This window comes from Methylobacterium sp. M6A4_1b (assembly GCF_053345175.1).
In genome coordinates, this window is record NZ_JBKEZQ010000015.1 from 1 (window position 1) to 55,975 (window position 55,975).

Below are 55,975 nucleotides of genomic sequence, written 5' to 3' on the forward strand. Positions count from 1 at the left end.
GGCGGTGATGTTGAGGGCGCCCGTGCCCGCGGCCGAGGCGGTGTAGGCGGTGCCGGCCTTGAAGGCGACGGTGTCGCCCGCCTGAAGCTTCAGCTTGTTCACCGCATCCAGGCTGGTGAGGGGCGTGTCGGCCGACAGGCCGCTCCTGTTCGCACCGCCGGTGAAAGAGGAGTCGACGTAGTAGATCGTCATCGTGCTTTTCGCTCTCGGGCAAAAACATCTGCGATGACGCTCGTATAGAAGATACAACTTGCGTTATTTTCATCGAAATCGATAAAATTCGAGTTCTCATTTCAGAATTTATTAACGATGCTGCTGGGCACGCAGTCCCCATCATGCGTCGGCTTGATAGGTCGGCACGAAATGGGGCGGGACCTCCGTTGCGCGGAGTTCTTGGGTGTCAGTCCTCCTCGGACCGTCGCTTCCGGCGCAAGGTTTCCCAGTGGGCGAGGCGCTCGGTGTAGCGGCTTTCCATGCCTCGGTCCGTGGGTTCGTAGAAGTGATGTCGACCGAGGTTTTCCGGCCAGTAATCCTGGCCTGAGAACGCGTCGGGCTCGTCATGGTCGTAGCGGTACCCCTCGCCGTAGCCGATCTTGCGCATCAACTTGGTCGAGCCATTGAGGATGGTGCGTGGCGGTGGCAACGAGCCGTGTTCCTTGGCGACGCGCGTGGCGGCTTTGTAGGCGGCGTAGACCGCGTTCGATTTCGGCGCGCAGGCGAGGTAGACCGTGACCTGGGCGAGCGCCAACTCGCCCTCCGGCGAACCGAGAAAGTCGAAGGCGTCCTTGGCCGCGGTGGCGACCACCAAGGCCTGCGGGTCGGCCAGACCAATATCCTCCACCGCCATGCGCACCAGGCGACGGGCGATGAACAGGCGATCTTCGCCCCCGTCGAGCATCCGGCAGAGATAGTAGAGCGCCGCGTCCGGGTCGGAGCCGCGCACGGTCTTGTGCAGGGCACTGATGAGGTTGTAGTGCCCCTCCTGGGACTTGTCGTAGATCGGCGCCCGGCGCTGGATCATCGCCTGCAACTGCTCCGCGTCGAAGATTTCGTCCGTCTTGGCGGACCGCCAGACCTCCTCAGCGAGCGTCAGGGCCGCACGCCCGTCCCCGTCGGCCATGCGGACGAGCACGCCCCGGGCTTCCACGTCCAGCGGCAGCGGCGTCCCCGTCAGCGTCTCCGCCCGCACCATCAGCTTGGCGATGGCCGCATCGTCCAGCGCCCGGAATAGCAGCACGCGGGCGCGCGAAAGGAGTGCGGCATTCAGCTCGAAAGACGGGTTCTCGGTGGTGGCGCCGACCAGCGTCACCGTTCCGTCCTCCATGACGGGCAGGAAGGCGTCGAGCTGCGCCCGGTTGAATCGATGGATCTCGTCGACGAAGAGGAGTGTACCCTGCCCCATGGCCCGGCGCCCGCGCGCCGCGTCGAAAACCTTCCGGAGCTCGGCGATACCGGAGAAGATCGCCGAGATCTGTTCGAAATGCAGGTCGGTCTCGTGGGCCAGCAGGCGCGCCACGGTGGTCTTGCCTGTGCCCGGCGGTCCCCAGAACACCAGGGATCCGAAGGAGCGCGCGTTGAGAAGGCGGGTCAGGGCCCCGTCCGGCCCCGTCAGATGTTCCTGACCGACGACCTCGGCCAGGGTCTTGGGGCGCAAGGCATCGGCGAGGGGACGGGGGGCGGCCCGGGCGAGGCCGGCGGAGGCGAACAGGTCTGACATCGGCGCATCAAAGACGTGGGTGACCGCCGCCCGCAACCAGGAAAATCGCGGCCTCCCCCGCCCGCGGCGTGCGCGGCCAGGCCGTCAGCCCCCGAACATCGAGGTCATCACCTCGCCGCCGCGGTTGATCGAGACCTCCCACATGCTGAGGCTATTTCGGGTGATCCGCTCCAGATCCTTCGTGGTGGCGATGGGCATGCCGTTGATCGCCACGATCATGTCGCCCTTCTGCAGACCGGCACGCGAGGCGATCGAGCCCTCGTCGACGGCGGCGACCGCGACGCCGTCGGCGGGGAAATCGGCCTGAAGCTCTTCCGCCACTGCGGGCGAGGTGTTCACGAGGGTTGCGCCGAGGAACGGCGAGCGGGTCCGCACCTTGAGGGTGTCGCGAGGGCGCGTCTCGGGGGCGGGGCTGAGCTTGACCGCCACGGTCGAGCGCCCGGTGCCACGCAGGATACCGAACTGGGTCTGGCCGGTCAGGCCCTTCAGGGCAAAACGGTAGCCGAAGGCTTCCGGGTCGTCGACGGTCTTTCCGTCCACCGTGAGGATGAGGTCGCCGCGCTTCAGGCCCGCCTCCTCCGCCGGGCTCTTGGCCTGGAGGCTCGCCACCAGTACGCCGGTGGGGTGATCGAGCCCCATGCTCTCGGCGATATCGGGGGTCACGCTCTGAACGCGTGCGCCGAGCCAAGGCCGACGCACGGCAGTCGCCCCACCCTTGGCTGTCTCCACCACGGCGCGGACCATGCTGGCCGGAATGGCGAAGCCGATGCCGTGGCTACCGCCGGACTGCGAGTAGATCGCGGTATTGATGCCGACGAGTTGGCCCTGAAGGTTGACCAGCGCACCGCCGGAATTGCCGGGATTGATCGCTGCGTCGGTCTGGATGAAGAACTGATAGTCGGACGAGCCGACCTGGGTGCGCGCGAGCGCCGAGACGATGCCCTGCGTCACCGTCTGTCCGACACCGAACGGATTGCCGATCGCCATCACGAAGTCGCCCACCTCCAGGGACTCGGAGTCACCGAAGGCCATCGGGATCAGGCCGCCGGACGGGCTCTTGATCTTGACCACGGCAAGGTCGGTGCGGGGGTCGCGCAGCACGATGCTGGCCTCGAATTCACGCCGGTCGGCGAGCGCGATGCGGACCTCGTTCATGTTCTCGATGACATGGTTGTTCGTGATGACGAGGCCGGACTCGTCCACGATCACGCCGGAGCCCAGGGATTTCTGGGCTCGCTCGCCCGGCGCGCCACCGCGCCCACGGCCGCCGCCATTGTCCCCGAAGAAGCGCCGCATGAACTCGTCCATGGCACTGCGGCTCTGGCCCCGCGTGTCCACGTGCGACGCATAGACGTTCACCACAGACGGGGCCGCGCGCTTCACCACCGGGGCGAAGGAGAGCTGCACCTGGCCCTTGGCGAGGGGGATCACCTTCTCGGGCGCCGCTTTCTCGGCGACATCCGGCGACTTCATCATCTGCGCCGCGGCAGGCACCGCGCCGAGGAGCACGGTGAACAGCGGGGCGAGCAGAAGGAACGTGCGCAGCATGGAAACTCCCGGAGCCAGGGCCTGGCGGCCCTGCCCCGATCTGGGACGGTGCCGCGACGGATTCCGGGATATCTAGACAGGTCGGGCCGCCGGCGCGAGGGGCGTCTCAGCGCCGGGCGATCACGCCGGTGAAGCGGCTGGCGCGCTTGGCGAGGGCCGCAAAGCAGCTCAGTGAGGCGTCGGCGGCCCGCTGCATCTCGCTGACTTGGAGGCGAATGGCATCGGCCGGGGTCTTGGCCCCCGAAAGCGCCTGCCAGTGGGCCACCGCCGCAGCGCTCTCGCCGCGCAGGTAGGTCAGCACCGTCGTGTTCACCTCGCCAAGTTCACCGATCACCTCGGAGATCCGCGGCGCTGTCGCCCGTGCATTGAGCTTGCCGAGGGAGGCTGGAATGCCCGCGTCCGCGGACGCCAGTGCCGGCAGGGTCTCTGCGCCCGTTTCCGGAAGGGCCTGGACGAAAATCTCCACGGTCTCGGTCGCGACCTCGACCGTCTCCTTCGCAGCATCGACCGGCGCCGCGGCCTCCTCCGGCACCACGGTGAGATCCTCGACGAGATCGGAAGCCTCCGGCGCGGTGGACACGAATTCGTCGGAGCCCGTCTCGCCCTCACCACCGCCGGCCGCCGTCTGCGCCTCCGATGGGACACCCTCAAGGAGCGCCTCAGGGACGTTCGGCGCGTGCTCCGGTCCGGACGAAAGACCCTGCTCGCCGCCCTCGACGGTATTCACGACGTCAGCGTTCATCGGTCCATCCTCCTGGATGCCTTCGAATTTCGACGGCGTTTCGGCCCGGTCCTGCGCTCTCGATGGCGTTCTGCGCCGTCTTGCCATGGCTGTGTCTCCTCGCCGCTTCGGGCTTGAGAATAGCCCGAAATGGTGGATCGGTCTGCGGGGCATCGCCGTTCCGGCGGTGCTCCGGGAGGCGGAGGGTCGGAAATGCCCGTTTGGTTCGGGCGCCGGCCGAACTCAGGCGGACGAACGCAGGGTGTTCTGGGCCAGCGTGCCGAGATCCTTGGCTTGCGCCTGTAGGCTAGCGATCTGGCTGCGGACGAATTCGCCTTGCAGTTCCATCGCCTCGCGGAGGTCGCGCGTACGGACCAGCTTCTGGGCGAAGTCGAAGGTCGCCACAGCGTTGTCCTGAACTTGATCCAAAGTCTTGGCGACGACCGTCTGCATCGAGGCTTGCACAGAGCCGGACGTGGTCTGGACCTGCTCAGCCGTCTTGATCGCGGTGCCTATGAAAGTGCTGACGGCGGTGCGGGCCTGATCGACGCTCTTCTCAGCGAACGCGCGCATCTCGGCGGGGATCTCGAAGGTCTGGCCGGTCATCTCGATACTCTCCAGCGCGCACCGACTCGTTCGATGCGCTGAAAAAGTTTTATGTTGCGCTGCAACATGGACGTCAAGCCTGTCGATGCGAAAGGATGCAGAATTCTGCCAACTCCCAGCGCCGTCACGCCGCCGAGGCGATCCCCTTCGCCGTTTTCGGGCGGACGGTCCGGTTCGCGAGAATGCGTTCGTAGACGGCGATCAGCGAAGCGGCATGGGCGCCCAACGACATGGGTGATGCCCAGTACCTTTCATGGGCTGCAGCACCGAGTTTTGCAGTGCGGGCGTCGTCCCGAAACGCCCCTGCCGCCGTCGCCCACGCCTCTAGGTTCGGCAAAACAGAAAAACCGTTCACGCCGTCGACGACCTTCTCACAGGCTCCGGACCGGGCCGAGGCGATCACCGGAATGCCGTGAGCCAGGGCCTCGTAGACCGTCAGCGGCCCGGTCTCATACCAGCGCGACGGCGCGGCGATGGCCCGAGCCCGGCGACGCAGGAGCGACCAGACCGCCTCCGGCGCCTGCCAGCCGACGAGTTCGACGCCGACGCGCGCCCGAAGCTCGTCCTCCAGGGGACCGCTCCCGATGAAAAGGGCGGGGAGCCCGGCGGCACGCGCGGCGTCTGCCACGAGATCGGCGCCCTTCTCCCGCGTCAGCCGTCCCACGTACGCGAGCGCATCCCCCTGTGCCGGATCGGCCGGTGCCTGCCGTCCGACGCGCACAGGGTTGTCGACCCGGTGATGAGTCAGCGCCAGTCCTTCGAGGAGGGTGCCCATGCGGTTCAGGCTCGCGTCGCACACGTGGATGACGTCGAGCGGATGCTGCTTCAGGGCCGCACGCAGGGAGACCGAGCGGCCGACACGCACGAGCTTGTGCAACCGGCTCCTGCCATCGCAGGGCGCTGCGACGCAGGCGGCCGAGAGCGGCTTCAGGGTACAGGGTTCGGCCCGGTCGAAGCGATAGTAGACCCCGTTCGGGCAGGCGAAAAAATAATCGTGCAGGGTCGCCACCACCGGCAGGCCGCGCGTGAACAGAGCCGGGAAGATGCTCGGCGACAGGCTGCGCGTCCATTGGTGGAGATGGATCAGGTCCGGCCGCACCGGTAGGGCGTCGAGGGCAGCCCCGAGGCGCGCGGCAGCTTCCCTGGCCCAAAGCCCGTCGAGGGCGGCGCGATGGGCCGGACGCTGCCAGATGTCGGTGTTGCCGAGGCTGACCCGGCGGATCCGCGGATGGTCGAGGAGTGGATCCGTGGGTCCGTCGATGGCCTGGATGTAAGTGACGTCGATTCCGGCCTCGGCGAGCCCCCGCGCCGACTCGACTGCCACCTTTTCGGCGCCCCCACTCGCCACCGCGAATTCCGCCAACACGACGATCTGCATGGTCAACCCGAAGATATGGCGATGCCCAAGGAATTCGAAGCGGTTCGCCCAAGGACGGCCTCAAGTGCGCTGGTTTACCGGAGATCAACGCACGTTCGGTAAAGATAGCCGGAGACCTCGTCGTTGGCCGGGACTGTCCTCCATGCATCTCGTCCTCGTCGTGGACCACGCTTTCATCAATGGCGGACAAGCCAAAGTGGCGTTGGATGCCGGTCTTGGTCTGCGGGCGCGCGGCCATAGCGTCACGGTATTCGCCGCCGTCGGCCCCGTCGATCCGCGCCTGGAGGCGGCCGGTATCCGCGTGGTCTGCCTCGGACAGGATGACGTCGGCACGACGAAGAACAAGCTGGCTTTTGCCGCGCAGGCGATCTGGAACCGACAGGCTGCCCGGCAACTCGCAGTGGAACTGCGCGGTCTCGACCCACGGGACACCGTGGTTCACGTCCATGCCTTCGCCAAGGCGCTCTCACCCTCGATCGGGCGCAGCCTCGCGGCTTCCGGGCTGGCGCTCCTCTACACCATGCACGAGTTCTTTCTCGTGTGCCCGAACGGCGGCTTCTACGAGTATCCGGCCGCCCGGATCTGCCAGCGCACGCCGATGTCTGTGGGCTGCCTGACCACGAACTGCGACGCCCGCAGCTACCCGCGCAAGCTCCTGCGGGTGGTCCGCCACCTCGGTCTCGAGCATGTGGCCGGTCTGAAGGCTCTGTTCCCGCACATCGTCACCCTCAGCGCCCTGCAGGAACGGGTCGTCGCCCCGCACCTGCCGGGCGCGACCCGTTTTCACCGGGTCGACAACCCCATCGCGGTGGACGCGGCTCCTCTCCAGGCTGGGCCGCCGGGTGATTTCCTGTTCGTCGGACGCATCTCCACCGAGAAGGGCGCGCCGATCTTCGCGGAGGCGGCGCGTCGCGCCGGCGTGCGCCCGGTCTTCGTCGGGGACGGGCCGGCGCGCGCGGAACTTGAGGCGCGTTATCCCGAGGCGGTGATGCTCGGTTGGCGCGACGAGGCCGGGGTTCAGGCCCTGATGCGACAGGCCCGGGCCCTGGTGTTTCCCAGCGTCTGGTACGAGGGCCAGCCCCTCACCGTCTACGAGGCCCTCGCTTGCGGTGCGCCCGTGATCGTCAGCGATGCCTGTGCCGGCCGGGAGGCGGTGGAGGACGGCGAGACCGGCTTCTGGTTCCGTTCGGGCGACGCGGCTTCCCTCGCCGCCCACCTCGTCCGTCTCTCCGACGACGGTCTCGCCGAGCGCATGAGACGGGCCGCCTACGAGCGTTACTGGGCCGCGCCCCTCACACCCGATGCGCATCTCGACCGCCTGACGCAGGTCTACGACTTCGTTCTCCGAGAGGCACGGACGGCGGGAGCTCGCACTGACCGGACCACGACCCGTGCCCAACTCCCGGCTGCATCCTGAAGGATCTGAGCACGGCGCGTCGATCGGGCATCTGACTCGCTGGTCGCGGGGTTCTTCAAGCGATCTGCGCTCCCGGCAAGCTTCGGCGCCAGACCCGCGGGCTGAGTCCGTCTAACGCTCCGGCTCATGGAAACCGGGCGCGCGCCCGACGTTGTCCCGGACGACGTGCCGACGAAGGCGCTGGCCTGGAACCGAAGGAGTGCCCTGGATGGCCGAACAGCAGAAGACCGCAGAAACCGACATCATCTCCACGACGGGTCAGGCGGCCCCGAAAGGGTCGGACAAGAACCGCCCCGAGAACCAGAAGGGAGAGCTCGACCAGCGTCTCGACGAAGCGCTGGAGGAGACTTTTCCGTCGAGCGACCCTGTGTCGGTGAGGATCACCAAGTAGCGCATAGCAGCGCTTCCTGCGAGAAACGAGAACGCCGGGGCGATCGGCTCGCCCCGGCGTTCTCTCATGACGATCCACATCGCTGCGGATCGCCGATTCCGATCGTTCAGGCGGCTTCGAGCAGGCGGCGGGCGATGACCTGAGCCTGGATCTCGGCGGCGCCCTCGAAGATCGAGAGGATGCGCGCATCGCAGAGCACGCGGCTCACCGCGTATTCCAGCGCAAAGCCATTGCCGCCGTGGATCTGCAGAGCATTGTCGGCCGCCGCCCAAGCGACGCGGGCGCCGAGTAGCTTGGCCATGCCGGCCTCGAGGTCGCAGCGCTTGCCCTCGTCCTTCTCGCGGGCCGAGAAGTAGGTGAGCTGGCGGGCGATGTTGATCTCCACCGCCATCATGGCGATCTTGTCGGCGACGCGGGGGAAGTTGATCAGGGCCTTGCCGAACTGCACCCGCTCCTCGGCGTAGCGTAGGCCGAGATCGAGGGCGTTCTGGGCCACACCGATGGCGCGCGCTGCCGTCTGGATGCGGGCGGATTCGAAAGTCTGCATGAGCTGGGTAAAGCCCTTGCCCTCGACCTCGCCGAGGAGGTTGGCGCCTGGCACCTCGAAGTTGTCGAATGCCAGCTCGTACTCCTTCATGCCGCGATAGCCGAGCACGTGGATCTCGCCCCCCGACAGGCCAGCAACCGGGAAGGGCTCGGCATCGGTGCCGCGCGGCTTCTCGGCGATGAGGAGCGAGAGACCCTTGTGGCCCTTTTCCTCGGGCTTGGTGCGCACGAGGCAGGTCATGATGTCGGCGCGCACCGGATGCGTGATCCAGGTCTTGTTGCCTGAGATCTTCCAGACGTCGCCGTCCTTGACCGCCTTGGTGCGCAGGCTGGCCAGATCGGAGCCTGTGTTCGGCTCGGTGAACACGGCGGTGGGGAGCGTGTCGCCCGAGGCGATACCGGGCAGGAAGCGGTGCTTCTGTTCCTCGGTCCCGCCGCATAGGATCAGCTCGGCGGCGATCTCGGATCTGGTGCCCAGCGAGCCGACGCCGATATAGGCGCGGGACAGCTCCTCCGAGACCACGCACATGGAGATCTTGGGCAGGCCCATGCCACCGTATTCCTCGGGGATCGTCAGGCCGAAGACGCCGAGCTCGGCCATCTTGGTGACGATCTCCATCGGGATGTAGGCGTTCTGGCTGTGCCATTCGTGCGCATGCGGCACGACTTCGGCGAGGCCGAAACGGCGCATCTCGGAACGGATCGCCTCCATGTCCTCGTCGAGGCCGGACTTGCCGATGGTCGCCGCGCCGCCGTTGTCGCGGATGCGGGCCACCAGGGCGGCACGGTTCTCAGCTGTGTTGCCCTCGGCGATCAGGGTCTCGACGGCCTCCGTGCGGAACTTGGCGATCTCGCGCGCGGCCAAGCCGAGAGAGCCGGTGGGCCGCACCATCTCGCCCTGGCTCATCGGGATGCCAGAAAACATCTGGTCGAGGTACTCGCCGAGGCCGATCCGGACGAGGAGGCTTTCGGTCTCGCCGAATTCTCCGCTCTCGGTCAGGCGCTGGGCGTAGGCGCCGAGCTCCCGAACGCCCTCGGCGTAGGTGGCGATCCAGGCGAGGCCGTGGGTGGCGTGCTGCTCCGTCTCCATCTTCTCGGCCGAGATCTTGCCCTCGTCCGACAGGATCGTCGCGCGCACGCGCCGGGTCGCTTCGGCGACGAGACCCTTTGCGGCCTCGGCGGCGTCGCGGGCCAGAGTCACGAGATCCTGCGGTTCGGTCGAAACGACGGGAGAGGCTGACATGGCATACTCGCTGGCAAAGGAATGGGCTTTGGCGACCATTATAGGCAGGTTTGGCACGCCTGTAGAGGCGTCTCGCCGCACTGCGGCACTATCCCGCCTGAATTCATTATTCCCCAGAGCAAAAAACCCTGATTTCTCTTTCCTATTCGAGAGATGATGAATTTTTTTGAGGTGTTCTTCAAAGAAAAAGACGTCTCTGACACCACAGATCACCTGCGGCTGGCGAGGGCGACCCCGAAGGTGGCGATGGCCATGCCGCCCATCTGGATCGGCGCGAGCGACTCGCCGAAGAGCGCGTAGGCCATCACCGCCGCCACCGGCGGCACCAGGAACAGCAGTGAGGCGACTCCCGCCACGGCACCGCGGCGGATGAGCAAAAGCAGCAGGAGGATGCCGCCGACGGAGTTCACGATGACCGACCAGACGAGGCCGAGCCACAGAGACGTGGATCCATCGAAACCGCCGGTTCCGAACAGGAGGGCGGCCGGCACGGCGAGGCACGCGGCGCCCACGAATTGGATGGCGGCGTTGCTGATGAGGTCCGTGCTGGCCCCGTATCGCTTCTGCCAGAGGGTCCCGCCGGTCATCGCCACCATCGCGAAGAGACACGCCGCCAGGGCGTGCACGGGGATACCGGAGGGATCGGACGCGCCGACCTTCGGCGCCAGGACGAGCAGTGCACCAGAGAAACCGGTACCGATGCCGAGCCAGCGCCGCTGGCTCACACGCTCCCCGAGAAAGCGACCTGCCAGCGTCGCAGTCAACAGGGGTTGGAGGCTTCCGACCAGGGCGGCGATGCCCGATGGCAGGCCATGCTGCACCGACCAGAACACGCCGATCACGTAGATGCCCTGCATCAGCAGGCCGGCGAACCCGGCATGGAGCCAGCCGGTCCGTCCGCGTGGCCAGCGAGACCGCAGAGCGAGAGCAAGGCCACCCAGCAGCAGCGCGACCGCGACGACACGAATCGCCACGAAGGTGAAGGCCTCGGCGTGGGGCGCCACGAAGCGGGCCGCAACGAAGCCCGTCGCCCAGATCAAAACGAAGAGGGCGGGAACGAGGTACGGAGTTGGCACGGGCATGGCGGGCGCCACGCATCACACGGACGCATAGAATTCAAGCGGCCAGGACCAAGCTCTCCGCACGGCACGTTGGGCGAACCGGCCGCGTTGCGTTTAGAAGACACGCCCGCCCCTGCCCCGTTCGAGGACGAGCCGCTAACCCGTGAGACCTCTCCGCAAACCTTTCGAGATCGCAGGCGTCGCCGCCCAGCGCTTCGTCGCCCATGACGGCTGGGCCATCGCCAGCCATATCGCCCTCTCGAGTCTGACAGCGCTGTTCCCGTTCCTCATCCTGCTCGGCGCCCTGGCCGGCCTGTTCGGCACCAAGTCGCTGGCCGACGGGGCGAGCGACCTCATCTTCGATGCCTGGCCGCGGGCCGTCGCCAACCCCATCGCGGGCGAGGTGCACCGGGTGCTGACCGAACAGCGCGGCGGCGTCCTCACCCTCGGCGCCGTGCTGGCGCTCTACTTCTCGTCCTCGGGCGTCGAGAGCCTGCGCGTCGGGCTGAACCGCGCCTACGGCCTGCGCGAGGTCCGCCCCTGGTGGCTGACGCGCCTCGAATCCATCGGCTACGTCGTCTGCGGCGCCTTCGCGATGCTGGCCTTCGCGCTCCTCGTGGTGCTGGGGCCGCTGATCTGGCGGAAGGTCATCAACGTAGCGCCGGGCCTCGAACCGCTGAGTCTCACCGTCGCGATCGGGCGGATCGGCATCACCGCCTTCCTGCTGCTCACCGTGCTGGTCATCGCCCACAAATTCGTCGCCACCGGGCGCCGTTCGGTGCTGGCTGTGGTTCCCGGCATCGCCGTGACACTGCTGCTGTGGTTCCTGGCCGGCCTCGGATTCGGCTATTATCTCGACCGCTTCTCCAACGCCTACGCATCGACCTATGGCGGCCTCGCCACCGCGATGGTGTTCCTCGTCTTCCTCTACTGGCTCGCCGCGATGTTCCTGTTCGGAGGCGAGATCAATGGCACCGTCATTGCAGCGCGACGCGTGCGGCTCCAGGCGCGGATGCAGCAGAAGCAGGCGCGGGCTCGAGGGCTCTGAACCCACTGCTTCATCTGCGCGCAGGCCGTGCGATGACATCCGCCTGTGACCCTGGCGGCCTAGTGTCCGGGTTCCGGCGCGGGCAGTGAGGGCAAAGGCGGCGGCGCGGCAGCCGGCCCGGGGGAGCTTCGATGCGGATCAGGTTCGGTTGCGAGATGGGCTACGAGTTCCCGCAGCCGACCCCCCTGATCGCCCGGCTTAATTCCTATCAGGCAAGCGGCCTCGCGGCGGTGCCGCCGGATGTGCTCGCCCTCGATCCGCCGCTGCCGGTGCGGACGTTTCGCGATGTGTTCGGTAACCGCACCGTTCGCTTCGTCGCCCCCGCCGGGGCGCTGACCCTGAGCGTCCAGGCGGAGATCGAGGATGACGGAGACCTCGACGCGGTTGTGCTGGACGCGCAGGAGCATCAGGTCGAGGACCTGCCCGAGGAAGCCCTGCCCTTCTTGGTCGCCAGCCGCTACTGCGAGTCCGACCTGCTTTCGAGCGAGGCCTGGGCGCTGTTCGGCGACCTCACGCCTGGGTGGTCGCGGGTACAGGCGATCTGCGACTACGTCCATGGCCATATCAGCTTCGGCTACGGCTACGCCCATGTCGACCGCACGGCCGCCGATGCCTTCGCGAGCCGTCGCGGCGTGTGTCGCGATTATGCCCACCTGTTCGTCGCCTTCTGCCGGGCCCTGAACATCCCGACCCGCTACTGCACCGGCTATCTCAGCTTCATCGGCGAGCCTGAGCCCCACGCGCCGGGCGACTTCGCCGCCTGGACAGAGGTCTATCTCGGCGGCGCCTGGCACGTCTTCGACCCGCGCAACAACGCTCCCCGGCGGGGCCGTATCCTGGTGGCGCGAGGGCGCGACGCAGCGGATGTGCCTCTGACCCACACTTTCGGCCCCAACCGGCTGACGAAGTTCCGGGTCTGGGCGGAGGATGCGGCAACCTCGGCTTCCTTGGACTGACCACCGCGCGATCGGTCCGGGCGAGCCCTCTGGAACGCACCGCGAAGGGCTGGAGATTGGCAAGGCGCTCGCCTGGGGTCTTTCGTCACGCCTGACGTGTTCGCCCAGGTGCGTCCGGACCGGAAAAAGCCCTCGCCCACGTGTTGCGCCGAGGGCTTTTCCATCGCGACGACGCGGAGGAGTTAGGCGGCCAGCGGCATACCCTCCGGCTCCTGCGCCGCCATGAACTGCGCCCGAGCCAAGTCGGCAAAGCGGCCATTCTGCGCAACGAGGTCGTCGAAGTTGCCCGACTCGACGATCCGGCCTTCGTGGAAGACGAGGATGCGGTCGGCGTTCCGGATCGTTGCCAGGCGGTGGGCGATGACGAAGGTCGTGCGGCCCTCCATCACGGCTTCCAGAGCACCCTGCAGCTTGCGCTCGGTGGTGGCGTCGAGGGCCGAGGTCGCCTCGTCGAGGATCAGCACGGGCGGGTTCTTGAGCAGCGCACGGGCGATCGAGAGGCGCTGGCGCTCTCCACCGGAGAGGGACCGGCCGCGTTCGCCGATCACCGTGTCGAGGCCGTCCGCCTGCCGGGCCATGAACTCGGTGGCTTGGGCCCGTTCCAGGGCATCGAGCATTTCCGCATCCGTTGCATCGGGGCGGCCGACCTGCAGATTCTCGCGGATCGAACGGGCGAACAGCATCGGCTCCTGGAACACCACGCCGATGTTGTGGCGCAGCGAGGAGAGGCCGATGTCGCGGATGTCGGTGCCGTCGACGCGGATCGCGCCGTGATCCGGGTCGAAGGCACGGTGCAGCAGGCCGAGCGTGGTCGACTTGCCCGAGCCGGTGGTGCCGACCAGCGCGATGGTCTCGCCGGCCCGGGCCGTGAAGGAGACATCCTCCAGCGCCTTGCGACGGGTATTGTAGGAAAAGCCCACGCCCTCGAAGGCGACCTCGCCGTTGAAACGGGCGACCTGCTGCGCGCCCGGACGATCGTGGACGGCCGGCGTCGTATCGAGAATCTCGAAGAACTCGTCGATCTTGGGCATCTGCTGAAACAGCCCGTTGATGCAGGTGGCGACCTGATCGAGGCGTGAGACCAGCATGGTGGCGAGGCTCATGAAGGCCACGACCTCGCCGACGCTCGCCTGACCGTGCTGGTGCAGGGCGATGCCGGTGATGAAGATCGCGGTCATCGTCAGGGTCGCCGAGGCGCGGGTGGCGACGTTGGCCAGCGCCCACCAGGACAGGACCGGGATCTGCGCAGCGAGCAGGTTGCGGATGATGTCGTGCATCGCCTCCTTCTCCGCTTTGGCACGGGTGAAGGACTGGATGACGGCGACGTTGCCGAGTGCATCGGAAGCGTGCTCGGCGAGGCCCGACTGATAAGCCTCGACTCGTCCCTGGAGAGTCTCGGTGCGGCGCATGACCATGGTGGTCAGGGCCGTGAAGGCGAGCACGAGGACGACGAGGATCGAGCCGAGCTGCCAGTTCACGAACAGGGTCATCGGCAGGAGGACGATCAGCGACACGAAGGCCACGAAATGGTCGCGGAAGAAGCCGAGCCAGAGCCAGAACATGCCGTTCGAGCCCTCCAGCATGGCCTTGAGGACGCGGCCCGAATGATTCGAGGAATGGAACGCCAGCGGCAGTTCGAGCACGTGCTCGAAGTAATTCGCCATGGCCGACAGGCGATTGCGGTGGGCGAGCCGGTCCGCGTGCAGCGCGATCGTGACGCCGGCCGCGATGGTGAAGAGCCCGAAGGCCACCCAGGCGCCGATCAGGGGGGCCAGCGTCCCGAAGGCGTTGGTGCTGCTCTTGAGATGGGTAAGCTGGTCGATGATGCGTCCCATCAGCAGCGGCTCGGCGAACGCTGCCACGGCCAGGGCAACGTTGGCGCAGGCCAGGACGGCGGCCAAGCGACGATCGGTGCCCAGAAGACCCATCACGCGCACGTAGAGACGAACCAACGACATGATACCGTGTGCTCCGATGCCGAACCGGGTTGCGACGACGCTCCCGGCGGAGGCCGCCAAACCCTTGGCGTCCCGTGCCTTATGTCGGGACCTCCCTGAACGGTGCATGACGCGATCGCATAGCGTTTGGCCAGGGTTTTTACGGTTCGTTCAACCTGATTCCGTAATCGTGGGGACGGCGCCTCGTCCTGCGGCGCCAACGCGGCATGCGGGCAGCCGCCCAGGCTCGAGTGATCATGGATCTCGCAACCGGTATCGGCCTCGTCGGCGGCTTCGGCGTCGTCTTCACTCTGATCATGATCGATGGCGGCAACTTCGCCGCCTATTTCGACAAGCACGCCGTCATCGTGATCTTCGGCGGCGCCACCGCCGCCACGATGATGCGCTTTCCCTTCTCGACCATGATGCACGGGCTCCCGATGGGCCTGCGCTATGCCTTTTCGATGCGCGCGATCAAGCCGCGCGACCTCATCGAGGAGATCACGAAGATCGCCGACGTCGTGCGCAAATCCGGTCCGATGGCGCTCGAGAACATGGAGATTTCCGATCCTTTCCTGGCGCAAGGCGCTCGTTACATCGCCGACGGCTACGACCGGGAGTTCATCCGCGACACGATGGAGCGCGACCGCGACAACTTTCTGATGCACCTCGACGAAGGCTCGAAGATCTACCGCGCCTTCGGCGATTGTGCCCCGGCCTGGGGTATGATCGGCACCATCCTGGGCATGGTGACGATGTTTGCGAACATGTCGGACCCCTCGAAGCTCGGCCCAGCCATGGCGACCGCCCTTCTCGCCACTCTTTACGGCGCCCTCATCGCCAACATGATCACCCTGCCCCTGGCCGACAAACTCCACGTGAAGCTGGAAGAGGAGGACGTTTCGCGCTCGCTGATCATCGACGGTATCCTGCTCATCCGCGACGCGAAGAGCTCGTCCCTCGTGCGCGAGATGCTCATCGCCTACCTGCCGCACAACCACCGCGACGAACTCGCTGCCGAGCCGGCGTGATGGCACGCACCCGCACCAGCCGCGGCGACGCGCATGGCTAAGAAGAAGCGCGGCGGCGCGCATGGCGGCCACGGCTGGTTCGTGACCTTCGCCGACCTGATGGCGCTGCTCATGAGCTTCTTCGTGATGATCGCCGCCTATTCGACCCAAGATCAGAAGAAAATGCAGGCGGTTGCCGGTTCCATGCGCGACGCCTTCGGCGTCAACAAGGAATCGCGTTTCGCCGGCATCATCGAGAAGGACGGGTTGCCGAACGCCGATAAGGTCAAGTACCGGCGCGACGTCCCTCCCGAACGTGCGTCCGACCACACCACGCCGCCAGCCGTCGACGGCAACGTCGACGAGGGTATGCCCGACAAGGGTTATCCGGACGGGGCCGGCCTCGCGGCCGCGAGCCTGCGCCAGGCGCTACAGGACATGCCGGAGATCGCCGAGCTGTCGAAGAACATCGTCGTCTCACCCTCCCAGCGAGGGATCGACCTGTCCATCGTCGACCAGGATGGAGCCTCGATGTTCCCCGATGGGTCGAGCCGACCCAATGCCCGGACCCGGCGCCTCCTCGAGCGCATCGCTCTCACCCTGCGCAAGATGCCGAACCGCATTGCCATCACCGGCTACACCGCTACGGACCGGCCCGGAACACGGCCGCCCGCGCCGCCTTGGGAGCTTTCGACGAACCGGGCGATCAGTGTGCGCGAGATCCTCGCCGGCAGCGGCGTGCCCGACGACCGCTTCGCATCCGTGGCCGGCAAGGCCGATACCGAGCCACTGTTTCCGGACAACCCCTACCTGCCCGCCAATCGTCGGGTGACGGTGACGCTCCTCAGCGAAACCTCCCCGACGCCGCGGATGAAGACCCTTCCCTGAGCGCCGCGGGCTTGATGCGCCGTCGGCCGCGATGGCGTGCATTTAGCCGGGCCGTCCAACTTTTCAGGTGCTGGACGCGAAAGTCTGCGCAGGCCTTGAGCTGGGCTTAGATTTTCAAGTCGGCGAGCGCTACTTCGCCAGCAGCAGTGCCCAATAGACCTTGTATTTCGAGCCGGGCGAGTAGGCGGTGGCGATTCCCATTCGCTGGGCGCCGGGTGCCAACATTGCGGCGTTATGGGCCGGACTGTCGCGCCATCCCGAGAAGGCCTCGGCCAAGGTGTGGTAGCCAGCCGAGAGATTGGCCTCGGGCGACTCGAAGCCGAGGCGTTCCACCGCATTCTTCACGGTCTGAGCCCGGCTCGGTTTGTCGGCAGCGGCCATCGCGGCGGCTTCCGCCTCGGCAAGCTTCTGCAGTTGGGGGTCGAGGCGCAAAGCCCCGACGCCGCTCCGAGCGCGATAGGCTGAGATCATGTCGCGGGCGGTCATCGTATCCACCTGCGCCGACTGTGCCGTCATCGGCCAATACAGGCTCGGCAGCGTGGCATTGACGGGCTCGGGAGTGGCGCAGCCCGTGATGAGCAGAAGACCGCCGGCCGTGAGGCTGGTCCCGACATGCCTTAGCGATCTCCGGCCCAAGTCACGATCTCCTCACATCCGCGTCAGCTTCCCGCGCGTCGCCGGGCCGCCTCAGCCGAGCGCATCGGCTCGGCGTCGTCGAGCCGGTCCTCGGCGCGGTGCGGCGAGCCTTGCTCCCCGGAGCGTTGCGGCTGCGTAAACGCGCTGGCAATCTGTCCCACGGCGCTCTGGAAGGAATCCAGGCCCTGCACGGTGACCACGCTGGAACCCGGTCCGAGGTCCGGGACCATTCCGGCCTTCGACAAGGTCTGAAAGACCGTAAGGTTCAAATCGTTCTGCACTTTCAGGCTGAGGCTGACGTCGACGATCATGACGATCAGCTCGAACTCCAGGAACGGGTCGCCGATCTTGCGGAAGACCACGCGGGGACCAGGCTCCTTGAGCACGTCCGGCTGCGCCTGGGCGCAACCCATCAGCAGTTCGGCGGCGTGGATCGGGTCCTGATTGCGCAGGACGCTGACCGTGATGCTGACCCGGCCGGTGCGGTCGCCCCGCACCCGGTTCTTCACGATTCCGGAGATCAGGTTCGAGTTCGGAACGATCACAGCTGAGCGGTCGAAGGTCTGGATCTCGGTGGAGCGCACGGAGATACGCTTCACGATGCCCTCGCTGTCGCCGATCAGCACCTGATCGCCGACTCGGATCGGGCGCTCCCAGAGCAGCAACAGGCCCGAGACGAAGTTGTTGACGATGGATTGCAGGCCGAAACCGATACCGACCGAGAGGGCGCCGGCCACGATGGTGAGCTTCTCCAGGCTCAGGCCGAGATAGGAAAAGGCCAGCGCCAGAGTGAGCAGGAAGCCGATATAGCCGGCGATGGTCGAGATCGAATTGCGCAGACCGGCATCGAGGTCGGTGGCCGGCAGGTAGGTCAGTTCGAGCCACCGTTGGATCGCCCGCGTCACCGCCATGCCGAGGAGCAGGAGGCCGATGGCGAGCACGATGGTCGAGAGCGAGATCGTGACGTCGCCGACCTTGAAACCGAAGAAGGCGCTGCGAACCGAACTGAACACATCCGTCGAATCCAGTCCCCAGGGGGCCAGAGCCAGGAGCGCGGCGACGAGGACCAGCACCACCCGCGTGAGCCCGGTCGCCAGCACGGCGATCTGGTTGATCGAGCGCTTGCGCAGACCGGTATTGGCCTGGAGTGCAGTCGCGATCTTGGTGTCGTCGCCGAGGGTGCCGCCGATGAAGGTGTCGGCGCTGGAGATCAGGAGGAACAGCAGCACGAACAGGCCCGCCGTCCAGACGAGCTGATCGATGACGAAGGCCGCGAAGGCGACGTAGCCGATGAGAGGAGCGATGGCGATGACGACCGCCGCCGCCCAGCCGAGCAGCCGCGCCGGACCGCCGATGCCGGTGGTCGCCTCGGGCGCCACGTATGGTCCGAAGCATGCCTCCTCCTGCTCGGCCGTGTCTGCGAAGCGGTGTAGGCCGATGGCCAGGATCAGCGCCGTGGCGAGGGCGCCGATGCCCCGGGTCGCGATCGAGACGGGCAGCGCCGCCGAGATGCCCGAGTTGAGGGCCTCGATCGACTTGACCACCGTGATGACGACCGCGATGCCGACGGCCAGGCGCGTCACCCGCGCCGCGGCCGCGTCGCTCATGGTTGTAACCCGCCAGGACGGCTTGTCCGGCGAGAGCAGCGCGTCGGCCAGCGCCTCCACGAAGGCGACGAAGGCGAGGCCGCCCAGGATGGCGCCAGCCACCGGCAGGAGGCGCAGGGGCAAAAGGTCGGTTGCGTCGAGGGCGTAGTAGACTGCGTAGCTGCCGATGAAGGCCGGGATGGTGCCCAGGAGGAAGACGCGCCAGGCCGCCAGCAGTTTACGGCGCTGCGAGGGGTCGACGGCCTTGGCGTCGCGGCGTCCGAGCCGTGGGGCGATGTTGCGCCGGCCGAAATACAGGGCGATCGAGATGCCGAAGGCGATCCCGAGCAGCAGCAAGTTGCCGATGGTACCGTTGCGGGCGAACAGGGTCGCGGTGTCCTCAACCGCGCCCTGCAGCGCGCGCAGGTCGCGCGGAATGTCGGCGGCGATCCGCATCCACAGGTCGGGGCTGACGAGAGCGGTCGAGCGCTCGAACAGGCCGCGGGTGAAGGCCGCCCGCCGGCGATTCGAGACCTGATCGACGATCTGGTCGCTCTGGACCAGGAGCGACTTGGCCAGCCGCTGCGTCTCGTCGATCTCGGCGACGGCGTGTTCGCGCTCGGTCCGCTCGCGCGCCACGTCCTCGCCCTCCTCACCCTCCTTCGGCTTCGGGCCGAGCTGGGTCAGGCGCTCGCGGGCGGCCTCCAGGCGCGGCGTGGTGATGTCGATCACGTGGCGGATCTTGTCGGCGATGACTTCGATACCGTCGCGGGCGCGTGTGAGGTCGCCGCTGCCGACATTCGGTCCGGTCAGGATCTTCTCGCGCTGCTCGAGATCGGCCTTGGCGCTGTCGAGCTGATCGCGGACGTTCTGGATCTGCTCGGACACGACCGGCTTCGGAGCCGGCGCCTTCGCCGCCTTGGCGTCCGCCGGCGCCGCGTTCGGGGCGGGTTTGGCCTGTGGCGGGGAGGGCTGCGTCGCGGGTGCCGGTGCGGACTGCGCCGGTGCCGCGGGCGCGCCCTGCCCGCTCGCACCCACGGGAGCCAGAGTGAGGGCGCCGAGCCAAGCGGCGATCAGTGCCGTTTTCCGGATGCCGCGGGTCGTCTGGCCTCTCGGGATACCGCCCATGATGATCCTTTCGCGCCGCGCTGCTGCACGGCCCTTGCGCGCCGTCGCGCCTCGCCTCGTCGGGCCACTGGCAACCCGCATGCCCGAAGGGCGCGGGGAGGACCTGCGCGACTCGGGACGGCGGGGAGCGACCGGGTCCCGCCCCATCGCCGAGCAATGGGGCGAAAGGCTGACGGCGCGTCGGTTTTGAAGCGAACGCAGCGCTGCGGGGGGCCGTTCGAAGCCGCCGGGTCGAGGCCTGTGGGCGCGACCTCGTGGAAAGCGCCGGTGACCTTCACAAGCGTGTCACGCTGATATTAGACTAAGCCCCGATGGACTTGGCCTTTTCGTTCCCGTGCGAGGAGGTGGCGACGACCATCCGCGCCGATGAGCGTCGCCACGAACCGGGCGTTTCCGCCCGATGCGACGGCTTTTGGCCAATGTCCGCCTCTCCCGCGCCTCACCGGCGCCCGTTCGGAGGCCGATGCCCGACCCCGTTCTGGTCCGTGCAGCGACGCCCCGGGATGCGGAGATGTCCCATCTTTCACCAACCTGGGATGATGCGCCGGCCGACCCCTGCGCGTTGTCCCTCCGTTGACCCGTCGAGAGGGTAGCGCCGATGCTGGATCTCCAAACGCTCGTTCTGAATGCGGATTACCGGCCGCTCTCCTACAATCCGCTGTCCCTCTGGTGCTGGAAGGACGCCTTCACGGCCCTGTTCCTCGACCGGGTCACCCTGGTGGCCAGCTACGACGTCGAGGCGCGGTCCCCGTCCCGGTCCCTTCGGGTGCCCAGCGTCGTCGCCTTGAAGAGCTACGTGACCCTCGCGCGCAGCCCCGCCTTCACACGCTACAACATCTACCTGCGCGACACCTTCTCGTGTCAGTATTGCGGTCTGCGGCTACCGGCCGGCGGACTGACCTTCGACCACGTGGTGCCCAGGTCCCGCGGCGGCCTGTCGAGTTGGGAGAACGTCGTCGCGGCTTGCTCGCCCTGCAATCTGCGCAAGGCCAACCGGACGCCCGCTGAGGCAGACATGCCGCTGCTTCACGAGCCGCACCGGCCGACGCGGCACGAACTGCACCGCCGACAGCCGGAATTCGACCACCGGGAGTATCACCACACCTGGCTCGACTATCTGTACTGGGACACCGAGCTCGAGAACTGAAGCGATTCAGGGCACCCGGAAGCGCGGCGGCGGCTCGTTGTAGAGCGGGAGCGCAAGGGACCGGGGTGCGCGCGGAACCCGAGCGAGGAACACGGGCCGCAGCGGCGCGACGTAAGACGGATCACGGTAGGCGATGTGCGGCGGAAGGAGCGGACGCCGATAGGGTGGTCCGGGCTCACCGCCCGCTCGAACTGGACCGGTGCCTACGAGCATTGACACGGCGCCAGTGAGGAGGACGAGGCGAAGCATGGACGAACTCCGAGCGGCGGCATGTTCGCCGCGCCAATGATCCTGGACCGAGAGTGCGAGTACCCGCTTAAGCCTTCTCAGAATTTTACGGCCGCGCCGGCACGCACGGTGTTGATAGCGATGCGGTTCGCTGCACTTTGCTGGAAGTCGTTGAACATCACATATTGATATTCGGCACGCAGGAGAATGTTGCTCGTGAGGGCGAATTCCAAACCGGCACCCAGCGTGAATCCACCCATCGTCTTCGCCTTGGCGTTTTGGACCGTTCTGGTCGTCGGCGTGCCGGCTTCCGGATTATTCGGATCGAATCCGTTCGCAGTATAGCCGTAGTTTTTCACTGCGATGGGTTTGCCGGATGTTAACGCTTGATTTGCTTTGTAGGCAACCGTGTCGTAGCCGTAATATTGGATTGCGACGGATTGGTCGGTGTGAATACGGCCGATTGCTAAACCACCGGTGACGTACGGAAGGAAGTTTCCGATCGCGTAGCCGCCGCGAGCGCGGATTGTTCCGTAGTCCTCAATGCGTGACGCTGCCGCGCCGTTCAACGAAACAGTTTCCATGTAGCCGTCGGATCCGACCTTGAACCGGCCAATGCTGTCCCGTGTCGATGCCGTTCGATCAAAGCGCGTATAGTCTGCTTCGATACCAATGACTGACTCTTCGAATTGATAGTTGAAGCCGATGAACGCTCCGTAGCTTGCTCCTTCCGCGCCACCGCCGCGCGACGAAAGCATGCTTGAAGCATTAAAATCAGATTCTGCGGTTGAATACCTCAGCGCGTTCGCGATCAGCGGTGTGTAGGCATTCTTGAAACCGGCAGAAGCAGACGAATAGCCGCCGTGTCCACCGAAATAGACGCCGTTCCAGTCGATGACCTGGACCTCGGGCTCGTAATCGGCGCCGCGCAAAACACCGTAATCGAGGTCGGCGCTGTGGGCCGGCGCGACCACGCCGAGGGTGAATCCGGCTAGGAGCGCGAGGGTAACGGTACGCATCGATGTCGTCCTCAAGGTACCAGCCCGACGGGTCAGATGGCTGGGCCTGTAGTTTCTTTTTACTTGAGTAACCTTAACGGTCCGTTGCGCGGCGGTTTGAGGCAAGGACGAAAGCTGAGAGGAAGCCACGTTCCAATCTTATTTGTTTACTCGTACGGGTTGCGGTTCAAACTCGGGATCGGGAGTCCGGCGAGACGGCCCGTGCCACCCGCGAAGCTGTAGCGCAGGCCGACGCGGACCTCGTGCGAGGCGAGGTCCTTCAGCCGCGAATCGAAGCCGAAGGCGTCCAGCCCCGTCTTCGCACGGCCGAGATCGACGTAGCGGTAGCTGGTGTCGAGGCTCAGGCCGCCCCCGATCTCGTAGGAGACGCCGCCGGTGAGGGCCCAGGCCAGGGAGGTGACCGACCGGCTCGGACGCCGCACCGCATCACGGATGCCGGTGCCCGCATTGCCGTCACAGGAATCCACGATGCAGGTCGTCTGCGTGTAGGCTTTGCCGAAACCCTTGTCGGCGAAGCCGATGCCGCCGCCGATATAGGGGGTCAGGCCCCACCACGTCCCGAGATCGGCGTAGACGTTCACGAGCCCGGTCAAAATGTCGATCTGGCCGGCCTCGACGTTGTAGCCGGTGACGAACCCCGAGCCGGACGAATAGGCGGTGTAGCGGGATGGGGTGCGCTGATCGATCGTCGCGTCGACGCGCAGCCAGTTGTTGATGCGGTAGCCGATGCCGCCGCCATAGCCGGGCACGGTCTCGAGGTTCATGCGCGTGAGCGGAACCAGCGGGCTCCCATCTGCCGGCGCCGGGGTCGCATCCCGGGGCCGCGCGTAGTCGCTCACCGTGGCGTCGACGCGGAGGTACCAGCCTTCTCCGATCGTGATCGGCGGAGGCGGAGGCAGGAGGTCCGCCGCCCGGGCGGATACCGCCCAGCCCTGTCCGGCGAGGATCAGTCCGAAGGCCGTGAAGATGCTGGTTTTCAAGACGGCCATGACGCTCTCGAACGCTGGAGGATACGGACTGGCGCCAGCGCGAGGGATACGCCGGGAGTCGCCGTTGCCTGTACCCTGCACCGGAACCGTTAGAGAGGACTTAACCCTAACGCTTTGTCGTCAAAGCTCTTTCCTCTGCCGGAAATTCGTTCCTGATACGGGGAACGGCCGGGATGCGCTGTTGCGCGATCCCGGCCGTTTCCTGCGTCCGATCCTGACTTCCGCATTCGGGATGGGGAGAGGTCCCCTCGCCGGCCGCGGACGGGTCCTCAGTACTTGCGAACCAGCGGCGCCGGCTCGGGGTGGTACTCGGCGACTGCCGGGGCGACGACGCCACCGAGCAGCCAGCGCATGCCGATCCGGACGTCGTGGGAGGTGATCTCCTTGATCTTGTACACCGCGCCGCCGCAGCCTGGATCGTTGATGCAGGTCACCGGGTTCGAGGAGACATGGCCGAGGTTCATGTAGCGGTACCCGATCTCCAGCTTGAGGTTCGGGGTCACGCTGTAGCCGAGACCAGCCATCGCGGCCCATGCGAAGCTGGTCGTATTCTTGTCGCGCGCATAACCGTAGCCGCCCGTCGCACCGCCGAACCCGGAATCGTTGAAGCCGCTCAGGTGATGAAAGGCCGAGCCGACGCCGCCGCCGACGAAGGGCGTGATGCCGTACCAAGTGCCGAGGTCGATGTAGCCGTTGGCCATCACGACGACCGACGAGAGGTTGGCGTTGTAGGAGTTCACGCCCTTGCAGCCGTAAGGGCCGTCGCCGCCAAAGCAGGTGGTGTCGAAGCTGTCCTGGAAACGAAACTTGCTGCCGCCGCGGTACTCGGCAGTGATGTCGCCGTGGAAGTAGCTGCCGAACTGGTAGCCGACGCCGCCGCCGGCGAAGAAGCTGTCCTCGACGGCCTTCTGGTCGTAGCGGTAGCCGTCGGGAAGCGAGCCCTTGAGAACCGTCGAGATGGCCCCAACGCTGGTCGCGCCAACGCCGACGTCGCCGCGCAGGTACCAGCCGCCGCCGATCTCGACCGGGGGAGGCAGCGGCTCGGGCGGCAGGGGCGGGAGCAGATCCGCCGCTTGGGCGAGGCAGGGCGCCGCCACGCTCGCAATGAGCGTGATCGAGCGCGCCAAGGCAGTCAGCTTGGTGCGGCGCATCGGATGTCCTTCAATCGACCGTGTGCCGGGAGCTCGAGACGCCGGCGGGATGACGAGGACACCATGGGCGGCAAGGGTTAAATCGGGTTTAACGTTAAATCTTATCCTTGCCGAAGCGTTGACGGCATCTCTCCATCCCTTTTTGCTTGATCGGTTCCACTGGACTGCCGGGCGGTTCAGGGGGGCGATATCCTTGTGAGCTGCTTGGTTACAATGGAGGCGCGGCACTCGTGAGCGTGAGACCGGAGGACGTCCGCCGCCTCGCATCGGCCCTGCCGGAGGTGGTCGAGGGCGCGCATAGCGGCCATCCGGATTTTCGGGTGCTGGGCCGGATCTTCGCCACCCTCTGGGTGGACGAGGAGCGCGTAGTCCTGCGGCTGTCACGGGTGCAACAGGAAGCCTGGATCGAGGCCGGTCCCAACCTGTTCGAGGCGGTGGAGGGGGCCTGGGGACGCCGGGGTTGGACGAGCCTCAATCTCTGGGAAGCCGACGAGGCGACGTTGCTCGCCGCTCTCCTCGCCGCGTGGCGGCAGGTCGCGCCGGCAGCCTATGACCGTCTCTGATCCCCTTCAGGCCGCCGCCTTGGCCACGGCATCCACGACGTCGTCCACCACTTCGGTGACGAGGCGCCGATCGTCGCCTTCCGCCATGACACGGATCACTGTCTCGGTACCGGACGGGCGGATCACGAGGCGGCCGGAATTGCCCAGGCGTTCGCGCGCCTGCGCGATGGCGGTGACGACCGAGTCGGCGTTCAATGGCTCGCCGGAGCGGTAGCGCACGTTCTTCAGGACTTGCGGCAACGGCTCGAAGCAGTGGCAGACCTCGCTCACCGGCCGCTCCTGGCGCTTGACTACGCTGAGGAGCTGCAAGGCGGCCACGAGGCCATCGCCGGTGGTCGCGTAGTCCGACATGATGATGTGTCCCGACTGCTCGCCGCCGAGATTGTAGCCGTGCTCCCGCATGTATTCGAGCACGTAGCGATCACCCACGGCGGTGCGGGCAAGGTTCAGGCCGATGCCGCCGAGGAAGCGTTCGAGGCCGAGATTGGACATGATCGTGGCGACCAGTCCCGGTTGCGTCAGGCGATCATCTTCCTTCCACGACCGGGCGACCACGGCCATGAGCTGGTCGCCGTCGACGGATTGTCCCTTCTCGTCAATGATGAGGACGCGGTCGGCATCGCCGTCCAGGGCGATGCCGACATCAGCGCGCAACTCCCGGACCTTGGCGGCAAGGGCCGCCGGCGCGGTCGACCCCACATCGTGATTGATGTTGAAGCCGTCCGGCTCCACGCCTATGGCGATCACCTCGGCGCCGAGCTCCCACAGCGTCTCGGGCGCCACGCGGTAGGCTGCGCCGTTGGCGCAGTCCACCACGATGCGCAGGCCGTCGAGGGTAATGTTGCGCGGGAGCGAGCGCTTTGCGAACTCGATGTAGCGGGCATGCACGCTCTCGATGCGTTTGGCGCGCCCGAGGTCGCGCGGGCCCGCGAGGCGCCTGTGCAGCTCGCCGTCGATCAGGGCCTCGATCTCGCGCTCGACCTCGTCGTTGAGCTTGAAACCGTCCGGCCCGAACAGCTTGATGCCGTTGTCCTCGAACGGGTTGTGCGAGGCCGAGATCATGACGCCGATGTCGGCGCGCATCGAACGGGTGAGCATCGCCACCGCGGGCGTTGGCATCGGCCCGAGCTGGAGCACGTCCATGCCCATCGAGGTGAAGCCGGCAATCAGCGCAGTCTCGATCATGTAGCCGGAAAGTCGCGTATCCTTCCCGATCACGACACGATGGCGATGGTCGCCGCGCTGGAAGATCAGGCCTGCCGCCTGACCGACCTTGAGAGCGAGCTCCGGCGTGATGACGCCATTGGCCCGGCCCCGGATGCCGTCCGTGCCGAAATACTTGCGCGACATGATCTTCGCGTCCCGTCTTCTGTTTTCGGTGTGGGGAGCTGAGTTCGCCTCAAGACGCCATCCTTCAGCTCGCCATCGATGATGATGCTTCGAAACGAGGTTCGCGCCCGAACCTGAAGATCCAGTATGTGGACCCCGTATAGACAGGACAAACCGGTCGTATCGTTAGGAGGGTCTTGACACGAACGAGCCCGCCAATGGCGGGCTCGCACGTCTGCGATGGAAGGATAGATTCGACGCGCTGATCAGGCCTGTGGCTGCGGCTCCAGGCCGTCGCTACCGCGCGGGCGACCGCGCCCGGTGGAGGGAACCGACGACCCACGCAACGTACTCGGCCCATCACCCGCGTCGCGGATCGGCGGCTTACCGGCAATCAGATTCTTGATCTCGTCACCCGACAGGGTCTCGTACTCGAGAAGCCCTTGAGCCAAGGCTTCGAGGTCGTCCTTGTGCTCGCCGAGGATGCGCCGGGCTTCCTCGAGCCCGGTCTCGACCAGGCGACGGACCTCTGCGTCGATCTTCTGGGCGGTAGCCTCCGAGACCGTCTGCTGGCGGCCCATCGACATGCCGAGGAAGACCTCGTCGTTGTTCTCCCCGTAGGCCACGGTACCGAGTTCAGGCGAGAAGCCCCAGCGAGTCACCATCATGCGAGCAAGTCGGGTGGCCTGCTCGATATCGGACTGAGCGCCCGAGGTCACCTTGTCGGCCCCGAAGGTCATCTCCTCGGCGATGCGGCCGCCCATCATGATGGCGAGTCGCGATGTCATCTGCTCGAAGGACATCGAAAGCTTGTCGCGTTCGGGCAACTGCATGACCATGCCCAAAGCTCTACCGCGCGGAATGATAGTCGCCTTGTGGACGGGATCGGTAGCCGGCACGTTGAAGGCGACGATGGCGTGGCCACCCTCGTGATAGGCAGTGAGCCGCTTCTCGTCCTCCGTCATGACCAGGGTACGCCGTTCGGCGCCCATCATTACCTTGTCCTTCGCGTCCTCGAACTCGTGCATCGTGACGATGCGCTTGCCGCGCCGCGCCGCAAGGAGTGCGGACTCGTTGACGAGGTTCATGAGGTCGGCGCCGGAGAAGCCCGGCGTACCGCGTGCGATGACCTTGAGGTCGACATCCGGTGCCAGCGGCACCTTGCGCACGTGGACGCGGAGAATGCGCTCGCGGCCGACGACGTCGGGATTCGGCACCATGATCTGGCGGTCGAAGCGGCCCGGACGGAGCAGCGCAGGGTCGAGCACGTCGGGCCGGTTGGTGGCCGCGATGATGATCACGCCCTCGTTGGCCTCGAAGCCGTCCATCTCCACGAGGAGCTGGTTCAGGGTCTGCTCGCGCTCGTCGTTGCCGCCGCCCAGGCCGGCGCCGCGATGGCGACCGACCGCGTCGATCTCGTCGATGAAGATGATGCAGGGAGCGTTCTTCTTGGCCTGCTCGAACATGTCGCGAACGCGGGAGGCGCCGACGCCAACGAACATCTCCACGAAATCCGAGCCCGAGATGGTGAAGAACGGCACGTTGGCCTCGCCGGCGACAGCGCGAGCGATCAGGGTCTTACCCGTGCCGGGGGGGCCCACGAGGAGCACGCCGCGCGGGATGCGGCCGCCGAGGCGTTGGAACTTCTGCGGATCGCGGAGGAACTCGACGATCTCCTGAAGGTCCTCCTTGGCTTCCTCGACGCCGGCGACGTCGTCGAAGCTGACGCGGCCGGAGGCCTCGGTGAGGAGCTTGGCCTTCGACTTCCCGAAGCCCATGGCACGGCCTGCGCCCGACTGCATCTGGCGGGAGAGGAAGATCCAGGCGCCGATGAACACGAGGATGGGCAGCCAACTCACGAGCAGCTGGATGAACCACGGCGTGTTGTCCGAGGGCGGACGCGCAGTGATCTGGACGCCTTTGCTCTGCAGCTTGGACACGAGGCTCGGGTCATTGGGGGCGTAGGAGGTGAAGTTGCCGCCGCCGACATAGGTGCCGCTGACGTCCTGCCCGGAGATCACAACCGTCTGGATCTTGCCGGAATCGGCATCGTTCAGAAGCTGGCTGTAGGCGATCTCGGAGCCGCCCCCACGATGACCCGGGTTTTGAAACAGGGTCACGAGGGCGAGCACGAGCAGGAAGATGACGACCCACAAGGCGAAATTGCGGAAGTTCGGGTTCATCGATCAATCCCTGGAGGCATCGGGGCCCGCCGCGCGAAATGGGGCGGGTCACTCCTGACGCTCCTTGCCAATGTAGGCAGCGAGTCACCCCTTGCCAAGTCGGAGGGGGAGGCGGTGCCATGGCCATGCCGCCGCGGCAAGGCCGCATCGCTCGGCAGGGTTACGCAGATCCCCTTCCCCTTCGCGGCGGTGCCGGAGTTAGGGCGAGATCGCCGGTTCGTGTCACTTCGAACAGGACCTCGCGCAGGGTCCGGCGGAGTGGCACACCGTCGTGCAGGGCCGGTCGGAGCCCGTCGAGGACGAGGCTCTCGAGTCGGTCCAGCCGCTCACGACCTCCCGGAGCGATCCGCTCCGCCGCCAGGCTCGCGACACGTAGGAGTACGGCGTCCGAAAGGATGCGCAGATGAGCGCCGCTTAGGCGCAGACCCGGGGCCGGCTGTACCCGAAGCGCCTCTTCGAATGCCGCCTCTGCCAGGGCGCGCAGGGCGGCCTCGTCGCGGGCGCAGCGCGCGGCCAGGCGGCAGAGCCGGTCCGTACTCAGGCCCTCGCGTTCGAGTTTCGGCATAAGTCGGCGCAGGTGAACGCGGGTGAAGCGGTCGTCGACGTTGGATGGATCGCGTGCGAAGGGGAGCCCGCGCGCCGCGCAATAGGCGATGAGGTCAGCCTTCGGGAGGTAAAGGAAGGGCCGCGCCAGGCGAACGGATTGGGTGAGCCTGCGCTCGACGCGCATGCCGGCGAGGCCGGCCGGTCCGCTGCCGGCCAGGAGCCGCATCAGCACGGTTTCCGCCTGGTCGTCGCGGGTGTGACCGGTGAGAACCGATGCGGCCCCGACGGCTTCGGCGTGATCGGCAAGCAGGTCGTACCGGGCGGCGCGGGCTGACGCCTGCAATCCGCGCGCCGGTTTCGGCCCGAGCCAGGACAGGGTGCTGTGCGGGAAGCCGAAGGTCTCGGCGAGGCGCGCCACCTCGGCTGCCTCCCCGGCCGCCTCCGGACGTAGGCCGTGGTCGACGGTGGCGACGTGAATGCCCCCTGCGGGACCAACTGCAGCGGCCGCGGCCATAAGCGCCGTCGAGTCCGGACCACCCGAGACCGCGAGAAGAACCGGACCATTGATCAGGTAGGGTCGGAGCGCGGCATCAACCGCCTCCCCTTGCCTCGTCAAGCGGCGCAGCGGGCGCGCTTCTGTTCGCGGGTGACGCCCTGACGGACGCTGGCGCTGGCCGACGGGAATTTGCGCTCGAGCTCGGCAAGCGTCGCGCAGGCCTGTTCGCGGGCGCCGAGCGCATTGAGCGAAGCGCCGAGCTTCAGCATGGCTTCGGGCGCCTGTGCCGAGCGCGCATAGTCGGTGGAGACCTTCAGGAACTGCTCGGCCGCTTCGCGGTTGCGGTTGCGCTGGAGATAGCTCTCGCCGAGCCAGTACGTCGCAGATGGCACCAGTGCGTCGCGGGGATGCGACTGGATGAACTGGCGCAGACCCATCTCGGCCTGCTCGTACTGCCGTTGAAGGATATAGGCGTAGGCGGCCTCGTAATCGGCGCGCGCATCCCCTGAACCCGTGGCGGCCACGCTGCCGGCCCGGGGTGGGGTCGGCAGGGCGCCGGTCGTCGGAACCCGGGCGGGCGGCGTCAGGTCGACCGGACCGCCGAGTCCGGGCGGTGTCAGGCCCGGTTCCTCGTCATCCGCCTCGACGACGGTCGGGGGCACGCTGCGGGCGCGCGGCGCCTCGGCAGCCGGGGCCGTCGGCGTGGTGGTGCCGAGTTGCATCGGTGCGCCGGGGCGCCCCGGGTTCTGATCGGGGTCGAAAGCATCGCTGCGCTTCTGCGGCTTGGCCGGAGTCGGATTGGTGCCCGACGGTGCGCCCGTGCGGCCACCCTTCGCTTCCTGCAGCCGGAACTCCACGTCCTCCTGGAACTTGCGGAGCTGCTCCTTGAGCTGGCGGTTCTCGTATTGCAGCGTTTCGATCTGTCCGGCGGTTTGGCGCGACTGGTTCTCCAGGCGGTTGAGCCGGACGACGAAATCAGACGCGTCCTGCGCCATCGCCGGGGCCACCGATCCGCAGAGAATCGATCCCAAGACGAGTCCGGCTGCAGCGGCAAGACGGGTCGTAAGGAGAAGACGGGCAAGCATGGCGGTCGTCACCGGTGGTCGAGGGGCGAAAAATGCGCTCGCGAGGATCGCGGCCCGCGGATAGCAAATGCCGCCCCCCGCGGCAAAAATGCGGCCATGCCGCGGCGCGCCGCCCGTGATGCGGGACACGGGGCGGCTCTCGGCCCCGAAGCCCGCTTCATCGCCAGCTACGAGCCGGCGCTGCGATCGAGCACGGTGACCGCGCGCCGGTTCTGCGACCAGCACGAGATGTCGTTGCATACGGCCACCGGGCGCTCCTTGCCGTAGGAGACCGTCCGGATGCGTCCGCCCGCGATGCCGCGCGAGGCGAGGTAATCCTTCACCGACTGGGCGCGTCGCTCGCCGAGGGAGAAATTGTACTCGCGGGTGCCGCGCTCGTCGGCATGGCCCTCGATCAGGAAGGTGTAGCGCGGGTAGCGCTGCAACCAGTTCGCCTGCTTGTCGAGCGTGGCAGTGGCGGTGGGCGTCAGGTCGGTAGAATCTGATTCGAAGAAGACCCTGTCGCCGACGTTCACCACGAAGTCCTGGGCGCTGCCGGGGGTGCCGGCGCCACCGTTCATACCGCCGGCGCCGAACCCGGAGGCGTCGGCAAGGTCCTTATCGTTGGTACAGGCGGCGACGCTGAGGGCGGCGCAGAGGGCGGCCGCCAGCGGAAACACGCGGAAGCGCGCAATCATGGACATGATCCTGTTCTCCTCGGGCACGGCCGCCGGATCGATGACGATCAGGCCGGCGACGTCGCCTCGCGGGGCCCCGTCGGGGCCACATCGGCGGTTCTTATGCGGTCTCGGTTAAGCGAAGGTTCCGTCAACCCTGAGCGAACCCTTCCGAAATCGGCCAAAATCTCGCGAAACGCGGGCGCGACCTCGACCATTCCGGGATCGGACCCGATTGCGGCATCGGCGCGACGTCCGGAGCGGAGGCTGCACTTGCGGTCGAAGCGTGGCGGCCCTGCAACATGCGGCCACCCGTCGCCTCAGACGCGGTCCTGAAGGGACCGTATCGCCGCGATGGCGGTGGCAGCGGACTTCCGGGCGGCGGCCAAGGGGGCCGTGAGATCGGCCCCCTGCAGGCAGGCTCGCTCCATCTCCGAACAGCGGATGGAGAGATCGAAGAAGCCGAGGGAGCCGCTCACCGAGAGCAGAGTGTGGGCATCCTGGCCGAGGGCAGCCCGTTCCGCGGCAGGCGCCTGCAGCCGCTCGCCGATCTCGGTCTTGAGACGGTCGAGGAGGTCCATCAGCCGCGTACGGCCGAAGATGCCTTCCAGTTCCTCCAGGGTGCGGGAGTCATAAACCGGCGGTGCGTGGCGGTCTGGCGCACCCTCGACCACGAACGTCCCGGCTTCTCGGGTCGAATGGTCCGGCATGGCATCGTCCAGAACAGAGCGGCGCGTGAGACTTAGCCGACCGTCGCGTCTATTGATCGGCAGTTAACCGATATAGGATTAAGGCGATCGTGCAAAGAGTTGGTGCGATCCATGTGTCGGCCTCGGATCCTCGTCGTCGAGGACAATTACCTGCTTCTCGAAATGTTGACCGCCCTGTGCCTGCGGAACGGCATCGCCGTGGTCTCGGTCTCCAGCGGCGAGGCCGCGGTGGCGGCCATCCGTCAGGCCGGGACCGCGGCAGGCAGCGCCTTCGCACTCCTCCTCACCGACATCAATCTCCCCGGACTCATCGACGGCTGGTCCGTCGCGCAGGCTTTCCGCACCTTCAACCCGGATCGTCCGGTGATCTATTCATCCACGGGCGGCTGTAACGACCGGCGCGCCGTGCCGGACAGCGTCTTCCTGGCCAAACCCTTCCGGATCCAGGACGTGGTCGATCTGGCCGCCTCGATGATGCGCGATCCCGAGGCGGATCCGCTGGTCCTGCACGCGGCCACTCGACATTCGGGCGCGGTCAGACCCTGAAAAGGGCACGCACGGCCGGGTTGGCGCGCCAGCCCTCGACCCGAATGCAGCCGAGCGCCTCGGGTGCGTGACGCCGGTAGATCGCAAAACTCGCAGCGATAAAGGTCGGCAGGTCGTAGAGCTTGGGAATGCCCCTGCGAGCCCGGTCCTTGAACAGCATCGTGCCCGTCAGGCCATAGCGTGCGGCGAGGTCGGGGTAGATGGGCCAGACCGCACCGGTAGCGAGTTCGTCCGGTAGGTAGTCCTCGACCGACGCCGGGCTCGGGCTCAGGCCTGCTTCCGTTGCGAGGCGACGGGCGATGTCGGCCAGGACGAACAGCTTGGGATGGTTGAGGACGTGCATGAAGCAGCCGCGCCGGGACCATCGGGCGAGCTCGGACTCCAGGGGGAACATGAGGTCGCTGGCGGTGCCGAGAAGTTCGGCCGCCGCCACGTTCCAGGCCTCGTAGAAGCCCAGCTGCGCATAGGTGGTATCCCGGAACAGTTCCGCGGTCTCCCGCGGCCCCCGCCCCTCGAGATAGGCGCACAGGACGATGGCCGAGTGGTAGGGACCCACCGGCGAGGCGACGAGGCGCGCCGCCGACAGCGCGCCGACGTCGCCCACCAGGACCATGTCGGGCTGGTAGCCGGGGAACAGGATGGTCGGATACAGGCGAAGGCGCGGGTCTCCCTCGCCCAGGGCGTATGCGTTGCCGCCACGAATGAAGCCTTCGGAGAAGAACTGCGTGAAGACGTGGTCGAAGGGGGCGAGGTGCGCCTTCAGGCGCTCGAGGGTGCCGTATCGGCGCCCGAGGCCGTCGAACGGGACCAGCTCGACCCGGGCCTGCGGGAGCAACAGGCGCAGGGACTGGGCGACGCCCTCCGCCTGGCAGTTCCCCAGCACGGCGATGCGCGGTCCGTTCCGCGACGGATCGATGGCATCGTCGCTGGACCGGCGCCATGCTCTCGCCCATGATCGCCACGAAGAGACAGGGCGAGCGAACGAGGCAGCCCGCGCCGCGAGGGAGCCGGAGATCGTGGTCTTGCCTAAGATTGTGATCTCGGGAAACGCGTGCCGCAATGGCGTGAGCGATCGGATGGAGATGCCGCCTTGGTGAGGAACCCTTACGCCGATCTACCGGCCGAGCGATTCTGGCGCAAGGTCGTGGCGGGCGTTCCGCCCTTCGCCTTGGCGCCCGGCCCGAGCGGGCACTTCACAATCAGCTCCGATGCCCGCGTGGCGACGGCAGGCTCCTGCTTCGCTCAGCACGTCGCCCGCGCGCTGACCGGGGCGGGGTTCGGACACTACCTCGCCGAGGCGGCCCCCGCCGGCATCACACCCGAGGCCGCCGCCGATCGGCAATACGGCACCTACTCCGCCCGCTACGGCAACATCTACACCGCCCGGCAACTCCTTCAACTGTTCGACCGGGCCTACGGCACCTACACCCCTTCCCTGCCGGACTGGACCCGTCCGGACGGACGTCTCGTGGACCCGTTCCGCCCCGGCATCGAGCCGGCCGGTTTTGCCGACGCCGCCGAGGTCGAGGCCGACCGCCTTCGGCACCTCGCGGCGGTACGGGCGATGTTCGAGAGCCTCGACGTGCTCGTCTTCACGCTGGGACTGACCGAGGGCTGGATGCACCGGCCGGACGGAGCCATGCTCCCCGTGGCACCCGGCGTCGTCGGCGGTACCTTCGACCCCGAGACCTACACCTTCGTCAATGCGCGCACGGGCGACGTACGCGACGACATGCTGGCCTTCCTGGAGCGGCTGTTCGCGGTCAATCCCGGCGCGCGGATCATCCTCACCGTCTCGCCGGTGCCCCTGATCGCCACCTACGCGAACCGGCACGTGCTGGTGTCGAACACCTACAGCAAGGCCGCCCTGCGAGCGGCCGCCGAGGAGATCGTGGCCGCCGAGCCGCGGGCCGTCTACTTTCCCGCCTACGAGATCGTCACCAGCACCGCCAACGCGGCACGCTACTACGACGACGACCTGCGCTCCGTCACGCCCGCGGCTGTCGACCACGTGATGCGGGTCTTCCTCGACGCCTTCACCGATCGGGCGAAGCCCCCGATCCTGACCCAGCCCCTCGGTATCGAGTACCGCCGGGCGGCCAGCGTGATCTGCGACGAGGAGGCGATCGAGCGCAGCCTGGCGTGAGCGTCTACTGCAGGTGCCGGGCGTAGGTGTCGCCTGCCGCGTGCTTGAGCTCGGCCCCGGCCTCCTGGCCGATCCGGGCGGCGTCGGCGACGGCTCCGGAGCGCTGCACCGCCCAGTGGGCGCTTCCGTCCGGCAGGAACAGCAGGCCGTCGAGCCTGAGCGTGTCACCGGTGATCCGCGCCAGGGCGGCGATGGGAGTTCGGCAGGAGCCATCGAGCTCGGCGAGGAGGCCGCGCTCCGCTTTGAGCTCGGCGGTGGCACGGGCGGAAACCAGGGGGGCGAGAAGCGCGCGCACGGCGGCATCGTCCTCGCGGCACTCGATGCCGAGCGCGCCCTGCGCCACCGCAGGCAGCATCTCGTCGACTTCGAGAACGCTCCGGGCCATGTCGGCCATGCCGAGGCGCTCCAGGCCGCAGAGCGCCAGCAGGGTGGCGTCGCAGGTGCCCTCCTCCAGCTTGCGCATGCGGGTGTTGGCGTTGCCCCGCAGGGGCACGATCCGGAGGTCGGGCCGGCGCATCAGGACCTGCGCCGCCCGGCGCAGGGACGAGGTGCCGACCCGGGATCCGGGCGGGAGCTCGCCGAAGCCGGAGGCCCGCGGCGACAGAAAGGCGTCGCGCGGATCGTCGCGTTCCAGGATGCAGGCGATGACGAGCCCGTCGGGCAGCCAGGTCTCCACGTCCTTCATCGAGTGGACGGCGACGTCGACCACGTCGGCGTAGAGGGCCTGCTCCAGCTCCTTCGTGAAGAGGCCCTTGCCGCCGATCTCCGACAGCGGCCGGTCGAGGATGCGGTCGGCCACGGTGTTGACCACCACGATCTCGGTCTCGAGGCCCGGATTGGCCGCCACGATCCGGTCTCGGACCATCCCGGTCTGGGCCAGGGCCATCGGACTTCCGCGCGTACCGATGCGGAGGGGGCGTTGGATCATGGGCGAGGGTCGCTCGGTGACAGGGGGCGGCTGGAACGGCTCGGCGTGCGTTCATCCTAGGTACGCAGTCCGCGGGCGGATGTCACCGGGATCGCGCGCGAACGCAGCCATCGCGTTCAGTATTCCGAAAGCACGCGTCGAGGTCGTGGGCATCTCCACCCCGCCGTTAGGCGGACCTTATCCGTGTTCGCGCGACCCTGGGATCGATGATGCCGGCACGAGCCGGGTCGGCGGACGCTCACCGATGAAGCGCAGCAAGCTCGAAGCCTACTACGAACGGGAGTTCGGAGCGCGCGACCGGGAGCCGGAGGATTCGCCGGACGACCGGGCGGTACGGCGGCCTCGCGATTCGGCTCGGCGCCGCGGCGGCGGATTCGGCATCGGCCGCATGCTCAAGCTGACCCTGATGCTGGGCCCGATGACGCTTCTGCTGGGAGCCGGCTTCCTGATGGACTGCCAGGGCGCGGCGGCGCGCGGGTCCTGGGTTCCCGAAATCGTACACAGCACGGCCTGCGCCCGGCGCAATCTCGCCGGACGCGTCCTCAATCTCGAAGGCGACCTCCGGACCGTCGCCAACGGTCTGCGGTAGCGGCCCGTGATCGCGCTCGGAACGGATCGGTACGGGAGGACGCGGTGACGATCGGATCCGAGCCAATGACCACGGACGACCTCGGCGCGCGGGCGCGGCCCCGGGCCGAGCGTCCGGCCGACGGGACGGCGACGGCGTCGGTCGCCCAGATCCGGCAGGCGACCATCCGCGACGGCCTGCGCACGCCCCGGCCGGTGCGCCGCATCCGCGAGGCCGAGTCCGAGGCGCCGAGCCGCGGCTTCACCCTCGGCTGGGCGCCGTCGCTCGTCCTCAACCTCGTCCTGCTGACGGCGCCCTTCGCCCTGGTGATCGCGTTGCCGCCGGTCATGGCCTGCCGCGAGCGCGCCGAGCATTTCGGGTTCTTCGCCGGCGAGACCCTGTCGAGTTGCGGCGCGCGCGGTGTCCGCGCGCGGATCGGCAGGCTCGAAGACCGCATCAAGAGGCTGGTGCGCGGCTCCGGCCGGTGAGGCGGCCTCAGAAGGCCTGGAGCGCGAGCTCGGTGTGCTCGACGCTGGGCGGAGCCTCGAAGCAGGGCGAAACCATGGCCCGGTAGTCCTTCCAGGCCTGCGAACCCGTGAAGTCCTCGGTATGGTTCTCCAGGGTCTCCCACTCGATGAGCAGGCGGTAGCGCTGCGGCTTCTCGATGGAGCGGCGGACGGCGAAGCTGCGGCAGCCCTTCGCGACCTTGAAGATCGCCGCGGCCCTGGCGATGCCGGCCTCGAACTCGGCCTCCATGCCGGCCTTGACGTCGATCTGCGCGATTTCGAGGATCATGGAAGTCTCCGGCCTTGCGGGGTTCGAGGGATCGGACGAGAGATCAACGAAGGGGGCGGCCGAGGGCCTTGGCGAGCAGGCGCTGCGGGCTGCGCTCGGGGCGGGCCTGGTCGGCCACCGCGAGGTAGGCGGTCTGCTCCAGCATGTACTGGCCGCCCATGGCGCCGTGCATGACGAGGTCGGAGAAGGTCACCCAGGTCTGGCCGGGCGAGAAATGCACGTCGGCCTGGGGCGCGGTCTCCTGGTAGCGCATGTCCTGCTTCAGGGCGTCGTGCAGGTGCAGCATCAGGTGGTCGTATTCGCTCCGGCGCGCCTTGGTGATCTTGAGGAGCGCCAGCATCCGGGCGGAGAGCGGCGAGTAGCCGGGCAGGCGCGGCAGGAACTTCTCCGCCATCGCGGAAAAATCCTCGCCGACCCGCCAGTGGCGCGGCTGGCCGTCGGGGTTGATGTTGCGGAAGATGCGCAGGATCCGCTTCTCGCCGATGGGGTTCGACGGAAAGGCGTCCACGTGCAGGCGGGTGTCGTCGCGCCGCCAGCTCAGCTTGCGCCGGTCGACCTCGTAGGGCCGGTAGGAGGTGCCGGCGAAGGAGACCTTGCCGGCATAGGCCGGCAGGTGCGCGGCGACCAGCGCCTCGGCGAAGCCGCGGTAGCGGATGAGGACCTGGCGCAGGGCCTCCTGCTCCTCCGGCGTGCCGGCCGCGCCGCGCAGGGTGGCCCCGGTCCCGCGGATGTTGACGTTCTTGGCCTTGCCGTCGGCGAAGGGGCGCTGGACGAAGCGCTCCTCGAAGGCGCTCAGGGGAAAGTCGAGGTCGGGGAACATCAGGACCGCGCCGCTCTCGAGGGCATCCACCAGGGATGGCGTGCCGGGGGGCGGCCCCGCACGGGAGACGGACACGATCGGGCTGATCATCGGGCGGGGCTCCTCGGGAAAACCGCGGCGGGACCGGCGGTTTAGCCGAACGGCGCGCCGCTGGCCACGGGCTCGGACGCGCCGGCGTCGATGCCTTCCGTCGATGCCGTCTCCTGCCCGCGCACCGCCCCGCCCCGCCCGGGTCGAAGGATAGCGGTGGATGACGGATCTTGCCTGTTGTCAGGGTGCCCGAACCGGCTCAACCCTGGGGTCCTGTCCGGCGCAACCCTGGCGTTTCGGTCGCGTTGATGGAACGGTCGCGGTTCCGGTCTCACGGAACCCTGCGGCGATGAGGATGCCGACGATGGCGACGCTGAAGGAATTCGAGGAGTCCCTGCGCGAGCACGGCATGCACATGGCCCTCGCCCTGCTGGAGCGCCTGCGCGAGCGGGACCGGGCCACGCGCACGATCAAGCCCGCCCGGCGCCTCACCGGGCAGAAGATGACCCCGGAGCTGGCCCGCGCCATCCTCGACCTGCACGCCTCCACGGGCATGACCCAGCAGGAGATCGCCTTCAAGGTCGGGGTGAACCAGGGCCGGGTCAACGAGGTGATCAAGCGCGGCAAGTGGCTCGACGACGATCCGCACGCCCCCGAGGCGGTCGCCCGCGACAGGGCGAAGGCGCGCCTGCGCGCCGATCCGCCGGCCCAGCGGCCGGCCCTGCGCCGGTCGACGGCCAAGGCGGCGGGCAAGCGCCCCAAGGGCGATGCGCCCGCGCGTCGGCCGAGCCCGCAGGGCCAGCTGATCTTCGGCGATCTGTGAGCGCTCGCGACGTCCGGGGCGGGCTTTCCGAGGCGCATGCGGTCGAGACACGGTAGACCCGTCCGGGATCGGCCGGGCGGGCCGCGCGTTGACCGGCCATGCCGAACCGTGTCCTCGCCGTCGCCCTCGCGCTTTCCGCCTGCACGGCGCCCGCCCTCGCCCAGCGGGCTTCCACCACGAGCATGTCCTGCAGCCAGGCCAAGGCGTTGGTGGATCGACGCGGCGGCCTCGTGCTCGGGACCGGTGGGCCGACCTATGACCGCTTCGTGCGCGACCGCAGTTTCTGCGAGGTCACGGAAATCACGGTGCCGGCCTTCGTGCCCGCCGGAGATACGCCGCACTGCTTCGTGGGCTACCGCTGCAAGGAGCCGAGCCGCGACGACTGGTTCGACGGAGGCTTCTGAAAAGCGCGAGAGCGCCCCGGCCTCGCGGCCGGGGCGCTCCGCACGTCCATCGGCGCCGATCAGGCGGCCTGCTGCACCGAGCCCTCGATCACCGGGGCCTGCTGGGCGCGGCCGGTCGCGATCTGGATCTGGCGCGGCTTCTTCGCCTCCGGAATCTCGCGGACGAGATCGATGTGGAGGAGACCGTTCTCGAGGGCGGCCCCCGTCACCTGGACGTAATCGGCGAGCTGGAACCGACGCTCGAAGGCGCGGGCCGCGATGCCCTGGTGCAGGAATTCCGCCGGCTTGGCCGGGTCGGACTTGCGCTCGCCCTTCAGCGTCAGCGCATTCTCCTTGACCTCGATCGCGAGATCGGAATCCGTGAAGCCGGCCACCGCCACCGTGATCCGGTAGGCGTTCTCGCCGGTGCGCTCGATGTTGTAGGGCGGATAGGTCGGGGCCGCGTCGGCACTGACGAACTGGTCGAGGGCCGAGAACAGGCGGTCGAAACCGACGGTGGAGCGGTAGAGGGGAGCAAGGTCGAACTGACGCATCACACATTCTCCGTAAGAAGCAACATGCAGGTTTCGGGTCCGCCCGTGGGCCGGACCGTGCGCACCGCCGTATTGGCCGGTACAGCCGTGATATCGGAGCGGAATTTGAGCCTCGCAAGAGCCTGGGCCGCGGCCCGGGCCAAAAATTTCGGTCCCTTTCCTAAACTTTCGGCCCCTTACTCCGCGTGAGACTTCGTCGATGCTGACCCTGCGTTCCACCCCCGACAATCCCGTTCCGCCGGGCGGTGCCCTCAAGGCGGTGCGCACCGAGGACGGGATCGAGCTGCGGGCCGCCCATTGGCGCCCGACCACCCGCCTGGTGAAGGGCACGGTCTGCCTCCTCCAGGGCCGGGCCGAATTCATCGAGAAGTACTACGAGACCATCGCCGACCTGCGCGGGCGGGGCTTCGCCGTCGTCGCCTTCGACTGGCGCGGCCAGGGCGAATCGCAGCGGCAGGTCGACGACCCCCACCGGGGGCACGTCGCCCATTTCGACGATTACCGCCGCGACCTGAAGGCGATCGAGGACGCGATCCTGCGCCCGTTGATGCCCCATCCGCATCTCTGCCTCGCGCACTCGATGGGCGGCGCCGTCGCGCTGACCGGCGCCCATGACGGCTGGCTGCCGTTCCGGCGCATCGTGACCGTGGCGCCGATGCTGTCGATCCGCATGGTGCGCTGGCCCGCTGGCGCGGCCTTCCTCGCGCGCGTCCTGCACGCGATCGGGTGGGGCCGGCGCTACATCCCCTTCGGCTCGGCGGTCTCGATCGCCACCAAGCCCTATCCGAACAATCGCCTGTGCCGGGACCCGAAGCGCTACGCCCGCAACGCGGCGGCGGCCCGCGACGTCGGGGCCGGGGCCGTCGGTGATCCCAGCATCGCCTGGCTCGCCAGTGCCTTCCGGGCCATGAAGCGCCTCGCCGCGCCCGGCGTGCCGGGACGGATCGCGGTGCCGACCCTGATCGTCGCGGCCGGCGCCGATCCCGTCTGCGGCACCCGCACCACCGAGCGCTTCGCCCGCCGCCTCCGGGCCGGGCACATCCTGGTGCTGCCCGGCGCGCGCCACGAGATCCTGTCGGAGCGCGACGCGATCCGGGAGGATTTCTGGGCGGCCTTCGATGCCTTCATGCCGGGCTCCGACGCGGCGGAGCCGGCCGAACGCGCGCGCCTGGAGGCGTGACTCTCGACCCGAGCTCGCCGCGGATGCGGGCTTTCTCCGCTCCTGAACGCGGCCCCGCGCCTTGCCTGCGTCGGATTTGCGCCCTTCCGAGCGGACACAGGCATTTGTCTTGCCCCGTCGAGGACTTCATGCCTAGCCTACCGCGCCGAATGGGCCGGATAGCCAGGGATGTGGTCCGTTGGAGCCAGGCGATACGACGGCTGAGGCGGGTCTGCCAAACTTCTTCCTGACGACGTCAGGCCTGCCGTCCGAAGAGGCCTTCGAGCGATGGCGCACCCTCTTGGCGCCGATGTACGAAGTCAGCCCGACGACGCGATCCGCCCCCCTGCCCTTCGGCACCAACGTTGCCTACCAGATCAGCGATCTCGTCACCCATCGCTCGCTGCTCTCGAACCAGCGGCTCCGGCGGGACCGCCGACGCGTCGATGCGGGTCCCGACCATTACATGGTCCAGCTCTACCGATCCGGCCGCTTCCAGGGCATCGTCGGCGGCAAGGACGTGTCGGCCTCGCCGGGGACCGTGACGTTCATCGGCCGCCGTCACCTGCTCGATGGCATGCTCGACCGAGCCGATGCGATCGGCATCGCCGTCCCGACCACCCGCCTTCACGGGCTGCCGGTCGAGGAGCACGGCCTGCGCTTCGATGCGGCCCGCAACCGGCTGCTGGCCGCGCGCATTCTGGACATCTACCGCCGCTTGCCGACCACACGCGCTGACGAAGCTCAGGCTTTCGCGGATGAGTTCGTCGCCTTCCTGCGCCGACTCCTCGATGCGTCACAGGCCACGGATGTGTTGGACGGCCGCGAACTCGACGGCGGGCTGATGGCGCTGGCCAGGATGATCGTGCAGGCAAACCTGTCGCGGTACGACCTGTCGCCCGAGTTCATCGCCGCGCAGATGCTGGTCTCGCGGTCCACCCTCTACCGCATGTTCGAGCCGGAGGGGGGTGTGATGCACTTCGTGCAGGGCGAGCGCCTGAGGGCGGTGCGCGACGCTCTGGCCGATCCGCTGGAGCGGCGGACCATCGGTCGGTTGGCCGAGGTGTTCGCCTTCAGCAGCGTCTCCCAGCTCAGCCGCAGCTTCCGCAAGCGCTACGGTGCGCCCCCTCAGGCTTGGCGCGGCGAGCGTCGGGTGGTCCAGCAGGTCGGCGGTCGCGGGACGGTGCAGCACGTCTGGAGATGGCTGCGCGAAACGTGAGGACTTCGTCGGGATATGCCGGCGCCACGACGCCGTGGGGCGGCGGCCGTGTCTCGCACGCATCGATCCTCTGCAGACCGCACGCGCGTGGCGAGCGCCGGAATCGAACCGCCGGGTGCGTGAGCCACGAAGGCGACGTAACGGCGCGCCTCACGGATTGAGGTGGCGCAGGGCCGCTTCGTGCAGGCGGCGGTCCCCGGCGGCGACGATGCGTCCGCCCCCGGTGGCCGGGCCGCCGTCCCAGGTCGTCACGACGCCGCCCGCGCCCTCGATGATCGGGATCAGCGCGACGATGTCGTAGGGCTTGAGCCCGGCTTCCACCACGAGGTCGACCTGGCCGGCGGCGAGCATGCAATAGGCGTAGCAGTCGGTGCCGTAGCGGGAGAGGCGCACCGCGCCTTCGAGGCCACGGAAGCGCTCGCGCTCCTCGCCCTCCGCGAACAGGCGGGGGTCCGTGGTGGCGAGGACCGCCTGGCCGAGGGCGGTGCCGCGCCGGGTCAGGAGCTGGCGCTCGCCGCGCGGCGCGCGCAGGCGGGCCTGGGCGCCGTCGCCGGAGAACAGCTCGCCGAGATAGGGCTGGTGCATCAGGCCGCGCACCGCCGCGCCGTGATGGGTCAGGCCGATCAGCGTGCCCCAGGTCGGCAGGCCGGCGACGAAGGCCCGGGTCCCGTCGATGGGGTCGAGCACCCAGACGCACTCGGCGTCGAGGTTCTCCGAGCCGAATTCCTCGCCCAGGATGCCGTGGGTCGGCAGCTCCCTCCGGATCATGCCGCGCATGGCCACCTCGGCGGCCCGGTCGGCCTCGGTCACCGGGTCGAAGGCGGCCCCGCCGCCGGCCTTGTCGTCCATGCCGAAGGCGGCGCGGAAGAACGGCAGGATCGCCTGCCCCGAGGCGGTGGCGAGATCGTCCATGAACCGCGCGAGATCGACGACGCCCATCGGCACTCCCCTCAGGCAAGGCCCCGTCCGTCAGGGTCCCGGAATGCCGGTGAGCGAAGCGGACGGAGGGGCCGGCGGTCAAGCCCAAAACCGCACCCCCGGCCGTCAGACCGGCATCGGCTGCACCCGGGCGAACTCGGTCTCCGGCTCCGGCGCCTCGGCGGCCGGGCCGCGGGTCCCGTGCGCGGCGGCCACCACGGCCTCCACGGCGGCCCGCAGGGACGAGACGTGGATGTCGGCATCCACCGCCCGGCGCCGGGTCGCCGTGTCGAGGCCGGCATCGTCCGCCTGCCACAGGCCGAGGACGAAGCAGGCGCCCGGCAGCGTGCGGCGCAGGCGCTCGGTCAGCCGGCGCAGGTGCGTGGGCTCCCCGCTGATCGCCATCGACACGATGCAGACGAGCCGGGCCGGGCCGGGATCGAACGCCCCGATCCGCGCCCGGGCCACGTCGCCGAACGGGACCACCCGGGCGCCGATCCCGCGCTTGGCCAGGAGCTGGGCCAGGATCGCGCAGGCGGATTCGTCGACGAAGCTGCGCCCGGCCACGCACAGGACGGTGCCGGCGGGCCGCCAGGCCTCCGGCACGGGCTCGGGCCGCGGGGCGCCCGGATCGGCCTTGGCCTCGGTGTCGCTGCGCAGGTCGTCGCGGTCGGCCATCTCCTCGATGAGGCCGCCGACGCTGGCCCGGATGTCGTTCTTCTGCTCGGTGGTGAGCACGCCCCGGGCGGCGTCCCGGGCGGCGAGCTCGAGGCCCTTCACCACCACCTCGTCGTAATAGGCCGTGAGCGAGCAGGACTTCAGGATGAGGTCGGCATGCTCCTGCGCCTCCTCCGGGTCGTCGGCCAGGATGCGCTGGTAGAAGTTCTCCACCGGCGTCAGGGCCGGCCGGTCGCCGAACAGCACGTCGAGGAATTCGAGCTTGTCGACGTGGCGCCCGAGCACCACGAGGCAGACCGTCAGCGGCGTCGAAAGCAGCAGGCCGACGGGTCCCCAGAGCCAGGTCCAGAACAGGGCCGAGACCAGGACCGCGAAGGGGGACATGCCGGTGGACTGGCCATAGAGCATCGGCTCGATGAAGTGCCCGACCAGGGGCTCCAGGATGAGGAACAGGATCAGCGTCCCGATCACCATCGACCAGCCGGGATCGATCGCGGCCGCCAGCGCCAGGGGGAACAGGGCCGACACGAAGGCGCCGACATAGGGCACGAAGCGCATCAGCGCCGAGAAGATGCCCCACAGGACCGGGTTCGGCACGCCCAGGACGTACAGCCCGATGCCGACCACCAGGCCGAACGAGGCGTTGAGGCCGAGCTGGACCAGGAAGTAGCGGCTGAGGCGCTTGGCGGCGTCGTCCATCGCCACCGTGGTGCGGTGGAGGTCGCTGGAGCCGGCGAGCCGGATCATGCGGTCGCGCAGGTCCTCGCGCTGCATCAGCAGGAAGAGCAGCACGACGAAGACGATGCCGATGGTGGCGAGCGGGTGCAGGATCGGCGAGAGCAGCGTGCCCGCCAGCGTCACCGGCCCCGGCACGCGTTCCTTCACCTCGACCAGGATCGCCTTCTCGGGCGGCGCGGGATTGGCCCGGGATTCGGGTTTGGGCTCCGGTTTGGGCTCCTCGTGGCTCTCGTGCATCGTCCGGCCGATGCTGGCGACGTAGCCGGCGAGACGCCCGGCCGGCGTGTCGTTGAGGCCCTCGATCTTGCGCTCGATGGTGCTGCGGTAGCGCGGCACGTCCTTGGCGATGTCGGCGAGCTGGACGCCGATCAGCGTCGCCAGCGCCGCGGCGGTGCCCAGCGCCAGGAGGACCGAGGCCGCCACCGAGAGGAAGCGGCCGAAATGCCAGCGCCGCAGCAGGTTCACCAGGGGGCCGAGGACGAAGGAGAGCAGGATCGCGATGGCGATCGGGATCAGCACGTCGCGCCCGACATAGAGCCCGACCATGATCAGGGCGGCGACGATGATCGGCGAGGTCAGGGCCTGGGTCGGCGTGCCGGCCGCCGGGATGCGCGTCGGTCGCGGCGGGACGAGGGACGGCTTCGGGGGTGATCGCAGGGCCATTCCGAATTCCGTGTTCCTGACGCAACGCGACGCGGCGGGCCGGCTCTCCGGCCGGCATCGCCGCGATGAGAACGAAGCGCCCGGGACAATCGATCCCTCCCGGCGGTTCGCCGCGTCGCGAAACCGTGATCGCGCCGGTTCGCGCGTGCATTCTCTGCATGGCTCGGCGGCAGCTTCGCGCAGGCAACGGCGTCCCGGAAGCGGGATGGGCCGGGCTTTCGGAAGATCATGCCTCAGTGGACGCGATGATCTCGCCCGTATGGCCCGAGAGCGGAGGGGCCGTCGCGGGCCGCGATACAGAGGCAGGTCTTCGCGAGTTCGAACCCCGTGCCGCCATCCGGGCGCCGACCGGCGCGAACACGGGTGCTGCATCTGCGCGGTCGCCGAAGACGCGTTTCTCGATTCCTGGCGACCATTCCGGTCTAGAGCGAAGCAACGAAGGATAGGGCCGCCGACGGAGACACGGAAACTGACGAAGCAACGGGCTTTAATCGAATGATAAGCTTGTTTTCGTAGGAATTGCCGACGCGCGACGACGATCGTGGTCCGGCGAAGATTGGGGGCGGTTTTGCACCACATGGCGATGGATGTTGGCGCTGCGCCCGACGCCACGAACTTGCGCGGGATCGCCGCCGAGATCGCAGAGCTTCAGCGTATCTCGTCCGACAAGAGCCGGCGCATCCAGGCGATCACCGGGCAGGTCAAGATGCTCGCCCTGAACGCCTTGATCGAGGCGTCCCGCGCCGGCGAGATGGGCCGCGGCTTCTCCGTGGTGGCGCAGGAGGTGCGGGCGATCGGCGCCGAGGTCGAGGGCGTCGCCCGGGCGCTCGAGGTCGAGCTGTCGAACCGCATCGCCGGTCTCCAGGTCCGGGTCCGGAGCTTCGCCGAGGGCTCGCAGACCGACCGGCTGATCGACCTCGCCCTCAACGCGGTCGAACTCATCGACCGCAACCTCTACGAGCGCACCTGCGACGTGCGCTGGTGGGCCACCGACGCGGCCATGGTGGCCTGCGCCGCGGCCCCGACCCCCGCGGCGGCCGCCCACGCCACCCGGCGCCTGGGCATCATCCTCGATGCCTACACGGTCTATCTCGACCTCTGGCTCTGCGACCTGCAGGGCAACGTCCTCGCCCATGGCCGACCCGACCGCTATCCCGGCCTCGTCGGGCGCAATGTCGCCGACCAGGACTGGTTCCGCCGCGCGGCCGCCCTCCCCGACGGGGATGCCTACGTCGCCGCCGACGTGACGGGCCAGCCCGGCCTCGGCGGGGCAAAGGTGGCGACCTACTGCGCCAGCATCCGCGCGGACGGCGACAGCCGGTCCCGGCCGATCGGCGTCCTGGCGATCCACTTCGACTGGCAGGCCCAGGCCCGCGCCATCGTCGACGGCGTGCGGGTGGCGGGCGAGGACCGGGCCCGCACCCGGGTCCTCCTCGTCGATGCGCGCCACCGGGTGATCGCGGCCTCGGACGGCCGCGGCGTGCTGGAGGAGACCCTGCCGCTGCCCGCCGACGGCCGCATGAGCGGCGCCGACCTCGACCCCCGGACCGGCCGGATCGTCGCCTTCCACCGAACCCCCGGCTACGAGACCTATGCGGGGCTGGGCTGGTACGGGGTCATCGTCCAGTCCCCGGGCTGAACCCCGTTCAGACCACCACCGGCATCGCCGCCTGGCCCGCGTCGCCGAAGACGCGGGTGTAGCGCGCGATCTCCTCGGCCGGGCCGATCGCCTTCGACGGGTTGTCGGAGATCTTCACGGTGGGCCGGCCGTCGGCGGCGATCACCTTGCAGACGATGGAGATCGGGTCGAGGCGGCCGTCCGGCACCAGGCCGCGGAAATCGTTGGTGAGCAGCGTGCCCCAGCCGTAGCCGATCCGCATCCGGCCGTGGAAATGGGCGTGGATCGCCTCGATGGTGTCGATGTCGAGCCCGTCGGAGAAGATCGCGAGCTTTTCGCGCGGGTCCGAGCCGCGCGCGCGCCACCAGGCGATGGCCTCCTCGCCGCCGGCGATCGGCTCCTTCGAGTCGATGCGGATGCCGGTCCAGGCGTTCATCCAGTCGGGGGCGTGGCGCAGGAAGCCCGTGGTGCCGTAGGTGTCGGGCAGCATCACCAGCAGGTTGCCCGCGTAATCCTGCTGCCAGTCGGCCAGCACGTCGTAGGGCGCGCGGGCGAGGCCCGCATCGTCGTCGGCCAGTGCCGCGTAGACCATCGGCAGCTCGTGGGCATTGGTGCCCACGGCCTCGACCTCGCGGCGCAGGGCGATCAGGCAGTTCGAGGTGCCGAGGAAGCGGTCGCCGAGCGCCTCGTGCATCGCCTCGACGCACCAGTCCTGCCACAGGAAGCCGTGGCGGCGCCGGGTCCCGAAATCCGCGATGGAGAGGCCGGGCAGGCGCTGCAATCGCTCGATCTTCTCCCAGACCCGGGTCATGGCCCGGGCGTAGAGCACCTGCAGGTCGAGCTTCCCGAGGTGGCGCACCACGCCCCGCGTGCGCAGCTCGTTGAGGATGGCCAGCGCCGGCACCTCCCACATGGTGGTCTCGAGCCAGGGGCCGTGAAAGGTGAGGACGTACTGGCCGTCCCGGGCCTCCAACTCGTAGTCTGGCAGGCGAAACGCCTCGAGCCAGTCCATGAAGTCGGCCGAGAACATCTGGCGCTGGCCGTAGAAGGTGTTGCCGCGCAGCCAGGTGGATTCGCCCCGGCTCAAGCGCACCGAGCGGGCATGGTCGAGCTGCTCGCGCAGCTCCCCGGCATCGACGAACTCGGCCAGCCGCACCTGCCGCGAGCGGTTCTGGATGCCGAAGGTGACGCGGGCGTCGCGATGGCGGCGGAAGATCGTCTGCGCCATCAGGAGCTTGTAGAAGTCCGTGTCGAGCAGCGACCGGACGATCGGGTCGATCTTGAAGCTGTGGTTGTACACCCGCGTGGCGAGATCGAGCATGGTTCGGATCACGGCCCTTCAGAGGACGCCCCCGGCGCCCGCGCGGCCGCAGAGGCGCACGGCAGCGCGGGTCGAGTCAATCGGCCGCGACGCGGGGTTGGGATGCGGCGGTTGGCGGGGCGATGACCCGGACGCGCCGGGCGACGGCGGATGGGGCCGCGGCGGCATCCCCATCACTTCCCGCGGGATCCCGTCTTCACCGAAACGGAATTTGGAATCGTTCGCACTTAAGTGCATCCTGTCCGGGCACCGGGCCGGCTCGTCAGGAACAATAAGACGAGACGCTCGACCCTCGGAGGAACCATGAACGAGATCGTCAAGCCCGACTCCCTGCTCGTCTCTCAGGCCGAGAGCCTGACCGAGACCTTCTTCGGCGGTTGTCCGCATGACTGCCCGGACACTTGCTCGATGCTGTTCGAGGTGCGTGACGGCGAACTGCTGGGCGTGCGCGGCAACCCGGACCATCCGATGACCCGGGGCGGTCTCTGCGTGAAGCTGAAGGATTACGAAAAGCGCCACTACCACCCGGACCGGCTGCTCTACCCGATGAAGCGGGTCGGCCCGAAGGGTTCGAAGCAGTTCGAACGCATCACCTGGGACGAGGCCCTCGACACCATCGTGACGCGCTGGAAGGCGATCATCGATCAGTACGGCGCGCAAGCCATCGCGCCCTACAGCTACCTCGGCAACCAGGGCCTCGTGCACGGGCTGAACGGCGGCGACGCCTTCTTCAACCGGATGGGCGCCACCGTGACCGAGCGCACCTTCTGCGGCGAGGGCTCGTGCACGGCGTGGCTGCTCACCGTCGGCCCGACCGCCGGGCTCGACCCGGACAGCTACATCCACTCGAAGTACATCGTGATCTGGGCCTGCAACTCGGTCAGCACGAACCTGCATCACTGGGCCATCGTGAAGGACGCCCAGAGACAAGGCGCCAAGGTCGTCGTGATCGACACCTACGCCTCGCGCACCGCCAAGGCCGCCGACTGGCACATCGCCCCGAAGCCCGGCACGGACGGCGCGCTCGCCATGGCGCTGATCAACGCGATCATCGAACAGGGCCTGGTCGACCAGGACTACGTCGACAACTACACGGTCGGCTTCCCGGAGCTGAAGGAGCGGGCCAGCACCCGCACGCCCGAATGGGCCGCCGAGATCACCGGCGTCTCCGCCGAGGACATCCGCAAGCTCGCCCGCGAGATGGCGACCGAGCAGCCGGTGGGCATCCGCATGGGCGTGGCGCTCGAGCGGCACTACGGCGGCGGCCAGACCATCCGGGCGGTCTCGTCCATTCCGGCGCTCACCGGCGCCTGGCGCCATGTCGGCGGCGGCGTCACGCAGTTCGGCGTCTGGGAGCATCCCTACAAGTTCGACGTGATGTGCCGGCCCGACCTGATCCCCGAGGGCACCCGCGTCGTCTCGAACCTTCAGATCGGCCGGGCGCTCACCGGCGCGTTGAAGCTCGACCCGCCGATCATGTCGATGATGTGCTGGAACTCGAACCCGGTCACCCAGGCGCCCGAGACCGACAAGATCGTGGAAGGCCTGATGCGCGAGGACCTGTTCATGGTCTCGGCCGAGCATTTCATCTCGGACACGGCCTCCTACGCCGACATCCTGCTCCCGGCCACGATGGGCGCGGAGATGGAGGACATGATCCTGTCCTGGGGCCACCTCTACCTGACCTACAACACCAAGTGCGCGGACGCGCCCGGCGAGGCGATCCCCAACAACGAGATCTTCCGGCAGCTCGCGGCCCGGCTCGGCTTCGAGGAAGAGAACTTCAAGTGGACCGACTCGGAGTGCCTGGAGCACTACGTCGACTGGAGCTCGCCGGCCTGCGAGGGCATCGACCTCGCCTACATGCGCGCGCACGGCTTCGCCCGCCTCAAGGTCGGCACGCCGGACGACCGGGCGCCCCACCGCGAGGGCAACTTCCCGACGCCGACCGGCAAGTGCATGTTCATGGTCGAGGGCGCCACGAACTTCGTCGCGCCGCCGTTCCGGCAGATGTACGAGGGCTTCCAGCCCGGCGAGGCCCTCGACCCGCTGCCCGACTACCTGGGTCCGCGGGAATCCCACGCCAACGATCCGGAACTGGCCAAGCGCTTCCCGCTCAACATCGTCTCGCCGAAGAGCCACTACTTCCTGAACTCCTGCTACGCGAACATGGAGGACAAGCAGAAGGGCCAGGGCGAGCAGTTCGTGATGATCAGTCAAGCCGACGCCGACGCCCGCGGCATCCGGGACGGCGACCGGGTGCGGGTCGCCAACGACCGGGGCGCCTTCAAGGGCGTGGCGCGCATCACCGACGACGTGAAGCCCGGGATCGTGGTCGCGACGCTGGGTTACTGGCGCCAGCTCAACGAGGGCACGGTCAACAGCATCTCGTCGCACGCCTTCACCGACATGGGCCACGCGCCGTCCTTCTCGGACAACCTCGTCGAGGTCGCCCGGGCGAACTAGGACCGTCGCCGGGGAGCGGCACGACGCCTCGATGGAACAGCGCAGGCGTCCCACGGGACGCCTGTTTTCTGCCCGAGACCCACCGACCCGCCCCCGAAACGCGGCCGAGCCACGGCGGACGCCAGATCAGGCGGTTCCGGCGCCTGGCCCGTCCGCATGCGGGACCTCACAAACACAGAGGGCGGCGCGCCCCTCGGCACGCCGCCCCCGACCAGACCCGAGCCTGGACGTCAGGCGAGGTCGACCTTCCTGGTCTCGGTCTTGGGCGACTCGCCCGTCAGCGCGGCCTTCACGTAGCCGTAGATGTGCAGCATCGTGGCGTTCGGGCTGTCCCAGTACTCGCCCTTCTCGGGGTGGACGCGCAGGAGGGCGACCTCGGGATCCTCCTTGCCGTTGGGGAACCAGGTCTTCAGGCTCTCGCTCCACTTGTCGTTGATGGTCGCCTGGTCGGTGACGATCTCGGCCTTGCCGGCGATCGACACGTAGGTCTGGCTCGACGGATCCGAGTAGGCGAGGTTGATCTGGTTGTCCTTGCTGATCTCGGCGGTCTTCGGGGAGTGCAGCTTGGTGAAGAACCACAGGTCGCCGTTCCCGTCCGCCTCCTGGCACCACATCGGGCGGCTGTAGAGCTTCCCGTCCTGGTCGGCGGTGGTCATCATCGCGACCTTGACGTCCTTGATGAGGGCGAACAGCTTCTTGGCGCCCTCGTGGTCGCGGTGGTTGCCCTGGTGCATGGGATCGCAGTCTCCAACTCGACGAATGGTTTTCCGGCGCGCTGATCGGCAGCCGGATCGTGTGCTCAACGAGCCAGGGCCGCATTGGTTTCGGACAGGCGCGCCGCCGGGGGCAGCGCGGACCCGCCCTGGGCGGCCGGGCGGGCCGGCTTGCGGCGCATTGCGCCGAGCCGGCCGAGGCGGCGCTCGTCGAGGAGGACGGCCGCCCCGTCGACCACGCGGACGACGTGGCGGTTCCGGCCCTGGCCCTTGGCCTCGTAGAGGGCGGCATCCGCCTCGGCCAGGAGCTCGGCCGGGGAGGTCGTGCGTCCGGCCGGCGTCACGGCGACGCCGATGCTCACGGTGACGAAGGGCTCGCCGTCGCCCCGCGCCGCGTGCGGGATCTCCAGGGCGCCGATGCCCGCGCGCAGGCGCCGGACCACCCGGGCGACGGCCCGATCGTCGCAGCCGCGCATCAGCACGGAGAATTCCTCCCCGCCGTAGCGGGCGACGCAGTCGCGCCCGCCGCGCGTCTCCCCCGCCAGGGCCTCGGCGATCCGGCGCAGGCAGGCATCGCCGGCCGGGTGCCCGTAGGCGTCGTTGAAGCGCTTGAAGTGATCGACGTCGATCATCAGCAGGGCGATGCCGCGCGCGTCGCCGCCCGTGGCGGACAGGGCGCCGTCGAGGGCGCGGCGGTTGGCGAGTCCGGTGAGGGCGTCCGTCTCCGACAGCGCGGCGAGCACGCGCCGGTCCCGCTCGAGGTCGGCCGAGCGCAGGATCTCCCGCAGGGAGACGAGGTAGGACCGCCGCCGCACGCCCTCGATCTGGTGATTGCCGTAGAGCACGAAGAAGGCGCCGGCCACGGTCTGGAACGCGAGGCAGAGGGCGAGCGCGGGGGGCAGGTCGACCCGCAGGGCGATGCTGGCGAAGGAGGCCGCCACGCTTAGGCCGGTGAGGATCAGCGCGTGGGGGAAGCGCAGCACCAGCATCATGGTGGCGAACACCATCATCAGCGGGTACTCGATGTAGCAGATGGCGCTCATCGCCTCCCGCTCCAGGCCGAACAGCAGGATCGGCACCGCAATGACCAGCAGCATCGTGGCCGTGACCATGCGCTCGCGCCGCGGCCCCGGCATCCGGGTGACCGACCAGGCCAGCAGCAGGCCGAGCGGCGTCACCAGGAACAGCCGCAGGGCCAGCGCCAGGGGCAGCATGTCCGGCATCAGCAGGGCGGTGGTCAGATTGTAGGCGTTGTGGAACACGAGCCCGATCAGGATCGTGCGGCGCAGGTGGAGCGCCCGCTCCCGGCCGGTGTCGATCTCGTAGCGGGCCGAGACCGGCCGGGAAAAGCGCAGGAGATACGGGCTCATGGTCAGGTCGCGATCGGCGACCTCACCGCGCGGGCGGAGCTTCGACGTCCCGGCGGGGGCCGGAGACCGGGAGCGGAACGAGGGCGGCACGCGGAACCAGGGGGGCACGATGGAGGAATCCTGCAGCGGTCGAGGCCGCCGGTCAGCGTCCTCTTCGTGTTGCACCGAACGTCGCGAATGGCCCGCCGGACGCAAAGCGGCGCCCCTCCCCTCGACTCATGCCTACCGGAACCTGAACGAATTGATCGAAATCGGGGCGCGTCGTCGGCCCCGTCCGGATCGCCAGGGAGGCCTGCCGCGACGAGGGGTCTCGCCCCCGGCATGCGGGAGGAGCGCTTGCGCTCCGTCACGGCCTGTGCTGTCGCATGGGCTCGTCGCGCGCGGCCCGGCCGAGGCCACGGCATCCGCGATCCCCGAAGTGTCGCTGCGCCCCGGCCCCCGGCCTGGCGCGGCCAGGAGCCCGAACCTTGGCGATCACCCGTGACGACGTCCTGAAGGCGCTCTCGAGCGTGACCGTCGATGCCGCGGGCACCACCCTGCCCGCCTCCGGACGCCTGTCGCAGGTGGTGGTCGACCCGACCAACCGCGTGATGTTCTCGATCCTGATCGACCCCGACGAGGCCGAGCGCTTCGAACCGATCCGGCGTCAGGCCGAGGGCGCGATCCTGGCCACGCCCGGCGTCTCCGGGGTCTTCGCGAGCCTGACCTCCGAGCGCGGACCGAACCAGCCGGCCCAGACCGCCCCGCAAGCCGCGGCCCCGCAGCCGCCCGCCCCCGGCCGTCCCGCCGCGCCGCCGCCGCCGCGGACCGGCCCGGCCCTTCCGGGCGTGCGCCACATCGTGGCCGTCGCCTCCGGCAAGGGCGGCGTCGGCAAGTCGACCACCGCCTGCAACCTCGCCCTCGCCCTCTCGGCCCAGGGCTTGAAGGTCGGCCTGCTCGATGCCGACATCTACGGCCCCTCGGTGCCGAAGCTGTTCGGCCTGTCGGGCAAGCCGCGCGTCATCGAGGAGCGGCTGCTCGCGCCGATGGAGGGCTTCGGCATCAAGGTGATGTCGATCGGCTTCCTGATCGAACCCGAGACGGCGATGATCTGGCGCGGGCCGATGGTGCAGTCGGCCATCACCCAGATGCTGCGCGAGGTCGCCTGGGGCGAGCTCGACATCCTCGTGGTCGACATGCCCCCCGGCACCGGCGACGCGCAGCTCACCATGGCCCAGGCGACCCCCCTCTCCGGGGCGGTGATCGTCTCGACGCCGCAGGACCTCGCCCTGATCGATGCGCGCCGCGGCGTCACGATGTTCCGAAAGGTCGCGGTGCCGATCCTGGGCGTCATCGAGAACATGGCGACCTTCATCTGCCCGCATTGCGGAACGGCCTCCCACATCTTCGGGCATGGCGGCGCGCGGGCCGAGGCCGAGCGGCTCGCGGTGCCGTTCCTCGGCGAGGTGCCGCTGAACATGACGATCCGCGAGACCTCGGATGCCGGCCGCCCGGTGGTGGCGGTGGACCCCGACGGTCCGCACGCGCAGGTCTATCGCGGCATCGCGGCGAAGCTCTGGGGCAACCTGACCGGCGGCCCGGCTCCGCGGGCGGCGCCCCGCATCGTCATCGAGTAGCGGCCGATGCCGCCGGTGCTGGGCGTGATCCTCGCCGGCGGGCTCGCGCGCCGCATGGGCGGGGGCGACAAGCCCCTGCGGATCCTCGGCGGCCGCACCCTGCTCGACCGGGTGCTCGCCCGCTTCGCCCCGCAATGCCCGGCCGGCGTGATCCTCAACGCCAACGGCGATCCGGGCCGCTTCCGCGATTTCCCGGGCGCGATCGTGCCCGACGGCGTGGCCGACAATCCGGGGCCGCTCGCCGGGATCCTCGCCGGGCTGGAACACGCGGCGGCCCACCACCCGGCCACGCGCCACGTCGCCAGCGTCTCCGGCGATGCGCCCTTCCTGCCGACCGACCTCGTCGCCCGCCTCGTCGAAGCGGCCGGGCGGGACGACGCCATCGCGATGGCGGCGTCGGGCGGGCGCGAGCACTTCACGGTGGCGCTCTGGCCCGTAGCCCTGCGGGCGGACCTGCGCGAGGCTCTGGTCGCCCGCGGCGAGCGCCGGGTCGGCGCCTTCCTCAGGCGCCACGGCGCGGTGGCGGTGTCCTGGCCGGCGGAGCCCGACGACCCCTTCGCCAACATCAACGCGCCGGACGACCTGGCGGCCGCCGAGGCCCGCCTCGCCGCGAGCGGAGACATCTGACACGGCGGGGTCGGGCCGCTCAAACCGGGCCATGCCCGGCCGCCGCACGCGCCCGCCAGCGCGGATAGAGCAGCCCGAGGACGAGGCCGCCGAGGACGAGGCCGGCGGCGCCGAGCTTCCAGGCCGGCAGTGGCTCGCCGAGCCAGAGGGCCGAGGCGCCCATGCCGAAGACCGGCACCAGCAGCGCCATCGGGGTGATCAGGGCGGCGGGATGGCGCGACAGCAGCCAGCCCCAGACCGCGTAGCCGAACATCGTGTTGCCCACCGACTGCCAGACCACCGCGGCCCAGGTCGCCCGGTCGGCCCGCAGGAGGCCGTCGCGGATGGCGTCCCAGCCCTCGAGGACGAACGACGCGGCGAGGAGCGGCGGGGCCGAGAACAGGCTCGCCCAGACCACGTAGGGCAGCATCGACCGCACCCCGCTGCGCTTGGCCGCCATGTTGCCGCCGGCCCAGCTCGCCGCGGCGCAGACCACGAGCCCGAGGCCCAGCGGCGTCGTCGTGGCATCGGTGTGGAGGACGATGACGACGAGGCCCGCCGCCGCGAGGCCGAGGGCCGCCCACTGGTGGCCGGGCACCCGTTCGCCGGTGATCCGGATCGAGAGGCCGATGGTGAAGAAGACCTGGATCTGGATCACCAGGGAGGCGAGGCCCGGGGAGATGTCGCCGCGCAGGGCGATGAACAGCAGGCCGAATTGTCCGGCCCCGATCAGCAGGCCGTAGGCGGCGAGGTTGCGCCACGCGACGGCGGGGCGGGCCAGCAGACAGACGCCCGGCAGGGCGGCGAGCACGAAGCGCAGCGCCGCGAACAGCAGCGGCGGCAGGTGGTCGAGTCCGATCCGGATCACGACGAAGTTCGTGCCCCAGACCGCCACCACCGCCAGGGCGAGAAGGACGTCGCGAAGGGGGAGGGAGCCGGTCATCGCCCGCGGTTTTCCAGGCCGCGCGGGCCGTGCCAAGCCCCGCCGGACCCGAAAACGAAAGAAGTGTCCGCACCTTCGCGCGGACACTTCCCTCGAACTCGGATTTTCGGGCTCGGATCGGGTCCGGACCGGGTCAGGCGGCGCCGACGGTCGCCTTGACGATCTTGTCGGGGGAGCGCGGCGGCTCGCCCTTGTTCAGGGTGTCGACCACGTCCATGCCCTCCACGACCTTGCCCCAGACGGTGTACTGCTTGTCGAGGAAGCGGGCATCGCCGAAGCAGATGAAGAACTGCGAATTGGCCGAGTGCGGGAAGTTGGTGCGGGCCATCGAGCAGGTGCCGCGCACGTGCGGCTCGGCGTTGAACTCGGCATTGAGGTCGGGCAGGTCGGAGCCGCCCGAACCGGTGCCGGTCGGGTCGCCGGTCTGGGCCATGA

General features: G+C 68.5%; 52 protein-coding genes (1 of these 52 cut by a window edge). 20 read left to right on the top strand and 32 right to left on the bottom strand.

Going from position 1 to position 55,975, the window contains the following annotated elements; genetic code table 11:
• From ACLBWX_RS15215 to ACLBWX_RS15240, 6 genes are all read right to left on the bottom strand, one after another.
• The coding region (locus ACLBWX_RS15215; protein WP_447677869.1) for a hypothetical protein at positions 1-192 on the bottom strand (192 nt) is incomplete at its 3' end.
• A gap of 208 nt (positions 193-400) precedes the next feature.
• Positions 401-1,717 (bottom strand): replication-associated recombination protein A, encoded by a 1,317-nt coding sequence (locus ACLBWX_RS15220; RefSeq protein WP_447677870.1) that lies wholly within the window; start codon positions 1,715-1,717, stop codon positions 401-403.
• Between the two features lie 84 nt (positions 1,718-1,801).
• Positions 1,802-3,265 (bottom strand): Do family serine endopeptidase, encoded by a 1,464-nt coding sequence (locus tag ACLBWX_RS15225; RefSeq protein ID WP_447677871.1) that lies wholly within the window; start codon positions 3,263-3,265, stop codon positions 1,802-1,804.
• A gap of 106 nt (positions 3,266-3,371) precedes the next feature.
• Positions 3,372-4,007, bottom strand: a complete 636-nt coding sequence (locus ACLBWX_RS15230; protein ID WP_447677872.1) for a phasin family protein — start codon at positions 4,005-4,007, stop codon at positions 3,372-3,374.
• Between the two features lie 222 nt (positions 4,008-4,229).
• Positions 4,230-4,592: a phasin gene (locus tag ACLBWX_RS15235; protein WP_447677873.1), complete on the bottom strand. Its 363-nt coding sequence runs from the start codon at positions 4,590-4,592 to the stop codon at positions 4,230-4,232.
• 124 nt (positions 4,593-4,716) lie between these two features.
• Complete coding sequence (locus ACLBWX_RS15240; RefSeq protein WP_447677874.1) at positions 4,717-5,970, bottom strand: glycosyltransferase; 1,254 nt, start codon at positions 5,968-5,970, stop codon at positions 4,717-4,719.
• 142 nt (positions 5,971-6,112) lie between these two features.
• On the opposite strand from ACLBWX_RS15240, the gene ACLBWX_RS15245 reads away from it, so the two are divergent.
• Positions 6,113-7,387, top strand: a complete 1,275-nt coding sequence (locus tag ACLBWX_RS15245) for a glycosyltransferase family 4 protein (protein WP_447677875.1) — start codon at positions 6,113-6,115, stop codon at positions 7,385-7,387.
• A gap of 208 nt (positions 7,388-7,595) precedes the next feature.
• Complete coding sequence (locus tag ACLBWX_RS15250; RefSeq protein ID WP_447677876.1) at positions 7,596-7,778, top strand: hypothetical protein; 183 nt, start codon at positions 7,596-7,598, stop codon at positions 7,776-7,778.
• A 106-nt stretch (positions 7,779-7,884) separates the two neighbouring features.
• Here ACLBWX_RS15250 and ACLBWX_RS15255 read toward each other — a convergent pair whose 3' ends face one another.
• Both ACLBWX_RS15255 and ACLBWX_RS15260 read right to left on the bottom strand, forming a co-directional pair.
• The gene (locus ACLBWX_RS15255; protein ID WP_447677877.1) at positions 7,885-9,567 is read right to left on the bottom strand and encodes an acyl-CoA dehydrogenase family protein; all 1,683 of its coding nucleotides are present in this window, start codon (positions 9,565-9,567) and stop codon (positions 7,885-7,887) included.
• A 209-nt stretch (positions 9,568-9,776) separates the two neighbouring features.
• The gene (locus tag ACLBWX_RS15260; protein WP_447677878.1) at positions 9,777-10,649 is read right to left on the bottom strand and encodes a DMT family transporter; all 873 of its coding nucleotides are present in this window, start codon (positions 10,647-10,649) and stop codon (positions 9,777-9,779) included.
• A gap of 142 nt (positions 10,650-10,791) precedes the next feature.
• Here ACLBWX_RS15260 and ACLBWX_RS15265 point away from each other — a divergent pair, with 142 nt between their 5' ends.
• Both ACLBWX_RS15265 and ACLBWX_RS15270 read left to right on the top strand, forming a co-directional pair.
• On the top strand, positions 10,792-11,676 hold the full coding sequence (locus ACLBWX_RS15265; protein ID WP_447677879.1) for a YihY/virulence factor BrkB family protein: 885 nt from the start codon (positions 10,792-10,794) through the stop codon (positions 11,674-11,676).
• Positions 11,677-11,807: 131 nt separating this feature from the next.
• The gene (locus tag ACLBWX_RS15270) at positions 11,808-12,632 is read left to right on the top strand and encodes a transglutaminase-like domain-containing protein (protein ID WP_447677880.1); all 825 of its coding nucleotides are present in this window, start codon (positions 11,808-11,810) and stop codon (positions 12,630-12,632) included.
• A gap of 182 nt (positions 12,633-12,814) precedes the next feature.
• On the opposite strand, the gene ACLBWX_RS15275 is transcribed toward ACLBWX_RS15270, so the two are convergent.
• Positions 12,815-14,590, bottom strand: a complete 1,776-nt coding sequence (locus tag ACLBWX_RS15275) for a glucan ABC transporter ATP-binding protein/ permease (RefSeq protein WP_447677881.1) — start codon at positions 14,588-14,590, stop codon at positions 12,815-12,817.
• A 236-nt stretch (positions 14,591-14,826) separates the two neighbouring features.
• Here ACLBWX_RS15275 and ACLBWX_RS15280 point away from each other — a divergent pair, with 236 nt between their 5' ends.
• Together ACLBWX_RS15280 and ACLBWX_RS15285 are read left to right on the top strand one after the other, a co-directional pair.
• Complete coding sequence (locus ACLBWX_RS15280) at positions 14,827-15,600, top strand: motility protein A (protein WP_264046786.1); 774 nt, start codon at positions 14,827-14,829, stop codon at positions 15,598-15,600.
• A gap of 33 nt (positions 15,601-15,633) precedes the next feature.
• A complete protein-coding gene (locus ACLBWX_RS15285) occupies positions 15,634-16,467 on the top strand; it encodes an OmpA/MotB family protein (protein WP_447677882.1) in 834 nt (277 codons plus the stop codon).
• A 129-nt stretch (positions 16,468-16,596) separates the two neighbouring features.
• Here the strand turns inward: ACLBWX_RS15285 and ACLBWX_RS15290 are convergent, their stop codons facing one another.
• Together ACLBWX_RS15290 and ACLBWX_RS15295 are read right to left on the bottom strand one after the other, a co-directional pair.
• Positions 16,597-17,103 (bottom strand): CAP domain-containing protein, encoded by a 507-nt coding sequence (locus tag ACLBWX_RS15290; RefSeq protein WP_447677883.1) that lies wholly within the window; start codon positions 17,101-17,103, stop codon positions 16,597-16,599.
• Positions 17,104-17,126: 23 nt separating this feature from the next.
• Complete coding sequence (locus ACLBWX_RS15295; RefSeq protein WP_447677884.1) at positions 17,127-19,817, bottom strand: DUF3772 domain-containing protein; 2,691 nt, start codon at positions 19,815-19,817, stop codon at positions 17,127-17,129.
• A 598-nt stretch (positions 19,818-20,415) separates the two neighbouring features.
• Here ACLBWX_RS15295 and ACLBWX_RS15300 point away from each other — a divergent pair.
• Positions 20,416-20,964: an HNH endonuclease gene (locus tag ACLBWX_RS15300; RefSeq protein WP_056474240.1), complete on the top strand. Its 549-nt coding sequence runs from the start codon at positions 20,416-20,418 to the stop codon at positions 20,962-20,964.
• A gap of 326 nt (positions 20,965-21,290) precedes the next feature.
• Here the strand turns inward: ACLBWX_RS15300 and ACLBWX_RS15305 are convergent, their stop codons facing one another.
• From ACLBWX_RS15305 to ACLBWX_RS15315, 3 genes are all read right to left on the bottom strand, one after another.
• Positions 21,291-22,211, bottom strand: coding sequence for an outer membrane protein (locus tag ACLBWX_RS15305; protein ID WP_447677885.1), 921 nt, complete (start codon positions 22,209-22,211; stop codon positions 21,291-21,293).
• 146 nt (positions 22,212-22,357) lie between these two features.
• Positions 22,358-23,200, bottom strand: a complete 843-nt coding sequence (locus tag ACLBWX_RS15310) for an outer membrane protein (RefSeq protein ID WP_447677886.1) — start codon at positions 23,198-23,200, stop codon at positions 22,358-22,360.
• A gap of 269 nt (positions 23,201-23,469) precedes the next feature.
• On the bottom strand, positions 23,470-24,351 hold the full coding sequence (locus ACLBWX_RS15315) for an outer membrane protein (RefSeq protein WP_447677887.1): 882 nt from the start codon (positions 24,349-24,351) through the stop codon (positions 23,470-23,472).
• A 230-nt stretch (positions 24,352-24,581) separates the two neighbouring features.
• Between ACLBWX_RS15315 and ACLBWX_RS15320 the strand changes: the two genes are divergently transcribed.
• On the top strand, positions 24,582-24,914 hold the full coding sequence (locus ACLBWX_RS15320; protein WP_447677888.1) for an MmcQ/YjbR family DNA-binding protein: 333 nt from the start codon (positions 24,582-24,584) through the stop codon (positions 24,912-24,914).
• Between the two features lie 6 nt (positions 24,915-24,920).
• Here the strand turns inward: ACLBWX_RS15320 and glmM are convergent, their stop codons facing one another.
• The 6 genes from glmM to ACLBWX_RS15350 all read right to left on the bottom strand — a co-directional run bounded on the left by glmM (position 24,921) and on the right by ACLBWX_RS15350 (position 31,919).
• Positions 24,921-26,264 (bottom strand): phosphoglucosamine mutase, encoded by a 1,344-nt coding sequence (gene glmM, locus ACLBWX_RS15325; protein ID WP_447677889.1) that lies wholly within the window; start codon positions 26,262-26,264, stop codon positions 24,921-24,923.
• Positions 26,265-26,509: 245 nt separating this feature from the next.
• On the bottom strand, positions 26,510-28,426 hold the full coding sequence (gene ftsH / locus ACLBWX_RS15330; protein ID WP_447677890.1) for an ATP-dependent zinc metalloprotease FtsH: 1,917 nt from the start codon (positions 28,424-28,426) through the stop codon (positions 26,510-26,512).
• Positions 28,427-28,586: 160 nt separating this feature from the next.
• Positions 28,587-29,486, bottom strand: a complete 900-nt coding sequence (tilS, locus tag ACLBWX_RS15335; protein WP_447677891.1) for a tRNA lysidine(34) synthetase TilS — start codon at positions 29,484-29,486, stop codon at positions 28,587-28,589.
• 98 nt (positions 29,487-29,584) lie between these two features.
• Entirely contained in the window at positions 29,585-30,553 is a 969-nt protein-coding gene (gene ybgF, locus ACLBWX_RS15340; RefSeq protein WP_447677957.1) for a tol-pal system protein YbgF, read from the bottom strand.
• Between the two features lie 167 nt (positions 30,554-30,720).
• On the bottom strand, positions 30,721-31,236 hold the full coding sequence (pal, locus tag ACLBWX_RS15345) for a peptidoglycan-associated lipoprotein Pal (protein ID WP_447677892.1): 516 nt from the start codon (positions 31,234-31,236) through the stop codon (positions 30,721-30,723).
• A 293-nt stretch (positions 31,237-31,529) separates the two neighbouring features.
• Positions 31,530-31,919 carry an Hpt domain-containing protein gene (locus ACLBWX_RS15350; RefSeq protein WP_447677893.1) on the bottom strand — a complete coding sequence of 130 codons (390 nt, stop codon included), beginning with the start codon at positions 31,917-31,919 and terminating at the stop codon, positions 31,530-31,532.
• 111 nt (positions 31,920-32,030) lie between these two features.
• On the opposite strand from ACLBWX_RS15350, the gene ACLBWX_RS15355 reads away from it, so the two are divergent.
• The gene (locus ACLBWX_RS15355; protein ID WP_447677894.1) at positions 32,031-32,465 is read left to right on the top strand and encodes a response regulator; all 435 of its coding nucleotides are present in this window, start codon (positions 32,031-32,033) and stop codon (positions 32,463-32,465) included.
• Here ACLBWX_RS15355 and ACLBWX_RS15360 read toward each other — a convergent pair.
• Positions 32,455-33,348 (bottom strand): WcbI family polysaccharide biosynthesis putative acetyltransferase, encoded by an 894-nt coding sequence (locus ACLBWX_RS15360; protein ID WP_447677895.1) that lies wholly within the window; start codon positions 33,346-33,348, stop codon positions 32,455-32,457. The two genes, ACLBWX_RS15355 and ACLBWX_RS15360, sit on opposite strands and share 11 nt — an antisense overlap.
• A 207-nt stretch (positions 33,349-33,555) precedes the next feature.
• Here ACLBWX_RS15360 and ACLBWX_RS15365 point away from each other — a divergent pair, with 207 nt between their 5' ends.
• Positions 33,556-34,611: a GSCFA domain-containing protein gene (locus ACLBWX_RS15365; protein WP_447677896.1), complete on the top strand. Its 1,056-nt coding sequence runs from the start codon at positions 33,556-33,558 to the stop codon at positions 34,609-34,611.
• 4 nt (positions 34,612-34,615) lie between these two features.
• Here the strand turns inward: ACLBWX_RS15365 and hemC are convergent, their stop codons facing one another.
• Positions 34,616-35,539: a hydroxymethylbilane synthase gene (gene hemC / locus ACLBWX_RS15370; protein ID WP_447677897.1), complete on the bottom strand. Its 924-nt coding sequence runs from the start codon at positions 35,537-35,539 to the stop codon at positions 34,616-34,618.
• Positions 35,540-35,783: 244 nt separating this feature from the next.
• Between hemC and ACLBWX_RS15375 the strand changes: the two genes are divergently transcribed.
• Both ACLBWX_RS15375 and ACLBWX_RS15380 read left to right on the top strand, forming a co-directional pair.
• The gene (locus ACLBWX_RS15375) at positions 35,784-36,128 is read left to right on the top strand and encodes a hypothetical protein (RefSeq protein WP_447677898.1); all 345 of its coding nucleotides are present in this window, start codon (positions 35,784-35,786) and stop codon (positions 36,126-36,128) included.
• Positions 36,129-36,193: 65 nt separating this feature from the next.
• Positions 36,194-36,595, top strand: coding sequence for a hypothetical protein (locus ACLBWX_RS15380; RefSeq protein WP_447677899.1), 402 nt, complete (start codon positions 36,194-36,196; stop codon positions 36,593-36,595).
• A 7-nt stretch (positions 36,596-36,602) separates the two neighbouring features.
• Here the strand turns inward: ACLBWX_RS15380 and ACLBWX_RS15385 are convergent, their stop codons facing one another.
• A complete protein-coding gene (locus tag ACLBWX_RS15385) occupies positions 36,603-36,902 on the bottom strand; it encodes an antibiotic biosynthesis monooxygenase family protein (RefSeq protein ID WP_447677900.1) in 300 nt (99 codons plus the stop codon).
• 43 nt (positions 36,903-36,945) lie between these two features.
• Positions 36,946-37,812 carry a Kdo hydroxylase family protein gene (locus ACLBWX_RS15390; protein WP_447677901.1) on the bottom strand — a complete coding sequence of 289 codons (867 nt, stop codon included), beginning with the start codon at positions 37,810-37,812 and terminating at the stop codon, positions 36,946-36,948.
• Between the two features lie 304 nt (positions 37,813-38,116).
• On the opposite strand from ACLBWX_RS15390, the gene ACLBWX_RS15395 reads away from it, so the two are divergent.
• Both ACLBWX_RS15395 and ACLBWX_RS15400 read left to right on the top strand, forming a co-directional pair.
• Complete coding sequence (locus tag ACLBWX_RS15395; RefSeq protein WP_447677902.1) at positions 38,117-38,575, top strand: RNA polymerase subunit sigma-70; 459 nt, start codon at positions 38,117-38,119, stop codon at positions 38,573-38,575.
• 98 nt (positions 38,576-38,673) lie between these two features.
• Positions 38,674-38,979, top strand: coding sequence for a hypothetical protein (locus tag ACLBWX_RS15400; RefSeq protein WP_447677903.1), 306 nt, complete (start codon positions 38,674-38,676; stop codon positions 38,977-38,979).
• 59 nt (positions 38,980-39,038) lie between these two features.
• On the opposite strand, the gene ACLBWX_RS15405 is transcribed toward ACLBWX_RS15400, so the two are convergent.
• Complete coding sequence (locus tag ACLBWX_RS15405; protein WP_447677904.1) at positions 39,039-39,512, bottom strand: Hsp20 family protein; 474 nt, start codon at positions 39,510-39,512, stop codon at positions 39,039-39,041.
• Positions 39,513-39,711: 199 nt separating this feature from the next.
• Between ACLBWX_RS15405 and ACLBWX_RS15410 the strand changes: the two genes are divergently transcribed.
• The gene (locus ACLBWX_RS15410; protein WP_447677905.1) at positions 39,712-40,692 is read left to right on the top strand and encodes an alpha/beta fold hydrolase; all 981 of its coding nucleotides are present in this window, start codon (positions 39,712-39,714) and stop codon (positions 40,690-40,692) included.
• 178 nt (positions 40,693-40,870) lie between these two features.
• Positions 40,871-41,890 carry a helix-turn-helix domain-containing protein gene (locus ACLBWX_RS15415; protein ID WP_447677906.1) on the top strand — a complete coding sequence of 340 codons (1,020 nt, stop codon included), beginning with the start codon at positions 40,871-40,873 and terminating at the stop codon, positions 41,888-41,890.
• Positions 41,891-42,040: 150 nt separating this feature from the next.
• Here ACLBWX_RS15415 and hisN read toward each other — a convergent pair whose 3' ends face one another.
• Together hisN and ACLBWX_RS15425 are read right to left on the bottom strand one after the other, a co-directional pair.
• Positions 42,041-42,829, bottom strand: coding sequence for a histidinol-phosphatase (gene hisN / locus ACLBWX_RS15420; protein WP_447677907.1), 789 nt, complete (start codon positions 42,827-42,829; stop codon positions 42,041-42,043).
• Positions 42,830-42,934: 105 nt separating this feature from the next.
• A complete protein-coding gene (locus ACLBWX_RS15425; protein ID WP_447677908.1) occupies positions 42,935-44,887 on the bottom strand; it encodes an AI-2E family transporter in 1,953 nt (650 codons plus the stop codon).
• A gap of 577 nt (positions 44,888-45,464) precedes the next feature.
• Here ACLBWX_RS15425 and ACLBWX_RS15430 point away from each other — a divergent pair.
• Positions 45,465-46,526, top strand: coding sequence for a methyl-accepting chemotaxis protein (locus ACLBWX_RS15430; RefSeq protein WP_447677909.1), 1,062 nt, complete (start codon positions 45,465-45,467; stop codon positions 46,524-46,526).
• Positions 46,527-46,533: 7 nt separating this feature from the next.
• Here ACLBWX_RS15430 and pncB read toward each other — a convergent pair whose 3' ends face one another.
• A complete protein-coding gene (gene pncB, locus ACLBWX_RS15435) occupies positions 46,534-47,826 on the bottom strand; it encodes a nicotinate phosphoribosyltransferase (RefSeq protein ID WP_447677910.1) in 1,293 nt (430 codons plus the stop codon).
• A gap of 303 nt (positions 47,827-48,129) precedes the next feature.
• Between pncB and ACLBWX_RS15440 the strand changes: the two genes are divergently transcribed.
• Positions 48,130-50,292, top strand: a complete 2,163-nt coding sequence (locus ACLBWX_RS15440) for a molybdopterin-containing oxidoreductase family protein (protein WP_447677911.1) — start codon at positions 48,130-48,132, stop codon at positions 50,290-50,292.
• Positions 50,293-50,522: 230 nt separating this feature from the next.
• On the opposite strand, the gene ACLBWX_RS15445 is transcribed toward ACLBWX_RS15440, so the two are convergent.
• Together ACLBWX_RS15445 and ACLBWX_RS15450 are read right to left on the bottom strand one after the other, a co-directional pair.
• Complete coding sequence (locus ACLBWX_RS15445) at positions 50,523-51,026, bottom strand: pyridoxamine 5'-phosphate oxidase family protein (RefSeq protein WP_447677912.1); 504 nt, start codon at positions 51,024-51,026, stop codon at positions 50,523-50,525.
• 65 nt (positions 51,027-51,091) lie between these two features.
• Positions 51,092-52,483: a GGDEF domain-containing protein gene (locus ACLBWX_RS15450; protein WP_447677913.1), complete on the bottom strand. Its 1,392-nt coding sequence runs from the start codon at positions 52,481-52,483 to the stop codon at positions 51,092-51,094.
• Positions 52,484-52,842: 359 nt separating this feature from the next.
• On the opposite strand from ACLBWX_RS15450, the gene ACLBWX_RS15455 reads away from it, so the two are divergent.
• Positions 52,843-53,991 carry an Mrp/NBP35 family ATP-binding protein gene (locus ACLBWX_RS15455; protein ID WP_447677914.1) on the top strand — a complete coding sequence of 383 codons (1,149 nt, stop codon included), beginning with the start codon at positions 52,843-52,845 and terminating at the stop codon, positions 53,989-53,991.
• Between the two features lie 6 nt (positions 53,992-53,997).
• Positions 53,998-54,618: a molybdenum cofactor guanylyltransferase MobA gene (gene mobA, locus ACLBWX_RS15460; RefSeq protein WP_447677915.1), complete on the top strand. Its 621-nt coding sequence runs from the start codon at positions 53,998-54,000 to the stop codon at positions 54,616-54,618.
• A gap of 19 nt (positions 54,619-54,637) precedes the next feature.
• Here mobA and ACLBWX_RS15465 read toward each other — a convergent pair whose 3' ends face one another.
• Both ACLBWX_RS15465 and ACLBWX_RS15470 read right to left on the bottom strand, forming a co-directional pair.
• The gene (locus ACLBWX_RS15465; protein WP_447677916.1) at positions 54,638-55,540 is read right to left on the bottom strand and encodes an EamA family transporter; all 903 of its coding nucleotides are present in this window, start codon (positions 55,538-55,540) and stop codon (positions 54,638-54,640) included.
• A gap of 133 nt (positions 55,541-55,673) precedes the next feature.
• A protein-coding gene (locus tag ACLBWX_RS15470; RefSeq protein WP_056474122.1) for a peptidylprolyl isomerase crosses the window boundary here: on the bottom strand, positions 55,674-55,975 show its 3' portion. Its footprint extends 157 nt past the window's final position; the window shows 302 of its 459 coding nt (coding positions 158-459); the start codon falls outside the window, past its right edge; its stop codon occupies positions 55,674-55,676.

Coding starts and splice junctions, on each gene's coding strand:
- ACLBWX_RS15240 (WP_447677874.1), bottom strand. CDS start 5,970: ATGCAGATCGTCGTGTTGGCGGAATTCGCGGTGGCGAGTGGGGGCGCC.
- ACLBWX_RS15305 (WP_447677885.1), bottom strand. CDS start 22,211: ATGCGTACCGTTACCCTCGCGCTCCTAGCCGGATTCACCCTCGGCGTG.
- ACLBWX_RS15355 (WP_447677894.1), top strand. CDS start 32,031: ATGTGTCGGCCTCGGATCCTCGTCGTCGAGGACAATTACCTGCTTCTC.
- ACLBWX_RS15285 (WP_447677882.1), top strand. CDS start 15,634: ATGGCTAAGAAGAAGCGCGGCGGCGCGCATGGCGGCCACGGCTGGTTC.
- tilS (WP_447677891.1), bottom strand. CDS start 29,486: ATGGCCGCGGCCGCTGCAGTTGGTCCCGCAGGGGGCATTCACGTCGCC.
- ACLBWX_RS15310 (WP_447677886.1), bottom strand. CDS start 23,200: ATGGCCGTCTTGAAAACCAGCATCTTCACGGCCTTCGGACTGATCCTC.
- ACLBWX_RS15405 (WP_447677904.1), bottom strand. CDS start 39,512: ATGCGTCAGTTCGACCTTGCTCCCCTCTACCGCTCCACCGTCGGTTTC.
- ACLBWX_RS15350 (WP_447677893.1), bottom strand. CDS start 31,919: ATGCCGGACCATTCGACCCGAGAAGCCGGGACGTTCGTGGTCGAGGGT.
- ACLBWX_RS15465 (WP_447677916.1), bottom strand. CDS start 55,540: ATGACCGGCTCCCTCCCCCTTCGCGACGTCCTTCTCGCCCTGGCGGTG.
- ACLBWX_RS15430 (WP_447677909.1), top strand. CDS start 45,465: ATGGCGATGGATGTTGGCGCTGCGCCCGACGCCACGAACTTGCGCGGG.
- ACLBWX_RS15255 (WP_447677877.1), bottom strand. CDS start 9,567: ATGTCAGCCTCTCCCGTCGTTTCGACCGAACCGCAGGATCTCGTGACT.
- ACLBWX_RS15280 (WP_264046786.1), top strand. CDS start 14,827: ATGGATCTCGCAACCGGTATCGGCCTCGTCGGCGGCTTCGGCGTCGTC.
- ACLBWX_RS15250 (WP_447677876.1), top strand. CDS start 7,596: ATGGCCGAACAGCAGAAGACCGCAGAAACCGACATCATCTCCACGACG.
- ybgF (WP_447677957.1), bottom strand. CDS start 30,553: ATGCTTGCCCGTCTTCTCCTTACGACCCGTCTTGCCGCTGCAGCCGGA.
- ACLBWX_RS15295 (WP_447677884.1), bottom strand. CDS start 19,817: ATGGGCGGTATCCCGAGAGGCCAGACGACCCGCGGCATCCGGAAAACG.
- ACLBWX_RS15385 (WP_447677900.1), bottom strand. CDS start 36,902: ATGATCCTCGAAATCGCGCAGATCGACGTCAAGGCCGGCATGGAGGCC.
- ACLBWX_RS15235 (WP_447677873.1), bottom strand. CDS start 4,592: ATGACCGGCCAGACCTTCGAGATCCCCGCCGAGATGCGCGCGTTCGCT.
- hemC (WP_447677897.1), bottom strand. CDS start 35,539: ATGATCCAACGCCCCCTCCGCATCGGTACGCGCGGAAGTCCGATGGCC.
- ACLBWX_RS15425 (WP_447677908.1), bottom strand. CDS start 44,887: ATGGCCCTGCGATCACCCCCGAAGCCGTCCCTCGTCCCGCCGCGACCG.
- ACLBWX_RS15245 (WP_447677875.1), top strand. CDS start 6,113: ATGCATCTCGTCCTCGTCGTGGACCACGCTTTCATCAATGGCGGACAA.
- ACLBWX_RS15275 (WP_447677881.1), bottom strand. CDS start 14,590: ATGTCGTTGGTTCGTCTCTACGTGCGCGTGATGGGTCTTCTGGGCACC.
- hisN (WP_447677907.1), bottom strand. CDS start 42,829: ATGGGCGTCGTCGATCTCGCGCGGTTCATGGACGATCTCGCCACCGCC.
- glmM (WP_447677889.1), bottom strand. CDS start 26,264: ATGTCGCGCAAGTATTTCGGCACGGACGGCATCCGGGGCCGGGCCAAT.
- ACLBWX_RS15270 (WP_447677880.1), top strand. CDS start 11,808: ATGCGGATCAGGTTCGGTTGCGAGATGGGCTACGAGTTCCCGCAGCCG.
- ACLBWX_RS15225 (WP_447677871.1), bottom strand. CDS start 3,265: ATGCTGCGCACGTTCCTTCTGCTCGCCCCGCTGTTCACCGTGCTCCTC.
- ftsH (WP_447677890.1), bottom strand. CDS start 28,426: ATGAACCCGAACTTCCGCAATTTCGCCTTGTGGGTCGTCATCTTCCTG.
- pal (WP_447677892.1), bottom strand. CDS start 31,236: ATGTCCATGATTGCGCGCTTCCGCGTGTTTCCGCTGGCGGCCGCCCTC.
- ACLBWX_RS15390 (WP_447677901.1), bottom strand. CDS start 37,812: ATGATCAGCCCGATCGTGTCCGTCTCCCGTGCGGGGCCGCCCCCCGGC.
- ACLBWX_RS15445 (WP_447677912.1), bottom strand. CDS start 51,026: ATGCACCAGGGCAACCACCGCGACCACGAGGGCGCCAAGAAGCTGTTC.
- ACLBWX_RS15410 (WP_447677905.1), top strand. CDS start 39,712: ATGCTGACCCTGCGTTCCACCCCCGACAATCCCGTTCCGCCGGGCGGT.
- ACLBWX_RS15440 (WP_447677911.1), top strand. CDS start 48,130: ATGAACGAGATCGTCAAGCCCGACTCCCTGCTCGTCTCTCAGGCCGAG.
- ACLBWX_RS15220 (WP_447677870.1), bottom strand. CDS start 1,717: ATGTCAGACCTGTTCGCCTCCGCCGGCCTCGCCCGGGCCGCCCCCCGT.
- pncB (WP_447677910.1), bottom strand. CDS start 47,826: ATGCTCGATCTCGCCACGCGGGTGTACAACCACAGCTTCAAGATCGAC.
- ACLBWX_RS15260 (WP_447677878.1), bottom strand. CDS start 10,649: ATGCCCGTGCCAACTCCGTACCTCGTTCCCGCCCTCTTCGTTTTGATC.
- ACLBWX_RS15380 (WP_447677899.1), top strand. CDS start 36,194: ATGACCACGGACGACCTCGGCGCGCGGGCGCGGCCCCGGGCCGAGCGT.
- ACLBWX_RS15300 (WP_056474240.1), top strand. CDS start 20,416: ATGCTGGATCTCCAAACGCTCGTTCTGAATGCGGATTACCGGCCGCTC.
- ACLBWX_RS15400 (WP_447677903.1), top strand. CDS start 38,674: ATGCCGAACCGTGTCCTCGCCGTCGCCCTCGCGCTTTCCGCCTGCACG.
- ACLBWX_RS15230 (WP_447677872.1), bottom strand. CDS start 4,007: ATGAACGCTGACGTCGTGAATACCGTCGAGGGCGGCGAGCAGGGTCTT.
- ACLBWX_RS15375 (WP_447677898.1), top strand. CDS start 35,784: ATGAAGCGCAGCAAGCTCGAAGCCTACTACGAACGGGAGTTCGGAGCG.
- mobA (WP_447677915.1), top strand. CDS start 53,998: ATGCCGCCGGTGCTGGGCGTGATCCTCGCCGGCGGGCTCGCGCGCCGC.
- ACLBWX_RS15395 (WP_447677902.1), top strand. CDS start 38,117: ATGGCGACGCTGAAGGAATTCGAGGAGTCCCTGCGCGAGCACGGCATG.
- ACLBWX_RS15315 (WP_447677887.1), bottom strand. CDS start 24,351: ATGCGCCGCACCAAGCTGACTGCCTTGGCGCGCTCGATCACGCTCATT.